54 protein-coding genes and 1 pseudogene are annotated in these 55,199 nt (G+C 61.0%); 37 read left to right on the top strand and 18 right to left on the bottom strand.

What is annotated here, in order from left to right; translation table 11 throughout:
- Positions 1–9: 9 nt before the first annotated feature.
- From AAGW23_RS15490 to AAGW23_RS15470, 5 genes and pseudogenes are all read left to right on the top strand, one after another.
- On the top strand, positions 10–1,392 hold the full coding sequence (locus AAGW23_RS15490) for an MATE family efflux transporter (RefSeq protein WP_342407263.1): 1,383 nt from the start codon (positions 10–12) through the stop codon (positions 1,390–1,392).
- 18 nt (positions 1,393–1,410) lie between these two features.
- Positions 1,411–1,869 carry a DUF2214 family protein gene (locus AAGW23_RS15485; RefSeq protein ID WP_342407262.1) on the top strand — a complete coding sequence of 153 codons (459 nt, stop codon included), beginning with the start codon at positions 1,411–1,413 and terminating at the stop codon, positions 1,867–1,869.
- Between the two features lie 168 nt (positions 1,870–2,037).
- Positions 2,038–3,144: a catalase family protein gene (locus AAGW23_RS15480; protein WP_342407261.1), complete on the top strand. Its 1,107-nt coding sequence runs from the start codon at positions 2,038–2,040 to the stop codon at positions 3,142–3,144.
- A 229-nt stretch (positions 3,145–3,373) separates the two neighbouring features.
- Positions 3,374–4,201 carry an NYN domain-containing protein gene (locus tag AAGW23_RS15475; protein ID WP_342407260.1) on the top strand — a complete coding sequence of 276 codons (828 nt, stop codon included), beginning with the start codon at positions 3,374–3,376 and terminating at the stop codon, positions 4,199–4,201.
- 103 nt (positions 4,202–4,304) lie between these two features.
- Positions 4,305–4,673 (top strand): annotated as a pseudogene (locus AAGW23_RS15470) (hypothetical protein); the annotation flags it as partial.
- 264 nt (positions 4,674–4,937) lie between these two features.
- On the opposite strand, the gene AAGW23_RS15465 reads toward AAGW23_RS15470, so the two are convergent.
- From AAGW23_RS15465 to AAGW23_RS15440, 6 genes are read right to left on the bottom strand one after another with little or no spacing between them, the layout of a single operon-like run.
- Entirely contained in the window at positions 4,938–5,864 is a 927-nt protein-coding gene (locus tag AAGW23_RS15465; protein WP_342407259.1) for an ABC transporter permease, read from the bottom strand.
- On the bottom strand, positions 5,864–7,000 hold the full coding sequence (locus AAGW23_RS15460) for an ABC transporter permease (protein ID WP_342407258.1): 1,137 nt from the start codon (positions 6,998–7,000) through the stop codon (positions 5,864–5,866). Before AAGW23_RS15460 ends, AAGW23_RS15465 begins: the two co-directional genes overlap by 1 nt.
- Complete coding sequence (locus tag AAGW23_RS15455) at positions 6,997–8,586, bottom strand: ABC transporter ATP-binding protein (protein WP_342407257.1); 1,590 nt, start codon at positions 8,584–8,586, stop codon at positions 6,997–6,999. Before AAGW23_RS15455 ends, AAGW23_RS15460 begins: the two co-directional genes overlap by 4 nt.
- A complete protein-coding gene (locus AAGW23_RS15450; RefSeq protein WP_342407256.1) occupies positions 8,583–9,686 on the bottom strand; it encodes a BMP family ABC transporter substrate-binding protein in 1,104 nt (367 codons plus the stop codon). Before AAGW23_RS15450 ends, AAGW23_RS15455 begins: the two co-directional genes overlap by 4 nt.
- Before the next feature lie 26 nt (positions 9,687–9,712).
- Positions 9,713–10,099, bottom strand: coding sequence for a VOC family protein (locus tag AAGW23_RS15445; protein WP_342407255.1), 387 nt, complete (start codon positions 10,097–10,099; stop codon positions 9,713–9,715).
- Positions 10,096–11,106 carry an isopenicillin N synthase family dioxygenase gene (locus AAGW23_RS15440; protein WP_342407254.1) on the bottom strand — a complete coding sequence of 337 codons (1,011 nt, stop codon included), beginning with the start codon at positions 11,104–11,106 and terminating at the stop codon, positions 10,096–10,098. The genes AAGW23_RS15445 and AAGW23_RS15440 overlap by 4 nt, the downstream gene beginning before the upstream one ends.
- A 368-nt stretch (positions 11,107–11,474) precedes the next feature.
- Here AAGW23_RS15440 and AAGW23_RS15435 point away from each other — a divergent pair, with 368 nt between their 5' ends.
- Positions 11,475–13,616 (top strand): TonB-dependent siderophore receptor, encoded by a 2,142-nt coding sequence (locus tag AAGW23_RS15435; RefSeq protein ID WP_342407253.1) that lies wholly within the window; start codon positions 11,475–11,477, stop codon positions 13,614–13,616.
- 163 nt (positions 13,617–13,779) lie between these two features.
- Here AAGW23_RS15435 and AAGW23_RS15430 read toward each other — a convergent pair whose 3' ends face one another.
- Positions 13,780–14,745: an integron integrase gene (locus tag AAGW23_RS15430; RefSeq protein WP_342407252.1), complete on the bottom strand. Its 966-nt coding sequence runs from the start codon at positions 14,743–14,745 to the stop codon at positions 13,780–13,782.
- A gap of 144 nt (positions 14,746–14,889) precedes the next feature.
- Here AAGW23_RS15430 and AAGW23_RS15425 point away from each other — a divergent pair, with 144 nt between their 5' ends.
- The 5 genes from AAGW23_RS15425 to AAGW23_RS15405 all read left to right on the top strand — a co-directional run bounded on the left by AAGW23_RS15425 (position 14,890) and on the right by AAGW23_RS15405 (position 19,318).
- The gene (locus tag AAGW23_RS15425) at positions 14,890–15,282 is read left to right on the top strand and encodes a DUF2750 domain-containing protein (RefSeq protein WP_342407251.1); all 393 of its coding nucleotides are present in this window, start codon (positions 14,890–14,892) and stop codon (positions 15,280–15,282) included.
- A gap of 1,107 nt (positions 15,283–16,389) precedes the next feature.
- Positions 16,390–16,731: a hypothetical protein gene (locus tag AAGW23_RS15420; protein ID WP_342407250.1), complete on the top strand. Its 342-nt coding sequence runs from the start codon at positions 16,390–16,392 to the stop codon at positions 16,729–16,731.
- Positions 16,732–16,846: 115 nt separating this feature from the next.
- Complete coding sequence (locus AAGW23_RS15415) at positions 16,847–17,296, top strand: hypothetical protein (RefSeq protein ID WP_342407249.1); 450 nt, start codon at positions 16,847–16,849, stop codon at positions 17,294–17,296.
- Positions 17,297–17,810: 514 nt separating this feature from the next.
- Positions 17,811–18,287, top strand: coding sequence for an AraC family transcriptional regulator (locus AAGW23_RS15410; RefSeq protein ID WP_342407248.1), 477 nt, complete (start codon positions 17,811–17,813; stop codon positions 18,285–18,287).
- Positions 18,288–18,937: 650 nt separating this feature from the next.
- A complete protein-coding gene (locus tag AAGW23_RS15405) occupies positions 18,938–19,318 on the top strand; it encodes a hypothetical protein (RefSeq protein WP_342407247.1) in 381 nt (126 codons plus the stop codon).
- 179 nt (positions 19,319–19,497) lie between these two features.
- Here AAGW23_RS15405 and AAGW23_RS15400 read toward each other — a convergent pair whose 3' ends face one another.
- Positions 19,498–20,187 carry a NirD/YgiW/YdeI family stress tolerance protein gene (locus tag AAGW23_RS15400; RefSeq protein ID WP_342407246.1) on the bottom strand — a complete coding sequence of 230 codons (690 nt, stop codon included), beginning with the start codon at positions 20,185–20,187 and terminating at the stop codon, positions 19,498–19,500.
- A 384-nt stretch (positions 20,188–20,571) separates the two neighbouring features.
- Here AAGW23_RS15400 and AAGW23_RS15395 point away from each other — a divergent pair, with 384 nt between their 5' ends.
- The 3 genes from AAGW23_RS15395 to AAGW23_RS15385 all read left to right on the top strand — a co-directional run bounded on the left by AAGW23_RS15395 (position 20,572) and on the right by AAGW23_RS15385 (position 23,540).
- Positions 20,572–21,021 carry a DUF2231 domain-containing protein gene (locus AAGW23_RS15395; RefSeq protein WP_425540834.1) on the top strand — a complete coding sequence of 150 codons (450 nt, stop codon included), beginning with the start codon at positions 20,572–20,574 and terminating at the stop codon, positions 21,019–21,021.
- Positions 21,018–22,310 (top strand): sorbosone dehydrogenase family protein, encoded by a 1,293-nt coding sequence (locus AAGW23_RS15390; protein ID WP_342407245.1) that lies wholly within the window; start codon positions 21,018–21,020, stop codon positions 22,308–22,310. Before AAGW23_RS15395 ends, AAGW23_RS15390 begins: the two co-directional genes overlap by 4 nt.
- A gap of 105 nt (positions 22,311–22,415) precedes the next feature.
- A complete protein-coding gene (locus AAGW23_RS15385) occupies positions 22,416–23,540 on the top strand; it encodes a PQQ-dependent sugar dehydrogenase (RefSeq protein ID WP_342407244.1) in 1,125 nt (374 codons plus the stop codon).
- Between the two features lie 89 nt (positions 23,541–23,629).
- On the opposite strand, the gene AAGW23_RS15380 is transcribed toward AAGW23_RS15385, so the two are convergent.
- Complete coding sequence (locus AAGW23_RS15380; protein ID WP_342407243.1) at positions 23,630–24,655, bottom strand: CNNM domain-containing protein; 1,026 nt, start codon at positions 24,653–24,655, stop codon at positions 23,630–23,632.
- Positions 24,656–24,956: 301 nt separating this feature from the next.
- Here AAGW23_RS15380 and AAGW23_RS15375 point away from each other — a divergent pair, with 301 nt between their 5' ends.
- Positions 24,957–25,415, top strand: a complete 459-nt coding sequence (locus tag AAGW23_RS15375; RefSeq protein WP_342407376.1) for a hypothetical protein — start codon at positions 24,957–24,959, stop codon at positions 25,413–25,415.
- A 37-nt stretch (positions 25,416–25,452) separates the two neighbouring features.
- Here the strand turns inward: AAGW23_RS15375 and AAGW23_RS15370 are convergent, their stop codons facing one another.
- Positions 25,453–25,911: a carboxymuconolactone decarboxylase family protein gene (locus AAGW23_RS15370; protein WP_342407242.1), complete on the bottom strand. Its 459-nt coding sequence runs from the start codon at positions 25,909–25,911 to the stop codon at positions 25,453–25,455.
- 93 nt (positions 25,912–26,004) lie between these two features.
- Here AAGW23_RS15370 and AAGW23_RS15365 point away from each other — a divergent pair, with 93 nt between their 5' ends.
- From AAGW23_RS15365 to AAGW23_RS15355, 3 genes are all read left to right on the top strand, one after another.
- Positions 26,005–26,805, top strand: coding sequence for a helix-turn-helix transcriptional regulator (locus AAGW23_RS15365; RefSeq protein WP_342407241.1), 801 nt, complete (start codon positions 26,005–26,007; stop codon positions 26,803–26,805).
- A gap of 177 nt (positions 26,806–26,982) precedes the next feature.
- The gene (locus AAGW23_RS15360) at positions 26,983–27,972 is read left to right on the top strand and encodes a GlxA family transcriptional regulator (protein WP_342407240.1); all 990 of its coding nucleotides are present in this window, start codon (positions 26,983–26,985) and stop codon (positions 27,970–27,972) included.
- Between the two features lie 92 nt (positions 27,973–28,064).
- Complete coding sequence (locus AAGW23_RS15355) at positions 28,065–29,258, top strand: MFS transporter (RefSeq protein WP_342407239.1); 1,194 nt, start codon at positions 28,065–28,067, stop codon at positions 29,256–29,258.
- 23 nt (positions 29,259–29,281) lie between these two features.
- Here AAGW23_RS15355 and AAGW23_RS15350 read toward each other — a convergent pair whose 3' ends face one another.
- From AAGW23_RS15350 to rutR, 3 genes are all read right to left on the bottom strand, one after another.
- Positions 29,282–29,740 carry a GIY-YIG nuclease family protein gene (locus AAGW23_RS15350; protein WP_342407238.1) on the bottom strand — a complete coding sequence of 153 codons (459 nt, stop codon included), beginning with the start codon at positions 29,738–29,740 and terminating at the stop codon, positions 29,282–29,284.
- 78 nt (positions 29,741–29,818) lie between these two features.
- On the bottom strand, positions 29,819–30,190 hold the full coding sequence (locus AAGW23_RS15345; protein WP_342407237.1) for a VOC family protein: 372 nt from the start codon (positions 30,188–30,190) through the stop codon (positions 29,819–29,821).
- Between the two features lie 118 nt (positions 30,191–30,308).
- Entirely contained in the window at positions 30,309–31,019 is a 711-nt protein-coding gene (gene rutR / locus AAGW23_RS15340; protein ID WP_425540833.1) for an HTH-type transcriptional regulator RutR, read from the bottom strand.
- A gap of 293 nt (positions 31,020–31,312) precedes the next feature.
- On the opposite strand from rutR, the gene rutA reads away from it, so the two are divergent.
- From rutA to AAGW23_RS15295, 9 genes are all read left to right on the top strand, one after another.
- Positions 31,313–32,401, top strand: a complete 1,089-nt coding sequence (gene rutA / locus AAGW23_RS15335; RefSeq protein ID WP_342407236.1) for a pyrimidine utilization protein A — start codon at positions 31,313–31,315, stop codon at positions 32,399–32,401.
- Complete coding sequence (gene rutB / locus AAGW23_RS15330) at positions 32,401–33,147, top strand: pyrimidine utilization protein B (RefSeq protein ID WP_342407235.1); 747 nt, start codon at positions 32,401–32,403, stop codon at positions 33,145–33,147. Before rutA ends, rutB begins: the two co-directional genes overlap by 1 nt.
- A gap of 62 nt (positions 33,148–33,209) precedes the next feature.
- The gene (gene rutC, locus AAGW23_RS15325; protein ID WP_342407234.1) at positions 33,210–33,596 is read left to right on the top strand and encodes a pyrimidine utilization protein C; all 387 of its coding nucleotides are present in this window, start codon (positions 33,210–33,212) and stop codon (positions 33,594–33,596) included.
- Between the two features lie 186 nt (positions 33,597–33,782).
- Positions 33,783–34,580 (top strand): pyrimidine utilization protein D, encoded by a 798-nt coding sequence (rutD, locus tag AAGW23_RS15320; RefSeq protein ID WP_342407233.1) that lies wholly within the window; start codon positions 33,783–33,785, stop codon positions 34,578–34,580.
- Positions 34,581–34,590: 10 nt separating this feature from the next.
- Positions 34,591–35,181: a malonic semialdehyde reductase gene (locus tag AAGW23_RS15315; protein ID WP_342407232.1), complete on the top strand. Its 591-nt coding sequence runs from the start codon at positions 34,591–34,593 to the stop codon at positions 35,179–35,181.
- Between the two features lie 12 nt (positions 35,182–35,193).
- A complete protein-coding gene (gene rutF, locus AAGW23_RS15310; RefSeq protein ID WP_148925168.1) occupies positions 35,194–35,721 on the top strand; it encodes an NADH-dependent FMN reductase RutF in 528 nt (175 codons plus the stop codon).
- A gap of 144 nt (positions 35,722–35,865) precedes the next feature.
- Positions 35,866–36,270 carry an RNA polymerase-binding protein DksA gene (gene dksA / locus AAGW23_RS15305; protein WP_342407231.1) on the top strand — a complete coding sequence of 135 codons (405 nt, stop codon included), beginning with the start codon at positions 35,866–35,868 and terminating at the stop codon, positions 36,268–36,270.
- A 9-nt stretch (positions 36,271–36,279) separates the two neighbouring features.
- Positions 36,280–37,482 carry a zinc metallochaperone GTPase ZigA gene (zigA, locus tag AAGW23_RS15300; protein ID WP_342407230.1) on the top strand — a complete coding sequence of 401 codons (1,203 nt, stop codon included), beginning with the start codon at positions 36,280–36,282 and terminating at the stop codon, positions 37,480–37,482.
- Complete coding sequence (locus tag AAGW23_RS15295) at positions 37,482–38,117, top strand: DUF1826 domain-containing protein (RefSeq protein ID WP_342407229.1); 636 nt, start codon at positions 37,482–37,484, stop codon at positions 38,115–38,117. The genes zigA and AAGW23_RS15295 overlap by 1 nt, the downstream gene beginning before the upstream one ends.
- 52 nt (positions 38,118–38,169) lie before the next feature.
- Here the strand turns inward: AAGW23_RS15295 and AAGW23_RS15290 are convergent, their stop codons facing one another.
- The gene (locus AAGW23_RS15290) at positions 38,170–38,499 is read right to left on the bottom strand and encodes a four-helix bundle copper-binding protein (protein WP_319300089.1); all 330 of its coding nucleotides are present in this window, start codon (positions 38,497–38,499) and stop codon (positions 38,170–38,172) included.
- Between the two features lie 194 nt (positions 38,500–38,693).
- Here AAGW23_RS15290 and AAGW23_RS15285 point away from each other — a divergent pair, with 194 nt between their 5' ends.
- From AAGW23_RS15285 to AAGW23_RS15275, 3 genes are all read left to right on the top strand, one after another.
- Complete coding sequence (locus AAGW23_RS15285) at positions 38,694–39,284, top strand: YigZ family protein (protein ID WP_342407228.1); 591 nt, start codon at positions 38,694–38,696, stop codon at positions 39,282–39,284.
- 151 nt (positions 39,285–39,435) lie between these two features.
- Positions 39,436–39,717: a hypothetical protein gene (locus AAGW23_RS15280; RefSeq protein ID WP_319300084.1), complete on the top strand. Its 282-nt coding sequence runs from the start codon at positions 39,436–39,438 to the stop codon at positions 39,715–39,717.
- 531 nt (positions 39,718–40,248) lie between these two features.
- Positions 40,249–41,199 carry an adenosine deaminase gene (locus AAGW23_RS15275; protein ID WP_342407227.1) on the top strand — a complete coding sequence of 317 codons (951 nt, stop codon included), beginning with the start codon at positions 40,249–40,251 and terminating at the stop codon, positions 41,197–41,199.
- 28 nt (positions 41,200–41,227) lie between these two features.
- Here the strand turns inward: AAGW23_RS15275 and AAGW23_RS15270 are convergent, their stop codons facing one another.
- Positions 41,228–42,145 carry a LysR family transcriptional regulator gene (locus AAGW23_RS15270; protein ID WP_342407226.1) on the bottom strand — a complete coding sequence of 306 codons (918 nt, stop codon included), beginning with the start codon at positions 42,143–42,145 and terminating at the stop codon, positions 41,228–41,230.
- A gap of 107 nt (positions 42,146–42,252) precedes the next feature.
- Here AAGW23_RS15270 and AAGW23_RS15265 point away from each other — a divergent pair, with 107 nt between their 5' ends.
- Complete coding sequence (locus AAGW23_RS15265; protein ID WP_342407225.1) at positions 42,253–43,266, top strand: zinc-binding alcohol dehydrogenase family protein; 1,014 nt, start codon at positions 42,253–42,255, stop codon at positions 43,264–43,266.
- 13 nt (positions 43,267–43,279) lie between these two features.
- Here the strand turns inward: AAGW23_RS15265 and AAGW23_RS15260 are convergent, their stop codons facing one another.
- Positions 43,280–44,473: a Bcr/CflA family multidrug efflux MFS transporter gene (locus AAGW23_RS15260; RefSeq protein ID WP_319300079.1), complete on the bottom strand. Its 1,194-nt coding sequence runs from the start codon at positions 44,471–44,473 to the stop codon at positions 43,280–43,282.
- A gap of 203 nt (positions 44,474–44,676) precedes the next feature.
- On the opposite strand from AAGW23_RS15260, the gene AAGW23_RS15255 reads away from it, so the two are divergent.
- Positions 44,677–45,306: a TetR family transcriptional regulator gene (locus tag AAGW23_RS15255; RefSeq protein ID WP_319300077.1), complete on the top strand. Its 630-nt coding sequence runs from the start codon at positions 44,677–44,679 to the stop codon at positions 45,304–45,306.
- Between the two features lie 44 nt (positions 45,307–45,350).
- Here AAGW23_RS15255 and AAGW23_RS15250 read toward each other — a convergent pair whose 3' ends face one another.
- Positions 45,351–45,542, bottom strand: a complete 192-nt coding sequence (locus AAGW23_RS15250) for a heavy-metal-associated domain-containing protein (RefSeq protein ID WP_319300075.1) — start codon at positions 45,540–45,542, stop codon at positions 45,351–45,353.
- 156 nt (positions 45,543–45,698) lie between these two features.
- Between AAGW23_RS15250 and AAGW23_RS15245 the strand changes: the two genes are divergently transcribed.
- Both AAGW23_RS15245 and cueR read left to right on the top strand, forming a co-directional pair.
- Positions 45,699–48,080 carry a heavy metal translocating P-type ATPase gene (locus AAGW23_RS15245; protein WP_342407224.1) on the top strand — a complete coding sequence of 794 codons (2,382 nt, stop codon included), beginning with the start codon at positions 45,699–45,701 and terminating at the stop codon, positions 48,078–48,080.
- A gap of 95 nt (positions 48,081–48,175) precedes the next feature.
- Positions 48,176–48,601 (top strand): Cu(I)-responsive transcriptional regulator, encoded by a 426-nt coding sequence (gene cueR / locus AAGW23_RS15240; protein WP_319300071.1) that lies wholly within the window; start codon positions 48,176–48,178, stop codon positions 48,599–48,601.
- 68 nt (positions 48,602–48,669) lie between these two features.
- On the opposite strand, the gene bfr is transcribed toward cueR, so the two are convergent.
- A complete protein-coding gene (gene bfr, locus AAGW23_RS15235) occupies positions 48,670–49,137 on the bottom strand; it encodes a bacterioferritin (protein WP_319300069.1) in 468 nt (155 codons plus the stop codon).
- Positions 49,138–49,361: 224 nt separating this feature from the next.
- Between bfr and AAGW23_RS15230 the strand changes: the two genes are divergently transcribed.
- From AAGW23_RS15230 to AAGW23_RS15220, 3 genes are read left to right on the top strand one after another with little or no spacing between them, the layout of a single operon-like run.
- A complete protein-coding gene (locus AAGW23_RS15230; RefSeq protein WP_319300067.1) occupies positions 49,362–50,447 on the top strand; it encodes an efflux RND transporter periplasmic adaptor subunit in 1,086 nt (361 codons plus the stop codon).
- A gap of 4 nt (positions 50,448–50,451) precedes the next feature.
- Complete coding sequence (locus tag AAGW23_RS15225; RefSeq protein ID WP_342407223.1) at positions 50,452–53,505, top strand: efflux RND transporter permease subunit; 3,054 nt, start codon at positions 50,452–50,454, stop codon at positions 53,503–53,505.
- Entirely contained in the window at positions 53,505–55,043 is a 1,539-nt protein-coding gene (locus AAGW23_RS15220) for an efflux transporter outer membrane subunit (RefSeq protein WP_342407222.1), read from the top strand. Before AAGW23_RS15225 ends, AAGW23_RS15220 begins: the two co-directional genes overlap by 1 nt.
- Positions 55,044–55,199 lie beyond the last annotated feature (156 nt).

Below are 55,199 nucleotides of genomic sequence, written 5' to 3'. Positions count from 1 at the left end.
GAGCTCTTCATGTCACGGTTATTGACCGCCTGGCAGCACGCCCCCACCCATAAGCGGGTCTGGGCGCTGGCTGCGCCAATGATTCTGTCCAACCTCTCGGTGCCGCTGGTGGCGCTGGTAGACAGTGCCGTCATCGGCCACCTGCCGCATGCTCACCAACTGGCTTCGGTCGCCGTCGGCGGCAGCCTGTATACGCTGCTGGTATGGGTCATGGGCTTTCTGCGCATGGGTACGACCGGCTTCGCCGCCCAGGCCGCCGGCCGCGAGGATGGCGGCGCGCTGCGCCAGGTGTTGCTGCAGGGGTTATTGCTGGCGCTGGGCTTCGCCCTGCTGTTGAGCCTGGTCGCCCTGCCACTCAAAGGCTACGCACTGCAGCTCATGCAGCCCTCGGCCGAGCTGGACAGCCTGGCACAAGCCTATTTTCACACCCGCCTGTTCGGTCTGCCCGCAGCCCTGGCGAGCCTGGCGCTGATCGGCTGGTTTCTCGGCACCCAGAATGCCCGCGCGCCACTGGCCATCCTGCTGACGACGAACCTGATCAACGTCGCGCTGGATCTGTGGTTCGTCATCGGGCTGGAGTGGGGCGTGGCCGGCGCGGCACGCGCCTCGGTCATTGCCGAATGGAGTGGCGTGCTGGTCGGCCTCGTACTGACCCGCGGTGCGCTGTTGCGTTACCCCGGACGTCTGGACCGCCGCGCGCTGCGCCTGTGGGCCAGTTGGCGACCGCTGATGTCCGTCAATCGAGACATCTTTCTTCGCTCACTGGCGCTGCAGCTGGTGTTTTTTCTGGTAACCGTTCAGGGGACGCGACTCGGGGATGCCACGGTAGCGGCCAACGCCTTGCTGTTGAACGGTTTGATGCTCACGGCGCACGCGCTCGACGGTCTGGCGCACGCCGTCGAGGCGCTCAGTGGGCATGCCATCGGCGCGCAGAATCGCACTGAGCTGCGCCGCATTCTGACCGTTGCAGGTGGCTGGTCGCTGCTGGCAAGCCTGGCCTTCGGGCTGTTTTTTCTGTTCGGCGGTGAGTTGTTCATAAACCTGCAGACCGACATCCCTTCGGTGCGCGACACCGCCACGACTTACCTCCCCTATCTCGCCGCGCTGCCCCTGGTTGCGGTCTGGAGTTACCTGCTGGACGGCTTGTTCATCGGCGCCACCCGCGCGCGGGAAATGCGAAACGCCATGCTGCTTGCCGTTCTGATTTCGCTACCATTGGGCTGGCTGCTGCGTGGTATGGGCAATCACGGATTGTGGATGGCCTTCCTCGCCTTCATGCTCCTGCGGGGCCTGTGTCTGGGAAGCATCGCCAGACGCCTGCAACGCCAAGGGCAGTGGTTCGCTTCGATCCATGCGACGCCAGCTGTCACCGCCACAGCGCAACAACCCTAACCAAAGGACCTTCAGAAAATGGCCTATGCCGTCGCCGCCTACCTGCACTTCGTGGCGATCTTCCTGCTGTTCTCTTTGCTGGTGCTCGAGCACCAGCTGTTCCGCCTGCCGCTGAACTTCAAGCGCGCGCGCAGCCTGTTTCGCGTGGATCTGGCCTTCGGTATCGCGGCCGGTCTGGTATTGCTGACCGGCGCTGCGCGGGCGATGCGCTACGGCAAAGGGCTGGACTACTACCTCAACAACAGCTTCTTTCACGCCAAGGTCGGCTTGTTCGTCGCCGTCGCGCTGCTGTCGATCTACCCCACCGTGACCTTCCTCAAATGGCGCCCGGCACTGAAGGCCGGGCAAGTCCCGTCCATCAGCCCCTCAACGGCACGCTGGGTGAAGACGGTGATACGCATCGAGCTGTTGGCCCTGTTGCTGATTCCTCTGCTGGCGACCTTTATGGCGCGCGGGCTGGGCGTGATCCCTCAGTAGGTGTGAACCGCTTGGCCGCCTGGCCAATTCCAGCGCGTGGAGAGTGACTGCAAGGCCCACCGGGGAACATCGGCGAAACGCTTCGAAAACGATTCCGGACAGCGACTGTCGACTCAAGACTGCGGCGCGGCAGTTCATACGCCCGCACTACCCGACGGAGCCGAGCCGATGACCGAACGCCTGACCCTAAAGCCCCTACCTTTCAATCCCGACTTCGAGCAGGTGCCGGATGACGAGTCCGAAACCATTTCCGGCCTGATTCAGGCGATGCGCGACATCGCCGAGACGACCTTTGCTGACGGCGGCCATGCCATTCGTAGCGTGCATGCCAAGAGCCACGGCTTGTTGCAGGGCGAACTCGAGGTTCTGCCTGATCTGCCTGCGGAACTGGCCCAGGGTGCGTTCGCCAAACCAGGCAAAATGCCGGTGGTGATGCGCTACTCGACCAATCCGGGCGACATTCTTGATGACAAGGTTTCGACTCCGCGCGGGCTGGCGATCAAGCTCATCGGCGTCGAGGGCGAACGCCTGCCCAACAGCGACGGCGCGGTCACCCAGGACTTCGTCATGGTCAACGCGCCGGCATTTATGGTGCCGACACCCAAGGACTTCCTCAAGTCGGTGAAGCTAATCGCCAAGACCACCGACCGTGCGCCCCGTGCCAAGCAGGCGCTGTCTGCCGCCCTGCGCGGCGCCGAGAGCCTGGTGGAAAAAGTCGGAGGGGAAAGCGCAACGCTCAAGGGCTTGGGCGGTCACCCCACCACAAACCTGCTTGGGGAAACCTACTACAGCGTGGTCCCAATCCTTTACGGTCGCTATTTCGCCAAGCTTTCGCTGGTCCCGGTATCCCAAGGGCTGAAGGCCTTGACCGACCAACAGGTCGACCTGAAGGACAAGCCGAACGGCCTGCGCGAAGCGATCAGCGATCACTTCGCGCAGCAGGGTGGCACCTGGGAGCTGCGCGTTCAGCTGGCCACCGACATCGAGCAGATGCCCATCGAGGATGCCAGCGTGGTCTGGCCGGAAGAACTCAGTCCGTATGTCACCGTCGCACGGCTCGAGGTGCAGCCGCAGTCCGCCTGGAGCGATGCCCGCGCGGCCGTGGTGGATGACCAGATGTCCTTCAGCCCTTGGCACGGTCTCGCGGCCCATCGCCCACTCGGCGGCATCATGCGCTCGCGCAAGCCGGCCTACGAAATGTCTTCGGAGTTTCGCGCACGCCACAACGGCTGCCCGATGCATGAGCCAACATCACTGGATCAGCTGCCGAGCTGATTTTACCCAGCGCTGATGACCACGCCCCGCCTGGGTTGCCGGGGCGTGGTCACATCAGGCCCACAGTGTCTGACCCTTGCCTTCACTGCTGAATGTTCACTGCCCTGACTCAAGACCGCTCGACTGCGGGATACACCGGCCAGCTGTCACAGACTCGATGGCTAAACCAGCCCTGGCCCCCGGCTGCCTCTGGCGCTATGGTCGGCACATCGACATCCAGGGACGAACCATGGCCGCCAAATCCAGCAACACCCGTCAGCAGATTCATCTTGCCGTGCTCATCGACGCCGACAATGCCCCCGCCGCCATCGTCGAAGGGTTGTTCGAGGAAATTGCGAAGTATGGCGTCGCCAGCGTCAAGCGCATCTACGGCGACTGGACCAAGCCGAACCTGGGGAGCTGGAAAAAAGTCCTGCTCGACTATTCGATCCAGCCCATTCAGCAATTCGCCTACACCTCAGGCAAGAACGCCACTGACAGCTCACTGATCATCGACGCGATGGACCTGCTGTACACACGACGCTTCGACGGATTCTGCCTGGTGTCCAGCGACAGCGATTTCACTCGGCTGGCCGCCCGCCTGCGCGAGGAAGGCCTGACCGTGTATGGCTTTGGGGAACAGAAGACGCCTTCGCCTTTCGTGTCCGCCTGCGACAAGTTCATCTACACCGAAATCCTCCGCGCCGACGCGCCCAAGTCCTCGCAGGAGCCGCCGGGCAACGGCGACAAGCCCCCTGCTCCGATGTCCACGGACAAGAACGACGACGCCAAGAGCAGCGACAAGAGCAGCCAGGTCAAAGCGCAGAAGGCGCCGGTGGAGTTCATCGCCAAAGTGCTGAGCGACATTGCCGATGATGAAGATGACTGGGTGCAGCTCGGCGAACTAGGCTCCAACATCAGCAAGCTCCGTCCCGCCTTCGACCCGCGCCTGTATGGCTTCAAGAAACTGAGCGACCTGATCAAATCCCATCCAAAGCGTTTCGAACTGGAGGCGCGAGGCACTACCTCCACCGGCGGCAAGGCGCTGTATGCCCGGAATCTCAAGTCGCAAAAATAGCCGCGACTGAACGAGACCAACTTGTGCAACCAAATCGGCGTGCAGCACCGAACCCTCACCCATCGGACCCTTCTAAGCAGACATCGACTTCCCGGAGGTTTCCATGACCAAGGCACTGCTCACTACCCTAGGTTTAGCCCTTTGCGCTCCCGTTGCGTTTGCCCAGACACCCAAGCCCGAGGTGATCACTCACCTCAACGGCCTGGATATCGAGATCAGCGCCATGGGCGTGCCGACCTCCACCACCGAGGCGGGCGGTGAGCTGGTGGGGATTCGGGCGGTTAAAGTCATGAACAACACCGGTGATACCGTAACCTGCGAATTTCACGTATCGGACGACGCCAGGGCGGACACCTCCGCCCCACCCGTTTTCACCGTGAGCCCTAACACCCAGCGCGTTGAACGGGTGCCGGGCGAATACTCCCCCGACCAACCGTTTGCCGAGCTGACCTGCCGCAACGCCTCGCGAAGCATCGGAACACCAACAGCCGTACCCTCCAGCGAGCCTGACGCCGAGCCCACGAACGTCCCACAACCGCGTACCGACTCCTCGACGATGAGCGGCACCGAAACGCCAGCCGACCCAACGCGGTCTCGCGAAGGCGCGAGCCGCGATCGTTGATCCGAACCTCTCAAAGGATGCGCCTGCCAACGTTGGGCGCATCGACTGTCAGGCACTGCCGTTAGGTTGCCGCTCGAGATTTCCAGCGGCTGGCGATCAGGAGCTTCGGCGCCCCTAACGGCGCTCTTCGCGGATAAAGGGGATACCCAGCGCGCCCGGCTGATTGCCGCTGATGTTCTTGCCGCTTGCCACCCAGATCATCACCGCCAGGGTTACGGCATAAGGCGTCATCAGCACGAAGTACTGCGGCAGGCGTACCCCTGCGGCCGCGAGCTGCGGGATCAGCGCCTCGATGCAACCGAACAGCAGCGCACCGGCCAACGCCTTCCACGGTGACCAGCGCGCGAAGATCACCAGCGCCACGGCGATCCAGCCGCGCCCACCGGTCATGTCGGCGATCCACAGCTTGGTACTGAGCACCGAGATATAGCCGCCGGCCAGGCCAATCAGCGCGGAGCCGGCGAGAATCGCCGCCAGCCGATAGCCCATCACTGAAATACCCGCCGCATCAGCCGCCTGCGGGTTCTCTCCGACCGCACGCATCCGCAGGCCGGTAGTGCTGCGCGTCAGAAACGCGACCACCGCGAGCACGATCAGGGGCGTCATGAACACCAGCGGGTTCTGCACGAAGACCTTGCCCAGCAGTGGCAACTCCGACAGCGGCCACAGCTCGATCGCGCCCAGCCCCTTCACCGGCTTGTTGGTCCAGTCCAGCAGCGTGCCGAGCAGCCCGGTGAGCCCCTGACAGAAGAACACCAGCGCCAGCCCGGCGATCACCTGGTTGATCCGCAGCACCAGCACCATCAATGCGAGCAGCAGCGACACCACCGAGGCTGCAACCATGGCCAGCAAAAGGGAGATACCCGGCGTGCCGTAAGCGAGCTGCGCGCCGATGCCCGCCAGCGCGCCGACCAGCATCAGCCCTTCGGCGCCGAGCGCCAGCACCCCAGCGCGCTCGGTGAGAATCAGCCCCAGCGCCGCGAGGGCGAAGGGTACGGCGAAGTCCGGCGTATTGCCGAGCCAGTTGGCGATCATGTCCATCAGCTTTCGCCTCCCTGAACGCGGCGGATACGGTGGCGGATAAAGAAATCCGACGAGGCGACGCAGATCACCAGGATCGCCTGGATCAGCTGCACCATGGAAAAGGGGATCTGATAGAACACCTGCAAACTGCGCCCGGCGACGAACAGCATCGCCATCAGCAATGCCACCACCAGCGCGGCCACGGGATTGTTGCGCGCGAGAAAGGCGATGAGGATGCCGGAGAAGCCGTAGCCCTGGTAGAACGACTGCGTCAGCCGCCCTTCCTGCCCCGCGGTAACGAGAAACCCGGCAATCCCGGCCATGGCGCCGGAAATCAGCACCGTGCCGATGATCATCTTCTGCACCGGCACCCCGACGGCCCCCGCCACTCGGGGATTGGCGTCGACGAAGCGCAGGTACAAACCGGCGCGGGAAATGCCGAGAAACCACAGCGCCAGCAGCGCGACGATCACCGCCAGCGGCACCGCCGCGCTGAAGCCCTCGAACAGTTCGGGCAAGCGCTCGAACGACTGGAACTGCGGCGAATAGGGGAACGAGCTCTTCGGGTCTTTCCAGCTACCGTAGAGCAGGTGCAGCAGGAAGTTGATCGCCAGGTAGTTGAGCATCAGCGTCGAAATGATCTCGTTGACCTTCAGCCGCAGCTTGAGCAGCACCGGCGCCAGCGCCCAGAGCAGGCCACAGAAAATGGCCGCGGCCAGCATCAGCGGCAGGCGCAGCGCGGGAGGGCCGACCTCGAACAGCGAGATCGCCGTGGCACCGATGGCGCCCCAGATCATCTGGCCTTCGAGACCGAGGTTCCAGAATTTGGCGCGAAACGCCATGCACCCGGCCAGGCCGACGAGGATCATCGGCGAGGCCTGAAACAGCACGGCCTTCAGGCTCTGCGCATCGAACACCGTGAGGATGACGAATTCGTTGAGCAGTTCGCCGGCCGGCACCCCGGCGGCGACCAGAATCGCGGCGGAAATGCCCAAGCCGAGCAATAGCGCGAGACCGATGATCAGCGCCTGCCAATGCCAGGCCAACTGCTGACGAATCTCCAAGGTGTAACGACGGGACAGCAACGGCTGTTTCGACTGCTTCGCCACTGACGCAGCCTGGTCCAGCATCACGGGGCGTACCTGCTCATTCATGACCGAACCCCTTCTGCCTGACCCGCTGGATCACTGAGCTTTGGGTGGCCCGCCTCTCCATGACTGACCATTGCCCTGCCGATGGCCTGGCGATCCGCCGGTCGGTCGAACTCGGCGACGATGCGTCCTGCGTTCATCACACCGATGCGGTCAGCCAGCGCCAGCACTTCATCGAGGTCTTCACTGATGACCAACACGGCCGCACCGGCATCGCGGGCCGCCCGCAGGCGCGCATGCACCGCGGCAGTGGCACGTACGTCGAGGCCACGGCTGGGGCTGTGCACCAGCACCAGTTGCGGCTCGCGGGAAAATTCACGGGCAATCACCAACTTCTGCGCGTTGCCCCCGGATAGCAGCGCAGCCTTCTGTTTCAGCGAGCGCACGCCTTGCACGTCGAACCCGGCCACCGCCTCGGCGGCCTCGGCCTCCAGGCGCTTGCGCCGCAGATTGAAGAAAGAACCGTAACGCCCGCTGTGCACCTGCCCGACGCCGAAGTTCTCGGCCACCGACAGCTCGCCGGCCAGGGCCGTGCCGTAGCGGTCAGCCGGGATCGCAGCAATGCGCAGCTGGCGCCGTTGTTCGGGGCTGGCCTGACGCAAGTCACCGAAGCCCGTCAGTTCCAGCGAGCCCTGAAAGGGCTCGGGCAAGCCCATCAGCACATTGGCCAACTCGCTCTGGCCGTTGCCGCCGACACCGGCGATACCGTAGATCTCGCCGGCACGCAGGTTCAGCGTCACGCCATTGAGCGCGCCGCGCCCGCCTAAGCCAGTCGATCTGAGGTCACGCACCTGCAGCCGCACCTCACCCGGTGTCGCCGGCTGGTATTCGCTGGCCGGTGCGGATTCACCCACGGTCAGGCGCACCAGTTCCGGCACCGAGACCGTCTGCGGGTCGAGGGTTTGGATCGTCCGTCCGCCGCGCATCACGGTGACGCGGTCGGCGAAGCGCTTTACATCGCTCATTTTGTGCGTGACCAGAATCACCGCCGCACCCTGGCGAGCAAAGGCGCGCACCGTTTCCAGCAAGCGCTCGGCTTCCTGATCGGTAAGCACCGCCGTCGGCTCGTCGAGGATCAATATCCGTGCACCCGCCAGCAGCACCTTGAGAATTTCCACCCGCTGTTGCTCGGCCACGGAAAGTGACTCGGTGAGCTGGCGCGGGTCGATGGCAAAGCCAAGCTCAGCCGCCTTGTCGCTGATCTTCTGCTCCAACGTCGCCAGGCGTTGGCGATGGCTGCCCGAAAAAGCGTGGTTGCCCGGCCCCTCGGGCAGTGCCAGCTGAATGTTCTCGGCCACGGTAAAGGGCTTCACCAGCTTGAAATGCTGATGAACCATGCCGATGTGGTAGCGACTGGCATCCCGCGGGCCGCTGAGCCGCACCGCGTTGTCATTGATCAACAGCGATCCGCTTTCCGGTGCGTACAAGCCAGCGGCGATGTTCATCAGCGAGGATTTGCCCGCGCCGTTCTCGCCGAGCAGCGCGTGCACTTCGCCCCACTTGGCGGTGAAATCCGCCTGGGACAGGGCCATGAAGCCGTCGAACGACTTGCTGACCCCGGCCAGCTGGATCGCGTTGAGGTTGCTCATTGCTGAGTGATCACTCCCTTGACGAACCAGTCCATCTGCCACAACGCGGGATCGGCCATCACTTCACCGGCGGCAATGCGCTCGGTACCGTCGCGGTCGACCATCGGGCCGGCGTAGATTTTTTTCTCACCTTTGAGCAACTCCTCACGCGCAGCCATGATCTTGGCCTTGTCCGCGTCGGACACCGCCGGGCCGCAGCAGGCCGCATCGGTGCCGCCTTCGGCCATCGACAGCAGCGCGCCGTTTTCCGGTGGCGTCCAGTTGCCGGCGCTGATCTTCTTCAGCTCGGGCGCAAGGAATTTGTCCCAGACCCAGACCGATGAGCAGACGGTGGCGTCCGGGGCGAACTCGCGCATATCGCGGTGGTGGCCGGTGCCGTGCACGCCACGCTCCTGCGCGACGATCTGCGGCGTCGGGCTGTCGACGTGCTGGCCGAGCACGTCAGCACCAGCGTCGATCAGCGCCATGGCGGCGGCGCGCTCCTTGACCGGGTCGTTCCAGGCCCCGGTGTAGACCACGGTGACCGTGGCGTCCGGGTTGATCTGCTGCGCGCCGAGGGCAAAGGCATTGACCGTCCAATTCACCTGACCGAAGGGGTTGGCCGCGACAAAGCCGAGCTTGCCGGTCTTCGACGCCGCGCCCGCTGCCATGCCGCACAGGTACTGGCTTTCGTAGGTGCGTCCGTAGAAGGATTCGAGGTTGCCGCTGTTGGTGGTGCCCGAGCCGTTGAGGAAGGCGACATCCGGATACTTGTCGGCCAGCTCCTTGAAGGTATCCGAATAGCCGAAAGCGGTGCCGATGATGACGTTGGCGCCGCGCTGGATCAGCCGGTCCACCGCCGGGCGGATAGAGGAGGCATTCTCCGGCACGCTTTCGACGTATTGGATCTTGGTATCCAGCTCGGTTTCGAGCTTCTGCCGTGCCTCGTCGAAGGCCTGGGTCCAGCCGCCGTCATTGCGCGGGCTGATGTAGAGCATGGCGATCTTCGCCGGCTTATCGAGGGTCAGCCCCTCATTTTCCTGCGCCGAGGCGACGCCAACAGTCGTCGCCAGGCCGAGAGCCACCGCCGCACACAAGGTCCGTTTCATCTGTTTGAGCATTTTTAGTTTTCCTGAGGGTTGGCACGTCAAAGCATGTGGTTGATGCGAAACACGTTGTCTTCCGGGTCAAGCAGCACCGCCTGATACCAGTGGTAATAGGTCTCGTAGGGCGCCTTGATCAGCGTCGCGCCCATGGCGACGGCGATGGGTACGAGACGCTCGACCTCCTCTTTCGAATCGACGTCGATGTTCAACAGAAACTTGCAGCCGCGGGTGTCGGCGAATTCGTCCAGGTGCAGCAACTCGTACGCCTCAGGCGCATTGAAGCCGATGCAGCTCTTGCCGGTATCCAGCCCGCGAAAGATCGGCGAGGCGATCTCGGGAATGTTCCGGAAGCCGAACAGCTCGCGGTAGAAACCACTCAGCGCCTCGATGTCGCGGGCAAAGACGTTGACGTAAGACAGCGTGCTCATGCGACCTCCAGGCCTTTGCCGAAGGTGGTCTGCTTAACGAACTTGGAGAGCAGGTTGTCGCCGGAGGTGACCGGCGCGTGCCGCGGCGGATTGTCTGCACTGCAGCAGCCTGGCAGGCACTCGATCAGAGCGTCGTAGTTGGGCTGATGGAAGAACACCAGCGACTGGCGCCCGTTGTCGACGGGGCTGTCGGCCGGCGGGTTGACCACCCGGTGCAATGTGGAAATCCACTGATCGTTGGTCCACTGCATCATCAGGTCGCCGATGTTCACGGCGAAGCCGCCTTCGACATACGGTACGTCCACCCAGTCGCCCTCTCGGTTGCGTGCTTGCAGACCGCCGAGGGCGTTGTCCGGCTTGACGATGGTCAGGCTGCCGTAATCGGTATGAGCACCGGCACGCAGCTGACCCGGCTCGACCTCGCCTTTGAGGTCCGGGTAGCTGAGGCTGCGGAACATGCTGATGTGCTTGTCGATCTTGTCATCGAAGTAGCTTTCCGGCAGTTCCAGCGCCAGCGCGAAGATGCGCATCAGCGACTGCGCCAGCTCGCTCATGGCACCAAAGTATTCGCGATAGGCCTGCTCGAACCCTTCGATACCGCTGGGCCAGACATTCGGCGCGAAATGCGGCCCGGCCGCGACGCAGCGGTAGTAGTCCTCAGCGGGCACATCGCTCGGCCCGATGGAGAAGGACTCCTTTAAATCGCCTGGCGCCGCATCTTCGAGCGAATAGGACAGGCTCTCCTCCGCCACCGCGCTGTAGCCGCGCACCATGTCGGGGCTGGGACGGTCGACCTTGCGCTTTTCCGGCAACGGCAAGGCGAAGAACTGCCGCGTCAGCCGCGACACGCGATCGATCAATTCCGTTGGAATCCGGTGGTTGGTGATGACCAGAAAGCCAATGTCACGACAGGCTTGGTCGACGGCCTTGGCTACCTGAGCTTTGCCCTCCGGAGTACCGGAGAAGTACGGCGCCAGGTCGATGATGGGAACGTATTGCAGAGTCATGAATGACGCACTCCTCTGTCGCAAGGCTGAACCTGAGCGCGTCGCCAATGGCGCAGGCGCTTCTCTGTATGTGCGATGCGCCGCCCATTGCACATGGGCGACTGTCGAGGAGAGAGCAGAAAGCGTGCCACCGGATCGATTCGCTTATGGATCAGTGGGTTAGCGTTATGGCGAAGAAAAAACGGATCAAATGGTCCGGTTCGGAGCACTTGGTTTGTGCGCAAAGCACGAAAAGCGGGCGTGAGTCAGCCAGGGGTCGAACAGCAAACCACATTGCGCTATCGATCGAGGGGCCCACTTATTGATAATAATTATCAACATCTATAGCATCTGCACCCCTGCTCGAAGCCTCCAAAGGAAATGCCTCAATGCGTCGACTTCTCGTGCCTGTGCTGTCGCTACAGGCGCTCGCCGCCACCGCTTACGCTGCCGAACAACCGGAATCAAACAACGAGCCCATCGCGCTTGAGCAGATGGAAGTCACCGCCACTGGGGCCGAGCGCGGTGATGGTCCGGTAGACGGCTACCGAGCAACCCGCACGGTCAGCGCGACGCGCACCGACACGCCGATTCATGAAATCCCGCAGTCGATCAGCGTCGTCCCAGGGCAGGTGATAGAAGACATCGGCGCCACCCGTCTTGAGGACGCCCTCGACTATGCCGGTGGTGTCGAGCGTGGCAATAACTTCGGCGGCCAGGGCCTGACCGAATTTCTGGTTCGGGGCTTCAGCTCCCAGGAGTTCTACCGCAATGGTTTCGCCATCAACCGCGGCTACCCCAACATGCCGGAGGCCGCGACCCTGGAGCGCATCGAAGTGCTGCGCGGCCCGGCCTCCATGCTGTATGGCCGCGGTGACCCAGGCGGCACTTTCAACATCGTCAGCAAGCAACCACAGGCTGAACAGCGGACCGTAGTGGGCACTCAGTTCAACACCGAAGGGCTGCGTCGCGGCACGCTGGACACCACCGGCGCCCTGGACGAGCAGGCCGAATTCACCTATCGCCTGAACCTGGTGGCCGAAGGCGCCGACAGCTTCCGCGACCATGTGGAAAGCGAGCGCTACAACGTCGCGCCCGTGCTGCGCTGGGACCTCAGCGAGGCTACAGCGATCATTCTGGAGGGTGACTACCTGCACAACCGTCACCCACTCGACCGCGGCGTCACGCGGTACGCCGACCAGCAAGGCCAGCTGCCTCGTGATCGCTTTCTCGGTGAGGAAAGCGCCGGCAAGTTCACCAACGAAAACGCCATGACCCAGCTGCGCATCGAGCACCTGTTGAATGATCAGTGGACGCTGCGCGGCGGCGTGCAATACCTCGACGGCAGCCTGGATGGCGGCGCGGTCGAGAACAACGGGCTGGCCGCTGACGGCCGCACTGTGGGACGTAATTACAGCGAACGCTGGCTGGAATGGAACGACTTCGCCGTCCAGGCCAATGCCGAAGGCCGCTTCAGCGCGCTGGGCGTCATGCATACGCTGCTGACCGGCGTCGAGTACGACGACTTCAATTACAACTCACGAATTGATCGTTCCGCTGCCGGCAACGGCGCCTTCCCACTCGACATCTACCAACCGGTCTATGGCCAGCCGCTGCCAGCCATCACCCGCACCACCACCTTCGATGACGAAGACCTGAAATCCTATGCTTTTTATATGCAGGATCAGGTCGAGCTGACCGAGCGCTTCACCCTGCAGCTGGGTGCGCGTCTGGAGCGCTTCGAGCAGAACTACCTCAACAAGCTTTCGCCCGCCGGCAGCTGGGAGCAGGCGCATAACGCCGTCTCGCCGCGCATTGGCGCCATCTACGACCTGACCGAGGCCTTGGCCGTCTACGCCAACGCCTCCCGCTCGTTCAAGCCCAACCGTGGCGCCGACCGCAGCAGCCAGGCATTTGACCCAGAAGAAGGCATCGCCTACGAAACCGGCATCAAGTACGAGTTGCCGGAACACAACCTGAGCGTGACGGCCGCACTGTTCCACATCACCAAGGAAAACGTGCTGACGGCTGATCCGGCAAACGTCGGCTCGCAGTCCTTCCAAGTGGCCGCAGGCGAGGTCCGCAGCCGCGGTTTCGATCTCAGCATTGCGGGCAACGTCACCCCTCAATGGCGCGTGATTGGTGGCTATGCCTACGTTGACGCTGAAGTCACCGAGAGCAACAGCGCCGCCATGCCAGTGGGCAGCCGTCTGGCCAACGTGCCGGAGCACAGCTTCAACCTGCTCGACACCTACGAATTCGACAACGGTGCACTGGACGGGCTGGGCCTGGGAGTCGGCGTCAAATACGTCAGTTCACGTAAAGGCAGCACCTCGAACACCGCTTTCGACATGGGCGCCTACACCGTGGTTGATCTGCTGGCCTACTACCCGCTCACCGACCGCATTCGCCTCAATCTCAACCTCGACAACGTCTTCGACGAGAAATACGACGAACGCGCCTGGGGCAACATCTGGGCCTATCCAGGTGCTCCCCGCACCCTGCAGGCCGGTATCTCCATCGAGTTGTAACCACCCGCCGTCTCTCGGAAAGCGGACTGCCGCTTTCCGAGACGACACAACGCCTGCCTTCACATGACGCTCAGCACGCACCACATAGCGTGAGATAGCGCTCGATCCGACATGCAGGCGTCATGGTGCCAGTGCCAAAAACCCCAGCCCGCGTTCAACTCGGCTATATACGATCAAGCGGGCTCAGTACGGCGAGGCCACCTCGATTTAGCACGTGTGTATAGATCATGGTTGTCTTGACGTCAGCGTGCCCGAGCAGCTCCTGCACCGTACGAATGTCCTGCCCGCTTTCCAACAGATGCGTCGCGAAGCTGTGACGCAGCGTATGCGGCGTTGCCAACTTGGCAATCCCCGATGCCGTTACCGCGCGCTTGAAGGCGCGCTGCACGCGCTTTTCATCCAGATGATGGCGGCGTACGGCCCCGCTGCGCGGGTCCACTGACAGTCCCGCCGCAGGGAATACATACTGCCAACCCCACTCCCAAGGGGCCTTGGGGTACTTTCGTGATAATGCGTCCGGGAGATAGACATCGCCCCCGCCCTCGGCCAATGCCTGTTGGTGCATCACCCGCACCCTCGCCAGGTGATGCCTGAGGGGCTCAATCACGCTTACAGGCAACACCGTCACACGATCCTTCTGCCCCTTACCGTCGCGAATAATGAGTTCGTTACGCGCAAAGTCCACGTCCTTCACCCGCAGCCGCAACGCCTCCATCAAGCGAAGCCCGGCGCCGTATAAGAGTCGAGCGACAAGGCCGACCTCCCCCTCAAGCAGGCTGAGGATCCGCTGCACTTCTTGAATAGACAGCACGACCGGCAGGCGCGCGGGTTTCTTGGCGCGCACTACCTCGCCAAGCCAGGGTAAATCCTGTTTGAGCACCTGCTTATAAAGAAACAGCAGCGCAGCAAGCGCTTGATTCTGCGTAGAAGCAGAAACGTCGCGGCGAACCGCAAGGTCAGAAAGAAAAACTTCCACTTCCGCAGCACCCATCTCAAGCGGGTGCTTATAGTTATGAAACCGTACGTAGCGCTTGATCCACTCGCAATAGACACGTTCAGTTCTTATCGAGTAGTGTTTCAGCCTGATCTGGTCGCGAACCTGATCGAGCAATCGCGGCTTTCCGTCCATGGGGTATAACTCCCTTATACCGTCATCATCCCTTTGGAAGGCCCAGCCTAGACAAGGAGCGCAACTATGGCAAGGAACGTTATCCACCAGTCCCGTCGGGCGTCTTATACACCACTTGGTGTCTAATTATAGTTAGCCGCCCTTATGACTTACAGAGTTACTCAAAAGGAAATTGAGCAGGTCTCAGCACTTGATGGCCCGGCTCGGTATGCACATTTCATAAAGCGAGTTACAGACTGGGAGCAGGTGTGGGGGCTTCATACTACAGGCGGGTGGGCCTCAGCTGGCAGCGAAGGAGTAGAAGCCTTTCCGCTGTGGCCGCATCCAGAATATGCCAAGCTCCAAGCACAAGGTCAGTGGCAAAATTATGTGCCGGAGCCTATTGAGCTAGAAGCCTTCTTAGGTGAGTGGTTGCCGGACATGCAAGATGAACTCGTTCAGCTCGCAGTCTTTCCAGTCGGAAACTTCCAGGCAGTCATAGTCCCCGCCAGCCAATTGCTTCAAGACATAAAAGCAGAACTACAAAATTATGAGTAACGGCTAACAATGCGCTCAACTATCGCTCACTTCGTTCGCTGGACGTCCAAAAGCTGCGCTTTTGGCCGCCCGTTAGCTTAATCGTTAGGCACCAAGAACGGACTCAGCATTTCAATATGAATATTGCGCAACTACACCATATCCTGCACCCAAAGCTCGGGCCTTACTCCGGTAACGGTTTGTCATATCAACACCCGCTAAGCACAGACATGTACATAACCATAAACAAGCAGACCGAAAAAAATTGGATTGTTTTACTTTTTGAGCGAGGTCAGAAAATCTCAGAAAACCGCTTCAAGTCCGAGACACTTGCATGTGACGACGTATTAAAAATCGTGCGTCAGAGTTAAGTTTTTTGCCAAGGGTTATTAGAGCGTAAAGCTAAAGGCGTAATCTTTGAGTGGAAACCACAGGGCAATTATTGAGCCTAACAACTGGTTCAAATCGTTCGCTTCGCTCACTGGGACGGGCTAAAGCCCGCCCCTTAACCAAACGTTAAGCTGCGCTATGATTCAGTGCCATTGGAGGGCCGAAAATTGCCATTAATTACATTTCTACTAGGTTCAATTCTTTTTCTGCCCAACTATGCAATCGCTCTTGAAGAACGACTACAAACTGAAAAACAATTCAAACCGTTTCAAGTATTTACAAACACTAGAAGATCAAGCAAATCCAGCAAGTTTCTTTCTATAGCCGGGTTAGTGCTGTGCTCTATTGGCACAGCACTTCATGTAATAACAAACAATACAACTGCAGTCTCACACGATGACAAAACAAAAATTGTAATCGCATTCATTCTAATATTTAGCGCCTTAACTCATGGTCATCTTAGAGAAAAAGCCTGCCGCAACACTGAACAAGAGCCCAACACTACACTCGTTTCAATTTCATCCAAATCAGCTTGGTGCTATAGCTTACTCAGCGCAGCCAGAGAAATCGGCTTCATATTTTTATTTCTACACATAGTGATCCTTGCAAAAAATACAATTCATTAACCGTGCTCGAATTCAACCACTGCCTAACAACTGGTTCAAATCGTTCGCTTCGCTCACTGGGACAGGCTAAAACCCGCCCCTTAACCAAACGTTAGATTGCAGGAGTCTCCTGATGCCTTGGTTCGAGCTCGGAATACGAACTACTGCAGCACTTGCTGGAATAACGGCAGCATTGGTCCTCTACACACATACTCTGCTGCTGTTAGGCAGCCGCCTCAATGGGGCAAAGAAAATAACAGCAAGCGTAGCCGCGTATCTTCTCCTTGCAGGTGCCATCGGAGCAGGTCTTTTATACATTCTCGACTCCTCGCCCGATGGCTTGACCCTTAAAAGCTGGTCGTACTTGGCCACAGTCATGGCAGCATGGGTGCTTGTCGTTACACCAGGCATTCTGTATCTGCGCAATTACATGGCAAGACTGCAATCTATGGGCTACTTTCTGGCAAGGTGGTAAGCGAACATGCTATCTAACAAGTCGCTCAACACCGTTCGCTTCTCTCACCGGACTCGCAAAAGCTCTGCTTTTGCTCGCCTGTTAGCTTAATCGTTAGCTGTAAATGGAGGTTCGAATGCTAGAATCATTTGCATCTTATTTATCAACAGACTCGGGGAAAGTAGTTATTCCTGCATTAATTGGCGCCATCACTGCCATTGTAATTACGGTGCTTAAAGACTTTATACTTTATGAGCTCAGAGAATCTAAGAAGGAAAAGAAAGCTTTAATTGATAAAAAGCTTTCAGCACTATATGGCCCCATGTATACGGTAATAGTGTCAGCCAATCAAACATTACCAACATTTTTTATCGATAAATCTAATTACAAAAACTTTGTTGCCCACCAACATTTACTTAGTTCTGAACTACAGAGCATGATTGACGAATGCTTATCATTAGGTGATGGAACTTTTGAAAACCCCACAGCTAAAATTAATGATCTTCCTAAGGTCCTAGAAATAAGTGGAAAATTCAAGGTTCAGTTAAAAAAAGAAATGGATAGTATGCGTAAAAATTACAGCTAACAAATTACTCAAAAGGACGCAAAATTCTTGGCTTGCGCTCCTTCGTCGCTAATTTTAGCCAAGCATTTATGCGCCTATTAGTAAGGCGTTAGAAGTTATCGTTCGATGCCGTGCGAGAATTGCGTCGATCTTTGTGTTCGCTACTGAATTCGGCAGCCGAGCGATTTTCTTAAATTAATAAAAATCGCCAAGCAAAACGTGGATGACGGCACAACAGTCGAACTGCCAGACCTCGAATCAATAAATCAAAATTCATTTGCAGCTGTAGCATCGAACGAATCATGGGGCGACATTGTTGAATATAACTTTTGTTGTTCAAATTGCGGTGAGCGCTTTTCCCTCCACGCCGAGACATATCACGGTAGCGGCGGTTATTGGGAGCCACAAATAAGTCATCCGTGCGCGCAGAACCTTTAATTACTGGTTCAAACCGCTCGCTTCGCTCACTCGGGACCCGCTAAAGCCCGCCCCTTAACCAAACGTTAGCCGTCTTTCGATAATTAATGGAGTTATCATGGAATTTAAGAATACAGATGTCGGTAGCATTTTACGTATTAGACGTAATTTAACCATTCCAGAAGTAGGTCCACAGAGTGCCGAATGCTGTGGAAGAATTTACGAGAAAGCAGAAGAAATAGGAGCGTGTGTTGTTGGTCCTTGGCACTTTATTTCGCACGGGCTCCCAAAAGATATTGAAACTATTTTTACAGTGGATTTTTGCCTTCCTGTTTCAGAAATCAAACAAGTACCAAGTGGTGATGACATAGTATTAGACACAGTCACTGAGTTTTACTGCGCAAGTCGTACTTACGAAGGTAGTTTGCATCAATTATTCGAGATGGGTTATCAACCACTTTTAGAAGAAATTAACGCCGTAAACTTGGAATGTTCCGGGGAAAGCCGAGAGGTTTACCATACATGGGACGGGCCAGATTCAGAAAATAATGTCGTGGAAATCCAGTTTGGCCTAGCTCCAAGTCCAAAAAGCTAACAAAATGTTTAAGACGGATTTACAACGCTTGGCATTTTCAGTTTGATTCAGCTTTAGTGTGTACGTCACAATCGGTTATGTTGGGTGGTCGCGTTGTTCGCCACTTAACGCGGCGTTAGGCGTTCTTTCTTTTTAAGGCTGGTACATACATGGAAGTTCGCATTGCCGCCGCGTGTTTGTTTTTCAATACGCATCCGCTGCGGCTGCTTGAAGCCCGTCGTCAGTGCGTGCCTTGGCTCCAGGTCCGGGGACGAGAGGCATGCAGCCGTGTGAATCAGTCGGTACGCACTGGCTTGGAGATCGTAAGCAGTTCGGCCACTATGCGGCATCGCACTGCGGCGGGAACGTCACTCCACAGCCTAACAAGCGGTTCAAGCTGGCCTCTAACCATTCGTTATGACTTTTCATGCTGACACCAGCGGTACACGCTTTACTTGAGGCTGTTCCAGCTCTGAAACCGCTGCCTATTCGCCGGAGCATTATCAGTATTTTCGCCTTCCTCAGGCGGATTGACACATTTACCGAGCTAGCAAATAAACAGTGGTATACATAGACTAATCTCACCAGAGCTAACCACGGAGATTTTGACGTTTCTTAAACTTATCCGCAGCTCATATTCCCCACTGGTCGCCTTTGGTCGAGGCTATAACATGACGTTCAATGATGAGGAAAAGGCGTCACTGGAATTATTTAAACATTACAGTGGTATACGCTTTCTGTTGTTGCCCTTGTTTTTTACCACCATGGGCTCAACGGCTATAGCGTACTGGACGGTGATCTCGGGCCCTGTGCAAGTACTTGAATTGACGCTATCAATTTCGCTCGCAGGTATGTTGTTGTCGCTCTTCTTCTGCGTTTACGAGATACGTTTGAGTCTAGCGCTGCTCAAGATGTCCAACTTGCTGCCAACCGCGTTGGCGCCGCTACGGCACGGACGAGTTTGGGGGTGGGTGACCACTGTCACGCTTCTGTTGTATGGCGCGCCCTTTGTCTTCTGGTCCTGGCGGGCGTGGGCTGACTTCTGGACTTGACCGAGCGCTGACTCCACTGGCCACAAGGATTGGCCGGTTGACCGCTGGCGGAGTGCGCAGCCCAGAAATTCAAGCCTGCTCGTCCTGGGATATACATTGGGTTCTGGCCGCGATGATTGTGCGACTGGCCCAGTGCCAGCCTGGGAGCTCCTGCTCTCAGGCTGGCCGAGGCGCCATGGTTAGTTGCTGCTCTGGGTTTTCTGGCTGCCCTGCTTCTGTTGACCTTGCTGACTTTGGTCTTGAAGCACGACGATTGATTCGGCGTTTAGCTTGCGATCACCGATCGCGCCGCTGCCCAGGTTGCCGGCAACGGATACGGTGTCACCCGTTTCAACCTTCTGACGCCCCTCACTGTCGAGCGGATTGTTCTTCATGCCGCTGGTATCTACGGTGAACTCAAGATCCCCCGTATTGATGGTGAACTGGCGATCTTTCACGCTTTTCACGGTCCCGGTAAGCACCAGGTCACCCACCACGACGGGAGTTACCGGCGTTACGTCCATTACCGTAAATGTGGTCATATCGGTGCTCGGCGAAGAGTAGTAATAGGTTGCCGGGTCGTTAATGAAGACGCTGTCTGCCTCGATTGAGGCATCGACGAAGAAGTGTTGTTCGACGCGCCCGTAAACCGTCACCTCATCACCGGTAATCAGATCGGGTTGATTGCCTTGCCAGCCCATATCGTCCATCTCGACGCTGATTTGCCCGTTACCGTAATTGAGCGTGAACTCGTCATCCTCGGCGGCTAAAACCGTACCGCTGATGGATACGTATGTATCGTCTGGCTGAAGCTTCGGCATTTGCGCCATTGCTGGGGCAGCGATGAGCGCCGAGGCCAGTAGGCTGAGAGCGAATGCAGATGTTTTCACAATGCTTCCTCCAAGTTGAGTGGGATAGAAGGCGCCATTGATGGCCCCTTACCAATCACGACAAATGCAACTTTTTAAAAGTTCAGCGGCCTCGTTTGAACCGGCCCAGTACGCGCAGTCTTAAATGACGCACTCACTGATTCACCTAGTTATCCGACATTTCTCATACATCGGCGTTTGAGCGCGAGCATTCTGGCTTATGAGGGCTGAATGCTCGCGCAGGAAGGGCTTCGTTTTGTTCGCATGAACAAGCGCCTCGTCGAAGCAAGTGAACTTCCACCCCCACGGCGCGATCCCCATTTATGCACAGTCAGAGCGTTTCAGGCAGCAGGCGCATCCGCGCGATGCATCAGGCTTGGATCGCCCAGCGATGAGGATGCCTCCGTGACCGTTATCACCCACAGCACGCACCACACGACGCACAGTATTTCCCATCATGTACCGAACCCGATTCACGCGACGTTGCTTGCAGGGACCGTTCCTCTGTTTCTTGGCGGCCTGCTAACTGATATCGCCTACTTCCAGACCTATGAGATTCAGTGGACAAACTTCGCCTCATGGCTGATCGCCGGAGGCCTGGTTTTCTGTGGGTTGGCGATCCTGTTCGCGCTGGTCAACCTGGTCAAAGCGACCCACAAGCAAGGTAGGCCTTTGATCTACTTTTTGTTATTGGTCGCCACCTGGGTGCTGGGCTTTTTCAACGCCCTCGTCCACGCCAAGGATGCCTGGGCGAGCATGCCATCCGGCCTGGTTCTATCGGTGATCGTCACCGTTCTGGCCTGCGCGGCGACCTGGATCGGCTTTACCAATCTACGTTCGGGAGGTGAAGCATGAAGTATGCAGGCCCAATGAGCGCCCTGACCGTGGCGCTGCTTTTGAGCGCCTGTGGCGGCGCGGATCAGGACATCGCGCTCGTGAAAGGCGAGAACCCGAAGCTCGACGAGCCACAACGCGGGCTGCTGCCCAGCATGACGATTGCGGACCCGGTCGGCTGGGGCGATAAAAAGCCTACGGTCCCCGAGGGCTTCACGGTCAGTGCGATCGCAACCGATCTGCAGATCCCTCGTCAGACGCTGGTCTTGCCGAACGGGGACATCATCGTGGCCGAAGGCCGCGGAGGCAATGCGTCCAAGCTCAGGCCAAAAGATGTGATCGCCGGCTATATCAAGGCAAAGGGGACCACTTCAGTCAAAAGTGGCAACCGCCTGACCTTACTACGTGATGCTGACGGCGACGGCGTGTATGAATTGCAGAAGGTGTTTGCGGACGGCCTCAATGCGCCCTATGGCTTGGCCCTGGCCAACGGCAACCTGTACGTTGCCAATCAGGATGCGCTGGTGCGCTTCACCTATGAGGATGGACAGACCGAAGCCAGCGGCGAGCCGGTGAAGGTCACCGACTTGCCCTATCGGATCAATCACCACTGGACCAAAGCCCTGACGGCGAGCCCGGACGGACGCTTTCTGTATGTCGGCATCGGCTCGAACAGCAACATCACCGAACGTGGCATGGAGGCTGAGGTTGACCGCGCGATGATCTGGCAGATCGATGCGGAAACTGGCGCCCACAAGCCCTACGCCACAGGGCTGCGCAACCCGACGGCATTGACTATACGGCCCGGCACAGACCAGCTGTGGGCAGTGGTCAACGAGCGGGACGAGCTCGGACCTAACCTGGTTCCCGACTACCTCACCTCGGTACAAGAAGGCGGCTTCTACGGCTGGCCCTACAGCTACTGGGGCCAGCATGTGGACGAGCGCGTCCGCCCCCAGAACCCAGATCTGGTCGCCGCCGCGATCAAGCCGGACTATGCGCTGGGCCCGCACGTGGCGGCACTGGGTGTGGACTTCTCCTCGCCGGTCATGGGTGAGAAGTTTGCCGAGGGCGCATTCGTTGGCGAGCACGGCAGCTGGAACCGCGAAGATCCCTCTGGTTATCAGGTGGTGTTCGTGCCGTTCCGCAATGGCCGACCCACGGGCGAGCCGGTTGATTTCGTGACGGGCTTTCGGACGGCCGAAGGCACGCATGGTCGGCCGGTGGGCGTAACGGTCGATCCGAAAGGTGCACTCATCGTCGCGGACGACCTGGCCAACATCGTGTGGCGGGTAAGCCGAACGCAGTAAGGTCAACGAACGGCCGCGCTGAGCGATAGGCCCGGCGCAGGCCCAGCACTGCTCAATGGCCCCAGTGCGGTTTCGCTGGGGCCTGATTGTAGGAGTCAGAAGGCGATGAAACAGCTTTCTTTGAAGATTGTTAGCGCCATGGCTGCAGGTGCGGCTTCGTTCGCTATCGCCGCCCCCGCGGCGGTTGAAAAGAGCCAATGGCCGTTCAGCGTGACGCCTCGAGCAAACTTTGCCGAACCCTGGGCGATGACCTTCCTGCCGGACGGTACGGCGCTGGTCACGGAGAAACGGGGCGCGCTCAAGCACATCGACGTTGAAACCGGGGCGGTTCACGAAATCAACGGCGTGCCAGAGGTGGCCTACGGCGGTCAGGGCGGGCTCGGTGACGTCATCCTCCATCCGGATTTCGCACAAAACAACGTCATCTACCTCAGTTACGCCGAGCATGGCGAGGACGGCAACCGGGGCGCAGCCGTTGCCCGCGCAACCCTGAAACGCGGCGCCGACGGCGGCGAGCTGCTAGACACGCAAGTGATCTGGCGGCAGTCGCCCAAGGTATCCGGCAAAGGCCATTATGGACATCGCCTGGCGTTCGGCCCGGAGGGCAAGTTGTGGATCACCTCCGGCGAGCGACAGAAATTCACGCCCGCACAGGACATGAACGCCAATCTCGGCAAAGTGATTCGCCTGAACGACGACGGCAGCGTGCCTGCCGACAATCCATTCGCTGATCAAGGTGGGGTGACGGCCCAGATCTGGTCACTCGGGCATCGCAATCCGCTGGGGATCGCCTTCGACGCACAAGGGCGGCTGTGGGAACACGAGATGGGCCCGGAAGGCGGCGACGAATTCAACCTGATCCAAAAAGGCGGCAACTACGGCTATCCGGAAGTTTCCAACGGCAACCACTATGGCGGGCGCCCGATTCCAGATCACGACACGCGTCCTGAATTCATCGCACCCAAGGTTTCCTGGACACCCGTAATCTCCCCTGCCGGTTTGGTGATCTACAGCGGTGAGCGGTTCGCTGACTGGCAAGGCGACGCCCTACTGGGCGGGCTGTCCTCGGAAGGGTTGGTGCGGGTTACCTTGAACGGTGATGAGGCCAGCGAGGCGGCGCGGTACAACATGAAAGCCCGCATCCGCGAAGTCGAGCAAGGCCCGGCCGGCAGCGTCTGGTTGCTGGAGGATGGCGACAGGGGGCGGTTGCTGGAGCTGCAGCCTAAGTAGTCCGGATGACAGCGCCGCCGTGGGTGGCGGCGCGGCTGTCGCATGGCTTCAGCGCAGCGCTTGGTGGCCTCCAGATTTCGTTTGCAGCATCAGCTCTGACGAGCCCTCTTGATCCGGTGATCCCAGCGACGCTTGGCGAAGCGCCGCATGTTAGGAATGTCATCGGTTTCATCCATGATCGGCTTGCCGATGATGGTTTCCATGATGTCTTCCAGCGTGACCAGCCCGCGCCAGCTACCAAATTCGTCGTATACCAGGCACATGTGCTGGCGCTCGTGGAGCAACTGGGTCATGAGGTTTTCGACGCTTGTCATTTCAGGCGCCACCCGCAGCGGCTTCATGATCGTCGAAACCGGGGCCTGGTCGTCCGGCGCGGCCAAGGCGTCATAACGGAACACCAAACCCAACGGGCCTTCGTCATCGCCAATGACCGGGTAGCGCGAAAACTGGCTGTCAGCGACCTTTTCCTTGAACGCTTCGATGGTGGTATCCGGCGAGGTGTAATCGCAGACCGTGCGCGGCGTCATCACATCGCGAACCTTGATTTCGTGCAGGTCGAGGATATTTCGGATGACGCGCTCCTCGTCCTCATCAAGGCTCTTGTTCTCGCGGCCAAGCACGGTCAGGGCTTTGATTTCCTGACGGATATCGTGCTCAGGCTCCTTGCCGCCAACGAGCCGCATGATCATGTCCGACATGAAGATGAAGGGTTTGAGGACCCAGATCATGCCATTGAGAATCGGTGGCAGGAACGGCGCCAGGGTGCGCCAGTAGCGGGCGCCAATGGTCTTGGGGAGTATCTCGGACAGCACCAGGATCAGCACCGTCATCAATGCCGACGCGATACCCACATAGCCGTTGCCGAACACCACGGTGACCTGCGCACCGACACCCGTCGCGCCGACGGTGTGGGCCACGGTGTTGAGCGTCAGGATGGCAGCCAGCGGTTGATCGACCTTGTCTTTCAGTTCTTTCAGACGTTCATAAAGCTTCGGACGAGACGCCTTCTGATGGGCGATGAAGCTGGGCGTTAGTGACAGCAGCGCAGCCTCGAGTATCGAGCAGATGAATGAAACGAGGATGGATAAGACAGCGAACGCTATCAGGAGGGTCATGTAAGAGAGGTTTCGTTGCTAATGGCAGACCAATTTACAGCAAAGCAGGCAATCGTTAGCCGCAACCGGCGAGCGGCTTGCAACATTTGATTTCCCCCCAACCGTTTTAACGCTCACGTCAGGACGCCGAATTCGAGGCCACGCCACCCTCCGGGAGTTCATTGCCGGTCGTTGAGGGCGGCGAGCAATGCGAACCTATCGGTTTGTGGCCCCCCAACTTGTTCGCGAACAGCGTCCTCGGCTAGGGTGCGCCCTTCGAAAAGACCGCCATTGAGGAGCATACGAATTGATCAGAACAGGGATGTTGGCGTTGGGTCTGCTAGGGGCACTCACGGCGCAAGCGGCCGAACAACGGGTCTATCTTGTGGCTACGATGCAACTGGATGGCTCGAGCCTGGCGCAGAGCATTTTTTTGCACGAACCCGTCATCACCGACCTGGACGGCTGCATCGCAGCGGTGCGCGAGGGCCAGCGCGCCCGCGACTGGCAGAAATACCACCATGTGTTCCGGAGCGACCGTCTCAAGGGATTTTCCGGCCATATGCAATACCGCTGCGCCTTGAGCGATCTCCGGTTCAACATCTGGCGAGACGGGCCCCGCTACAACCGGCCGTACCTGATCAGCGTTGACGAACATGCCATGCTCAGCGCAGCGCGAACGTCGAGTCAGGCCCAATGCATGACTCAACTGCGGGCACTTGCGCCTTCCAAACAAGCGCAGAGCTTTTGCGCCATGAGCAACCAGGACCTCATGCCCTGAGCCGCCAGGCTTTACGGCCGGGCGGTGGGTCAGTGTCCTATTCCGGCTGGTAGCTGCCCGGCACCGGCGCGAAGGACACACCAAAGCGGTTCCAGGCGTTGATCGTCGCGATCACTAGCGTGAGGTTGACCAGTTGCGCCTCGGAAAACTGCTGGCGCAGCTCGTCGTACAGGGCTTGCTCGATACCGTTTGGCAAAAGCGTATTGGCCTCGGCCCAGGCCAACGCCGCGCGCTCTCGCTCAGTGAAAAACGGCGTTTCGCGCCAGGCATTCAAGGCATAGATGCGCTGCTCGGTCTCGCCGATGGCGCGGGCGTCTTTGGTGTGCATGTCGATGCAGAACGCGCAGCGATTGATCTGTGAGACGCGAATCTTCACCAGCTCCATCAACGGTTTGTCGATCCCGTCTTCGCGGCGGCTTTGCCGTGCCAGATAGGTTTCCAGCCCCATCATGGCGGTCATTACGTCGGGGGCGGCGGTCTGGTAGTTCATGCGCATTGGAGTCACTCCTCGGTTTGAATGTGCAACCAAAGCTACGCAGCTGCCATGCTGCGCTATTGTAGATTTTCGACATCTTCCAACGGGCCCCTCATGTCCGATTCCGTCCACGGCCGCCTGCCCTCCCTTCAGGGTTTCATCACACGCCCGCCAAGCCCGACGTTGGCTGCGTACGTGCAACGTTTCTGGTGGGTGGAAGGCGACGGCTCGCAGACCTTCGACGAGCAGATGCTGCACCCGGACGGCGGCAGTGGCGTCATCTTCAACTTCGCCGACCCGTTGAATTTTGATGGCACGCCACGCAGGCCACGGACTTTGATCGCCGGCCCTCAGCTGGCCAGCAGCCGCCTGCAGTTGGTCGGTCAGGTGAGGATGATGGGCGTGCGCTTCAGTCCCGGCATGGGCGCCGCGATGTTCGGTATCGGCCTTGACGAACTGGCCGGATTCCACGACGCCGACTGGCCCAGCCTTGGACTCGCGCGCCTGGTCGATCAGCTAGCCGAACTGGAACGGGGCGCGCAGCAGGCGGTGGTCGAGCGCGAATTGCTCAGGCGCCTCCCTGCAAGCCAGACGCATCGCACCCCAGTGCAACAGCTGCTGACGCAGATCGCCGCCGAGGGCGGCCGTGCGCGTCTGGCCGATCTGTTCCAGAGCGTACCGCTCGGCCAGCGGCAGCTTGAGCGTCTGTTCCGTCATCAGGTGGGAATGACGCCCAAGCAGTTCAGCCGCATCCAACGCGTGGCGCTGGTGCGTAATCAGCTACGCACCGACCAGCCGCTGCTCGATACCGCCTTGGCCTGCGGCTACAGCGACCAGGCGCATTTCATCCATGACTTCAAAAGCGTGGTCGGTATGACGCCGGGGCAGTATCGCTTGCGCACCAAGAACAGCTGAGTCCAAGGCGCAATCTAGGCAGCGCCGTGCATGCGCCACATTCCCCGCCCCCAGATGCAGACCCCTTAGCCAACCGGGCCGAGCCGCGGGCCATCTGGCAAGATCCGTGGGAACCCTGTCATTGCGACGGCGGCGCGTCCGCCGCAGACTGCAGGCATCTACCCTGAGTATCGCGCCATGAACGCCACCCGCACCGTCGCCTGTCTGATTTACCCGGATGTGATGAGCCTGGATGTCACCGGACCGATGCAGGTATTTGCCTCGGCCAACGTCGAGCAGCAGCGACAAGGTCTGCCGCAGCATTACAAGCTCCTCTTGCTGGGCGCCAGCGTCGGCCCGGTCGCGACCTCTGCAGGTCTGCAGTTCGTGGCGGACGCTAGCTGGGTCGGGTGCGACCCAGCCGCGCTGGATACCCTGCTGATCCCCGGCGGTTTTGGCGTGGATACGCAGAAACGAGACCAGGCGCTGCTCGACTGGCTGCGGTTCGCCGAACCCCAAGTACGACGCCTGGGCTCAGTCTGTTCCGGCGCGCTGATCCTGGCCGAGGCGGGGCTGTTCGACGGGCGCAAGGCGACCACGCACTGGGCAGACCTCGCGGCGTTGGGCGAGTACCCGGCCATTGAGGTGCAGGGTGATCGCTTGCACACCTACGATCCGGCCGATCCGCAGGGGGCGCATCTGTTCAGCTCGGCGGGCGTCACCGCTGGCATCGACCTGGCGCTGGCTCTGGTCGAGGCCGATCTCGGTCGTGCGCGGGCTTTGGCCGTTGCCCAACGCCTGGTGATGTTTTTGCGTCGGCCCGGCGGTCAGACTCAGTTCAGCACCTTGCTGACCGCACCGAACGGCAGCGTGGCGCGTCTTGCCGCGCTGCTGGAATGGATTCCCGGGCACCTGGGCGACGACCTGTCCATCGAGGCGCTGGCCACCCAGGCGCATATGACCCCGCGCACCCTGTGTCGCCTGTTCAGCCAGGAAACCGGCATGGGCCCTGGTCAGTACATCGAACGGGTGCGTCTGGAGGCGGCGCGCAACCTGCTGCTCGATGCCCAGGCCTCGATCGCGACGGTGGCGCGGCTGACCGGGTTCGGCCACCCGGAAAACCTAAGGCGCAGTTTCCAGAAACACCTGTCGGTCAGCCCGAGAGAGTTTTACCAACGCTTCGGCTGACCCTCGCCCGAACTTCACTCACTTTTCCCTGCTCGCTCGGCCTCTGGCCAGGCAGCGCTGTGCCCGCTCGTCACCCTCAAGGAACCACGCTCATGCACCTACTGCTCAATCATCCGCAGGTCCTGCGCCTGTTCATCGCCCAGGCGTTGTTCTGGTCCTGCTCGATGACCGGGATCATCTTCACTTCCATCGTCGGGCTGCGGCTGGCACCGGTGGCGGGCCTCGCCACCCTGCCGCTCGCCCTGCTGATGCTTGGTGGCTTGCTGGCCCTACAACCACTGGCCGGACTGATGCAGCGACGCGGCCGCCGGGCCGGCTTTCTGATCGGTGCCGCGGCTGGCGTGCTGGGCGGGTTGATCAGCGCGCTGTCGCTCTGGCTCGACAGCTTCACCCTGCTCTGTCTCGGCGCGCTGCCCATCGGCGCCTACCAGGCCTCGGCGATGTATTACCGCTTCGCCGCGCTGGAAGCGGTGAGCGATGCCTTCAAGGGGCGCGCCACGGCCTGCGTGATCGGTGGAGGAGTGCTGGCCGCGCTGATTGCGCCCACGCTTGGCCACATGGCGCGTGACCTGATTGCCGTGCCCTTCGCAGGCACTTATCTGCTGATCGCGAGCCTTGCGGCGCTGGGCCTGGTGGTACTGGCTGGCCTCCCGGCGCGCAGCGGCACAGCAGTCGCTCAGAGCGCCCTGCCAACGGTCAGCTGGCAGGCATTGCTGGCGCGCCCGACCATTCGCGCTGCGGTGCTGACCACCGCTGCCGGACACGGTCTGATGATCCTGGTGATGAACGCCACGCCCCTGGCGATGCATGGCGAAGGTTTGAATCTGCAGGCCAGCGGGCAGGTCATCCAGTGGCACATGCTCGGCATGTTCCTCCCGGCGTTCGTCGCCGGGCCGCTGGTGGACCGCTTTGGCAGCCGGCTGGTCGCCTGCGTGGGTGGCGGATTGCTGGTCGCCAGTGCGCTGGTCGCGCTGCTCGGCGTCAGTCATTGGCACTTCCTGCTCAGCAGTTGCCTGCTCGGTATTGGCTGGAACCTGATGCTGGTCGCCGGTACCACCCAGCTGGGCCAAGGCCACGCACCCGATGAACGCGCGCAAGCACAGGGCCTGATGGAATTGAGCAACGGCAGCGTCGCCGCGGTCATGTCCTTCGCCTCCGGCGCGTTGATCGCCCAAGCCGGCTGGGCTGCGGTGAACATCGGGCTGCTGCCGATCGTGACGCTGGTGATACTGGTGCAGATCGCCCAGTGGGATCGGCGGAGGCAGCCAACCGAGAAGAGCCTGTAGCTGCTGACGCCTCCCCGCAGAGGTCAGCTTCGCTGCAAGGGACGACTCACCCGCCCTTGAAAAGGGAAGGCTCCGCTGGCCTCCAGCGCAAGTTCCAGCGAACGGGCCTCCTTGCGGCTCGAAGTAACCCGAAAGCGGATGAAGCAGCGCTCCTCGAGAAACGCCTGTCGCCCCGCCTCCGTGCGGAGATCATACCCATCGGCACAACCAGCGAAGTACAGGTGCTTCGCCAATATCGACTGTGTGCTTCTGACATCGGCGGGGTTTCCCCAACTGCCACCGGGCTTGAGTACCAACCGACTCTGTCGCGACCTGCGATGCTGAATCAGCCGCTTGCGTAGGTTGACGCCGATCCCGACTTTTACAGCTTCGCCATCGTTCTTGTAGATCTCGTAGATCCCTGGCAAGGCAGGGACGTTTTGTTCAATCTCCGAGAATCGGATATCCATCATTGGGAATGAAGCGCTGTCTGCGTGGGTCATTGGGCCGTAGATATCCGGGTGAGATACAAAAAACAGGAATGACGTTGGTCGAATTGGAAACCCCTTGAGCCCAACCAATCAGGCATCGCCAATGTCTTCGCCGAACATCATCCGATGCCCTTCGGGCGTCGCAACGCCGAACTCGCGTATGCCCCATGGCTTGTTGGATATCGGCTGGAAAATAACGGCGCCTCGCTGCTGGTATCTGGCGTAAAGCTCGTCAATGCCGTCGCAGTTAACGTATGCGAAATAGGCGTGCTCATGGGTATCACAGGCCGGCACTTCGTCCGGGCAGTGCCCGAGCATCACGTGAAAATCCCCGAGGCTGATGAATGACCAGCCCTCGACGCTGAATCGCACAGAGAAACCAAGCACGTCGAGAAGGTAGCGCTCGGTTTTCTCCAGATCATTTACGGCGAGCACGTGCTGGGTGGCTTTAACGGTGAACACTGAAAAAGCTCCTTGAAGGATGGATACGGGAGCATAGCGGTACGGCTACGCTGAAGCGGCCAGTTGATGGAGGGGTTTGCTCATGTTCGGGCTCCTCCGGCTGGAGCCCGATGCGCTGTCAGCGCGGTCTGACGCCGTTCAATATCAGTGACTGCAAGCTTTGCAGCGTATCTTCGAAGAATGCCGGGTCATCCAGCGTCTTGCCGGCGACGGCTTCGATCTGCACGCGGAAGTCGGCATAGTGCTGGGTGGTTGCCCAGAGCGAGAAGATCAGATGATGAGGGCTTACGGCTGCCAGCTTGCCCGCATCAATCCAGGTCTGAATCACCGCGACCTTGTTCTCGACAAGTTCACGTAAGGGCTGCTCCAACTCGCCCAGCAGCAACGGCGCGCCTTGCATGATTTCCATGCAGAACAGCCGTGATTCTTCGGGGTGGTCGCGAGAAAGTTCGAGTTTGACGCGCAGGTATTCGCTGATCGCTTCGATCGGGTCCTGCTCCGCTGAAAACGCCTGCAGCGGCCGCAGCCAGACCTCGAGCAGTTGCCGCAGCACGTTTATATAGAGGTCTTCCTTGCTGCCGAAGTAGTACAGCAGATTGGTCTTTGAGACGTCGGCCTGGCTCGCGACCTGATCCAGGCTGGTGCCGTGCAGGCCGAAACGCGAAAAAAGCCCAAGGGCCGCGCTCAGTATGGCGGCGCGCTTGCTCTCGATCATGCGGGCGCGGCGATCCACTGCGCTGGCACTGGGAACACGTGCCGCGCCCTTGTTCTCGGTGGTCTTGCCAGCGGTCAGGCGGCGGCGTGGAGCGGTTGGGGTCTGGTCTGTCACTGCATTACCGGTCGGGCGCAAACGGGCCGTTACTGTAGCGCGCCGGAGGCCCGTGCGGCACAAGCAGTCGCTCGGCAACCTGATTGCGCGCTTTTTGCGCAATCTTGGAGTTGCCCGCACAAACCAGGTGCTCTGTTTCAGACCAAATGGTCCACATAGCGAGCCAATACCAGCCCATATCATTGATTTATAAACATAATCTACTTCTGGCCTGCTTTCTGCTAAAGCCTCTGTGACCCTGCCCGCCACGTTCGGGCAGCGCTTTCTAGCCATTGCGAACAGAGGTGCTCCCTATGGATGTTGGTGTTTTCATTCCGATCGGCAACAACGGCTGGCTTATCTCCGAAAACGCGCCGCAATACATGCCGACCTTCGAACTCAACAAGGCCATCGTGCAGAAGGCCGAGGGCTACGGTTTCGATTTCGCGCTGTCGATGATCAAGCTGCGCGGCTTTGGCGGTAAGACCGAATTCTGGGAGCACAACCTGGAGTCCTTCACGCTGATGGCCGGCCTCGCCGCGGTAACCAGCAAGATTCAGCTGTTCGCGACCGCTGCCACCCTGACCCTGCCGCCTGCCATCGTGGCGCGCATGACCTCGACCATCGATTCGATCTCCGGTGGCCGCTTCGGCGTGAATCTGGTGACTGGCTGGCAGAAGCCCGAGTACAGCCAGATGGGCATGTGGCCGGGTGACGAATTCTTCGGCAACCGTTACCAGTACCTCGGCGAGTACGCTCAGGTGTTGCGCGATCTGTGGGCTACCGGTCATAGCGACTTCAAGGGCGAGCACTTCCAGATGGAAGATTGCCGCGTCAGCCCGGTACCGCAGGCGGACATGAAGATCATCTGCGCGGGTTCCAGCGACGCTGGCATGGCCTTCTCGGCACAGTATGCCGACTACAACTTCTGCTTCGGCAAAGGCGTGAACACGCCGACAGCCTTTGCGCCAGCCACTGAACGGCTGCTCAAGGCCACCGAGAAAACCGGTCGTACGGTCACCTCCTGTGTGCTGTTCATGGTCATTGCCGACGAAACCGACGAGGCCGCCCGCGCCAAGTGGGAGCACTACAAGGCCGGCGTCGATCAGGAAGCCATCGCCTGGCTGGGCGAACAGGGCGCGGCAGACAAAACCTCCGGCAGCGACACCAACATCCGGCAGATGGCCGACCCCACCTCAGCGGTGAACATCAACATGGGCACCCTCGTTGGCTCTTATGGCAACGTCGCGCGCATGCTCGATGAGATCGCCACTGTGCCCGGCATGCAGGGCGTGATGTTGACCTTCGATGACTTCCTTGAGGGTGTCGAAGCCTTCGGTCAGAAGATCCAACCGTTGATGCAGAGCCGTCGCCATATCGAGCCGCTGAAGGAGTCCGCCTGATGAGCGCCGCGGAGCACCTTTCAGGCTACGGACTGAAGCCCGCCGGCGACATCATGAAAATGCCGGCACGTCCGGAACCACTGGCAATGAGCGCCAGCGAGACGGCACTGATTGTCGTGGACATGCAGAACGCCTACTCCGCCAAAGGCGGGTATCTGGATCTGGCCGGCTTCGATGTGTCGAGCACCGGGCCGGTGATCGAGAAGATCCTGCAGGCGTTGGCTGCCGCACGTGCAGCAGGTATTCAGGTGGTCTTCCTGCAGAACGGCTGGGACGCTCAGTACGTTGAGGCAGGCGGTCCGGGTTCGCCCAACTGGCACAAGTCCAATGCCCTGAAAACCATGCGCAAGCGGCCGGAGCTGGCCGGCACTCTGCTGGCAAAAGGCGGCTGGGATTATCAGTTGGTTGACGAACTGAAGCCTCAGCCCGGCGACATCGTGGTGCCCAAGCCGCGCTACAGCGGATTCTTCAACTCGCATCTGGACAGCACCCTGCGCGCCCGTGGCATCCGCAATCTGGTGTTCACCGGCATTGCCACCAATGTCTGTGTGGAATCGACCCTGCGTGATGGCTTCCACCTCGAATATTTCGGCGTGGTGCTGGCCGATGCAACCCATCAGGCCGGGCCGGAGTTCGCCCAGCAGGCAGCGCTGTACAACATCGAGACGTTCTTTGGCTGGGTCTCCAGCGTGGACGATTTCTGCAGCACCTTCGCCCAGGCCGAAGCCACCGCCACTGTTTCCTGATTCATAACGACAGTGCCGCCTCGCAGCGGCCCCATACATCGCCTTGCAAGAGATCACCCGACATGCCCAAGCAATCCATCATTCCCGCCGGCACCGGCAAACCCATTGCGCCCTTCGTACCCGGTTCCATGGCCGATGGCGTGGTCTACGTCTCCGGCACCCTGCCCTTCGACAAGGACAACAACGTGGTCCACGTCGGCGACGCCGCCGCCCAGACACGCCACGTCCTGGAAACCATCAAGGGCGTCGTCGAGGCCGCCGGCGGCAGCATGGACGACGTCACCTTCAACATGATCATGCTTACCGACTGGGCCAATTACGCGAAGGTCAACGAGGTGTATGCCGAGTACTTCCCCGGCGAGAAACCCGCGCGCTATTGCATCCAGTGCGGGCTGGTGAAACCCGATGCGCTGATTGAGATCGCCAGCATCGCGCACGTCGGCCAATAGCAACGCCGCGAAGTGCCACGCTGAGGTGTAAGGGCGGCGGGGGGCGGCCAACGGCTAGATCGGCTCGATCAACAGATTCGTGCTTTCTCCGCCCGACATTTACAGATGCTGTTGCGAGCAACCGGCCTGGCCTCTCGCAGCCGATGCGCCAACTCATGCGTGAATCGATCTGTAAGGAGGTTCGTTATGCATTATGAGATCCACGGCCGCCAGGAGGCGGACGCTCCGACGGTGGTCTGCAGTTCAGGCCTTGGCGGCGCGGGCGCGTTCTGGACGCCGCAATTGCCGGTGCTGACCCAAGACTACCGCGTGGTCGTCTACGATCAGCTCGGCACTAACAAGAGCCAGGCCTCGTTACCCGAGAGCTACTCGATCAACACCATGGCGCTCGAACTGCTGGACCTGCTCGACAGCCTGAATATTCACCAGTGTCATTTCATCGGTCACGCGCTGGGCGGGCTTGTTGGTCTGCAAATGGCCCTGCTGAGCCCGCAACGGCTACAGAGCCAGGTGCTGGTCAATGCCTGGAGCAGCCCCAACCCTCACAGCGCGCGGTGCTTTGCCGTACGCCAGAACCTTTTGCGCGACAGCGGTCCGGCCGCGTACGTGCAGGCGCAATCGCTGTTTCTCTACCCGGCGGACTGGATCGTCGCCAACAGCGAGAAACTGGCGAGGGACGACGAACACGCATTGGCAAACTTCCCGACCACCGCCAGTCTGCTGCGGCGAATCGGCGCGTTGCTGAGCTTCGATATCGAGGCCGAGCTGCCAACGATTCAGACACCCACGCTGCTGATCGCCAACCGCGACGACATGTTGGTGCCCTGGAATCGCTCGCAGCATATGGCAGAAGTCCTGCCCAACGCCCGACTGGCATTGCTGGAATATGGCGGACATGCCTCCAGCGTCAGCGACAGCGAACCCTTCAACCGAGTCCTGCTGGACTTCCTGGCCGAGCAATGCGGCCAGGCCGCGGCAGCCTGAGGACACTGAAATGCACACCCCATTCGATCCACAAGCCCTTGCGACCCTGTTCAGCGAAGGCCGCAGCCACAGCGCCTGGCTGGACAAACCGGTGCCGGACGCGCTGCTCGAACAGCTCTATGACCAGGTTCGCCTGGGCCCGACCGCCGTCAACAGCTGCCCCGGGCGCTTCGTTTTCGTGCGCACCCCCGAGGGCAAGGAAAAGCTCGCGCCGTGCCTGTCCAAGGGCAATCTGGACAAAACCATGAGCGCCCCGGTGACGGTTATCGTCGCCTATGACGAGGATTTTCCCGAGACGCTGCCCGAGTTGTTCCCCTTCGCCGACGCCCGTAGCTGGTATGCCGGCCAGCCGGCACTGATCGCAGAAAATGCCCTGCGCAACAGCTCCATGCAGGCTGGCTACCTGATCCTCGCCGCGCGGGCTCTGGGCCTCGATTGCGGCCCGATGTCCGGCTTTGACGCCAAGGCTCTGGACGAAACCTTCTTCCACGACACGACCTGGAAATCCAACCTGCTGATCAACCTCGGCTATGGCGATACCAGCAAGCTGCGCGACCGACTACCGCGCCTGCCTTTCGACCGCGCCTGCGCGTTCGCCTGATGGAGACCCGATATGAACCTGGCTGAACTCGACCCCACCAACGTCACCACCCCGCCTGTGATCAAGCAGGACTACCGCGACGCCATGGCGCGCCTCGCCGCCGCGGTCAACGTGATCACTACCGATGGCCCCGCTGGGCGCGCCGGTTTTACCGCGACAGCTGTGTGTAGCGTGACGGATGACCCGCCGACTTTGCTGGTCTGCCTGAACCGAGCGGCATCAGCGCACGCGGCTGTCACCGCAAACGCGCAGCTCTGCGTCAACACCCTGGCCAGCGGTCAGCGCGACCTGTCCAACCTGTTTGGCGGCAAAACGCCGATGGCCGAACGTTTCGCCGCCGCAAGCTGGACCACCTGGCTGACCGGCTCGCCCGTACTGGAAGGTGCCGCTGTCTCCTTCGATTGCCGCGTCAGCCACAGCACCACTGTCGGTACCCACGACATCCTTTTTTGCGAAGTACTGGCACTCAAGCATCAGGACGACGCGGACGGCCTGGTGTATTTCGACCGCGCCTACCACGGCCTGCAAGGCAGTCACTGACCCGCAAAACTGACCTGCGCCTGACCAAGCGCAGGTTGTCTTTCCGATACCCGCCACGGCTGGCCGTCCGGCAACGTTCCCGTTTGCGCAGCTTGCTTTATGTTATGTTATAACTATTGCATTCAACTGGCTGTGCATACCTCCATGACCGAAACCGAACTCCTCGCGCTACCCGCCGACGCCTATATGAATGAAACCCAACAAGGGTTCTTCCGAGACTTGCTATTGCACCAGCGCGCCGACTTGCAGGCTCGCATTGATGACGAGTTTCAGCAGTTGCGCGAACAAGAGCCCAACAGCGATCCATCCGATGTCGGCACAGCTGAAGAGCAACGTCAGTGGCAGCTCCGGCTGCTGGAGCGGGAAAAGAAGCTGCTCGACAAGATTGACGACTCGCTGGACGCCCTCGCCCGCGGCGAATACGGCTGGTGCGCCGAAACCGGCGAGCCCATCGGGCTGAAGCGCCTGTTGCTGCGGCCCACTACGACGCTCTGCATTGAAGCCAAAGAGCGCCAGGAACTGCGCGAAAAACACCAACGAACCGCCTGAGAGACCGCCATGAATCGCCTCCCTGTCACCGTGCTGTCCGGCTTTCTGGGCGCCGGCAAAAGCACGCTGCTGAACCACATCCTGAAGAATCGCGAGGGTCGCCGCGTCGCGGTGATCGTCAACGACATGAGCGAAATCAACATCGACGGTGGCGAGGTCCAGCGCGACGTCAGTCTCAATCGTGCCGAAGAGAAACTGGTCGAGATGAGCAATGGCTGCATCTGCTGCACGCTGCGCGAGGACCTGCTCGATGAAGTGGCCAAGCTGGCGCGTGAAGGCCGCTTCGATTACCTGCTGATCGAGTCAACCGGCATTTCCGAGCCCTTGCCGGTGGCCGAGACCTTCACCTTTCGCGACGAACAAGGCCAGAGTCTCGCCGACCTGGCACGGCTGGACACCATGGTCACAGTGGTCGACGGGGTCAACTTCCTGCGCGACTTTCACGAGGCCGAGCCTCTGGCCAGTCGTGGCGAAACCCTGGGCGAAGAGGATGAGCGCTCGATCACCGACCTGCTGATCGAGCAAGTGGAATTCGCTGACGTGATCCTCATCAGCAAGATCGATCTCATCTCCAGTGCCGAACTTGAAGAGCTGGGGGCCATCCTGGCCCGTTTGAACACCTACGCCGAAATCCTGCCGATCAGCATGGGCAACGTAGCGCTGTCGAAAATACTCGACACCGGACGCTTCGATTTCGAGCGCGCAGCGCAGGCGCCGGGCTGGCTCAAGGAACTGCGCGGCGAGCACATTCCTGAGAGCGAAGCCTACGGTATCGCGTCAACCGCTTACCTGGCACGTCGCCCATTCCATCCAGAACGCTTCCATGCCTTCCTCAACCGGGAGTGGTGCAACGGCCGGCTGCTTCGCTCGAAGGGCTATTTCTGGCTGGCCAGCCGCCCGCAGGAAGCCGGTAGCTGGTCCCAAGCCGGCGGGCTGATGCGCTACGAATATGCCGGCCGCTGGTGGCGTTTCACGCCGGCCGCCCAGTGGCCCGTAGACGAGGAATCGCGTGCGGCAATCCGCTCGAAATGGCGCGATGACAGCGGGGATTGCCGTCAGGAACTGGTCTTTATCGGCCAGCACATCGACTTCCATCGCTTGCGCGCCGAACTCGACGCCTGCCTGCTCAGCGACTACGAGTGGAACCTAGGTCCTGAGCAATGGCTGCGCCTACCCGACCCGTTCGTGCCCTGGCATCAGGAGGTTGCGTGATGCTGGCGCGGCAGCCGGTCAGCGCAACCCCTCAGCAAGTATTCGGACATGCCCCGGCAGTCCTGGGCGATGCGCTGCTTGAGAACGTCAACCTCTCTGTGTGGCAGCGCCAACTGCCGCCTCATATCACCGGCTTCGCACAGAGTTTGATGGCACTGGGCGAGCCCCTGGCCGAATCGTTGACCATCGAGCCTGATGCAAACGGCGACGTCGAGACGTTTGCTCTGGCGACGGCCTACCGCGACATTGCCGGGCACGCTGGTTTCGTGGCTGACGTCGCCTGGTTGGTCCGCGCGTTCAGCTCTCTTGTCGAAGCACGCCGCGTCGGGCTGCGACTGAGGATTCTGGACAAGGCGATGTGCCCACGCTTCCACGTCGACCATGTGCCCTTGCGCCTGATTACCACCTATGCCGGCGCGGGCAGCGAGTGGCTCCCGGAACACGCCATACCGCGCCATCGCCTCGGCGATCCCACGGTCGCACCGCAGGGCATCGAGCGACTGCTGACGGGTGAAGTCGCGCTGTTCAAGGGAGCGAGATGGGAGGGAAACGAAGGCGCTGGCATCATCCACCGCTCACCGCAGGTGGCGCCCGGCGAGCGCAGGCTGATCCTGACCCTGGACTGGCTGGCCTGAAAAAGGGCCGGCAGCTTTGGCTGCTCGACCCTCGGGACCAACGGCATATCGATTACGCCGCCATCTTTTCGCACTCTTCAGCGCATTGGCGACAGGCTTCGGCGCAGGCCTGGCAGTGGTCCATCTGGTGCTTGCCACATTCTTCAGCACAGTCGCGGCAGGCTTGCGCACAGATGCGGCAAATCTCTTGGGCGAGCTTGCTGTCACGGGCCATCAGCGTGGCGGCAAGTGCACACAGGTCGGCGCAGTCTCGGTCAAGCTCGATGCAGCGGGCCATCATTTTCACGTCGTCTTCGCGCAGACAGGATGCAGCGCAGGTTTCACAAGCGATGGCGCAGTTGGAACAAGCCTGGATGCATGCGTCGAATTTGGCATTGAGCATTGGATACCTCCATGGTCGATGTTGAGGGCGGCGATGGTTCGCCCTTTCAGATATTTCGTGCCGATCGCGCCGTTCTAAGTTCAGTCTGATCGACCCAGTGGTCCTTCCATCCCCCTGCGGCCGGAGCATCGGGTCCCCGCTCGGCTACGGTCGCCGCTACAATCCTCGATCCCTTTTCACAGCCCGCGATGCACATGACCTCCACCCTTGCCTCGCCTTGCGAATATCAGGAAACCATCCGCAAGAGCCGCTTCCTCGCCAAGGCTGCGCCGGTGTCCAGCCCCGAAGACGCCCACGCGTTCATCCAGGCGGTCAGCGATGCCAGCGCCACGCATAACTGTTGGGCGTGGAAGGTCGGCAATCAGTACCGATTCAGTGATGACGGCGAGCCCGGCGGAACGGCTGGTCGACCCATGCTCACCGCCATCGAGGGGCAGGACTGCGACCAGGTGGTCGTGGTGGTGATTCGCTGGTTCGGCGGCATCCAGTTGGGGACTGGCGGCCTGGCCCGCGCCTATGGCGGCGCTGCGGCGAAATGTCTGCAGGCTGGCGAGCGCGTCGAGCTGGTTGCCAGAGTTCGCTGCAGCTGTCACTGCCGCTTCGCCGAGCTGGCGCTGCTCAAGTCGCGCCTGAGTGACTATGACGCACTGATTGACAGCGAAATCTTTGACGCAGAAGGCGCCGAACTGCAACTGGCCTTCCCAGCGGCGCTGCAGCCGCAGGTGCAGAAACTACTGTCCGACATCAGCCGTGGCCGCTCCGAACTGCACCTTCTGGAGCCTTGAGCATCGCGTCTCGTTGAACTGCTCGATATCAGAGAAGTCCCTATAACAGCGGCACTTGCCGTTGGGTCGGCGCAGTCATGCGCATGTCCCCCAACATAAACGAGTGGAAGTGCCGAGACACGCATTCCGCTGCGAAACAGGAGTCTGACGAATGAAAAGCAAATATAAGTGGCTGATCCCCGGCGCCGTGCTGCTGACAACCTTGGGCATGGCCGGTTGCGATGTCGAGAAAACCGAAGAAGGCTCGCTCCCAGACGTAGAAGTCGAAGGCGGCAACATGCCTGAGTACGACGTCGATGCGCCAGAAGTAGATGTTGGCACCAAGGAAAAGGTCATCACTGTTCCTGATGTCGATGTCACCATGCCTGACGATGATGAGCCGGACGTAGGTGAACCAGTGGAGCCACGCGTTCCTGCCCCCACTCAGAACTAACAGATTGTAGAGGCGTGCGCCTTACCAGCGCGTCTGCACTCCAAAGCCACGCTGCCTAGGCAAGCGTGGCTTTTTTTCGTCAGCAGGTTTTCCACTGATCGTGTGCATCACATTGTGGATAACAATGGGACCAATGTGGCAAGCCCAACGGCGGCGCGGCCTCGCCACCTTCGTTCATTTTTAACCGAAACGCTCTAGTAGCCCTTCGGGATGCGCAAAACCATTGTTCCTCAAGTATTTTTGGCGTTTCAAACCAGTTTGAATGGATGATTTCACCTCGCCATCCGATGCGCCCCTTTGTTATCCGCAGAACCCGTGGACAAGATTGTGGATAACCGTTGGGCTGAGCGCGCTTAACCGCGGCCGCTCTCGCTTCGACCATCTTGCTCGTTTTTTGCACTGCCTGTACGGCGCTTGACCGAAATGAACGAGCGACGCGGCGGTGTGATCAATCCATAAGCGGCCAATCTGACCCTGGGGTCAAACCAGCCCGCGTGATTAAATGCGCCTTTTCCAGATGGGGAATCTCTCATGTACGACTGGCTCAACGCCCTACCGAAAGCCGAGCTTCATCTGCACCTCGAAGGCTCGCTCGAACCCGAGCTGCTGTTTCGCCTGGCCGAACGCAACAAGATCGCCCTCCCCTGGGATAACGTCGATGCGCTGCGCAGCGCCTACAACTTCGGCAACCTGCAGGAGTTTCTTGATCTCTACTACGCCGGCGCCGATGTACTGCGAACCGAGCAGGACTTCTATGACCTGACCTGGGCCTACCTGCAAAAGTGCGAAGAGCAGAACGTCGTGCACACTGAGCCTTTCTACGATCCGCAGACCCACACGGACCGCGGCATCCCGTTCGAAGTCGCGATGCGCGGCATCAGCGGCGCCCTGGCTGACGGCCGCGAGCTGCTCGGCATCAGCAGCGGCCTGATCCTGAGCTTTCTGCGTCACCTGCCCGAAGAGGCCGCGTTCAAGACGCTGGAACAGGCGATGCCGTTCCGCGACGCTTTCTTCGCGGTCGGTCTGGACAGTTCAGAAATGGGTCATCCGCCGAGCAAGTTCGAGCGCGTCTTTGCCAAGGCCCGTGCCGAAGGCTTCCTCGCCGTGGCTCATGCCGGCGAAGAAGGCCCACCCGAATACATCTGGGAAGCGCTGGACCTGCTCAAGGTCAGCCGCATCGACCACGGCGTGCGCGCCTCCGAAGATCCGAAGTTGATCCAGCGGCTGATCGACGAGCAGATTCCGCTCACGGTCTGCCCCTTGTCCAACACCAAACTCTGCGTGTTCGACGACATGAGTCAGCACAACATCCTGCAGATGCTGGAACAAGGCGTGAAGGTGACGGTGAACTCCGACGACCCGGCTTACTTCGGCGGTTACGTCACCGAGAATTACATGGCGCTGCATGAAAGCTTGGGGATGACCGAAGATCAGGCGCGCCGCCTGGCTCAGAACAGCCTCGACGCCCGCTTGGCCAAGTGATTGGCAAGGGCCGCCGCAGCGCGGCCCGTCAGCTCGAGAACGGAGCCAGCTGCATCAGCAGCTGACATCGCTCGATTAGATGTTCGCGCAACAGCCGCACCCGTTCGCCCAAATGCGCACGGTGGGCGCAGATCAGATTCAGCGGCGTCGGCTCGCCCAGCAGCTCCGGCATTAGCACGACCAGTCGCCCCGCCTGCACATCCTGAGCGATGTCGAGCCAGGATTTATACACAACGCCCCGCCCGGCCAGCGCCCAGCGCCGCACCACATCGGCGTCATCGCTGATGCGATCCCCGCTGACTGCCTGTTCCAGCTGACGGTGACCCTCGCTGAAGCACCAGCGTTCGTGCACCCGTCCCGCCAGCATGAAGCGCAGGCAGTTATGGTCGACGAGATCGGCCAGCGTGCGCGGCGATCCATGTGCCGCCAGGTAGTCCGGCGAAGCGCAGAGCACACGCCGATTGGCCGCCGCCACCGGTAGCGCCACCAGGCTGGAATCTTCCGGCTGGCCATAGCGCAGCGCCACATCGACCGACTGCCGAAACAGATCGGCATTGCGGTCAGCCAATAACAGTCGAAGGCTCAAGAGCGGATGCTGCAGCTGGAATTCGTCCAGCCAGGGGAGAAGCACATTGCGGCCGAAGTCCGACGGCGCCGACAGCTGCAGCGTGCCACTGATGGTCGCTTTACCGCCCGCAAGCAGTTGTTGACCCTCGACCAGGCTCTGCAAGGCCGAACGCGCATGGGGCAGATAGAGTTCGCCTTCGCAGGTCAGCCGCAAGCTCCGGGTCGAACGCACCAGCAAGCGGCAACCCAATTGCACCTCCAATCGCTTGAGCGCCGCGCTGGCAACGGCTGGCGACAATTCCAGCTGCCGCGCAGCGGCCGACAGGCTCCCCAGTTCAGCGGTCAACACGAATACCTGAAGGTCATCGCTACGCAGCATTTTCAATATTCCGCTGAAAGAGTCTCTGCGAAATATGCGGTTTTTCATCGCAGCGCGAAAGCCGAACATGGTGCTAGTCAATGTTCAGCTCTAGAAGGAGGCCCACGATGAAAGCCATCGGCTACCAACAATCCCTGCCAGTCGACGACGCGAATTCACTGATCGACATCGAACTGCCTGATCCCACGCCCGGCCCGCGCGACCTGCTGGTCGAGGTCCGCGCCATTTCGGTGAACCCGGTGGATACCAAGATCCGCATGCGCGTGCAGCCGGAAGCCGGCCAGCATCAGGTGCTTGGCTGGGACGTGGCCGGCGTGGTGCGAGCGGTGGGCAGCGAAGTCACCCTCTTCCAACCCGGCGATGAAGTGTTCTACGCCGGCGCGATGAATCGGCCGGGCGCCAACAGCGAACTGCACCTGGTCGATGAGCGCATCGTGGGACGCAAGCCCGCCACACTTGGCTTTGCCGACGCTGCGGCCTTGCCGTTGACCTCGATCACCGCCTGGGAGCTGCTGTTCGAGCGCTTGCAGATCAGCGAAGGCAAGGAAGATCGCGATCAGCGTTTGCTTATCGTCGGTGCAGCGGGGGGGGTGGGCTCAATCCTCACACAGCTGGCGCGCCAGTTGACCGGGCTGAAAGTGATCGGCACCGCCTCGCGCAGTGATACCCAAACCTGGGTGCGCGAACTGGGTGCTCATGAGGTGATCGATCACAGCCAGCCGTTGGCCGCCGAGCTGCAACGTCTGGGCATCAATGACGTAACCCACGTCGCAAGCCTGACCCACACCGACACGCATCTGCCGCAGATTGTCGAAGCGCTGCAGCCACAGGGTCGCCTGGCGCTGATCGACGACCCGGCGAGCCTCGACATCAGCCTGCTCAAGCGCAAGAGCCTGTCGTTGCACTGGGAGTTCATGTACACCCGTTCGCTGTTCCAGACGCCAGACATGATTGCGCAGCACCAACTGCTTAACCGGGTCGCCGATGCGATCGACAGCGGTGTGCTCAAAACCACCTTGGGAGAGCATTACGGCACCATCAACGCCGAAAACCTGCGCCGCGCCCATGGCTTTATCGAAAGCGGCAAAGCCAAGGGAAAGGTCGTCCTAGAAGGGTTCTGATGGATGGGGCCGCTCAGGACGAGACGGTCTCGCTGCGCGATAGGCTGCTCTGGCCGGTATACCAGGCCAGGCACGCCGCCAGACCCGCGCACACAGTGATGGCCAACGCCATCGGCACGGCTGTGCCGTTGTGCATCCAACCCACGGATGCCGATGCCAAAGCGGCGACACAGAACTGCATGCTGCCCATCAAGGCCGACGCCAACCCGGCCTGCTTGCCCTGCTTCGCCATGGCACAAGCAGTTGCATTGGGCAGGATGCTGCCAAGGCTCGCCAACCCAGCGAACAGCGGAATCAGCAATGGCCAGAGTACATCCGGCTTGCTCAGCGCAATCACCAACAACGCCGCGCCGCAGGCGAAGTAGAGCCAGACCAGGCGTCGCAGCCAGAACCCCGGGCCGCGCAAGCGCAGCAGCCGCGCGTTGATCTGCGAAACGAGGATGAACCCCGCCGCATTGCTGCCGAACAGCCAGCCGTAGTGCTCGGCTGGAACGCCATACAGCTCGATGAATACGAAGGGCGAGCCGGCGATATAGGCGAACATGCCCGCCATGGCTACACCACCCGAAAGCGCGAAGGCGATGAATTCGCGGTCACGAAACAACGCGACATAGCGCCCGAAGGTTCCGCTCAAGGCATGTTTGGGCGCATCGGCCGGCAGGGTCTCCGGCAGCCGTAGCGCGACCGCAACACCACACAGCGCGCTGAAGATCGTCAGCGAGACGAAGATCGCCTGCCAGCCAAAGGCGTTCATCAGCAGCCCACCCGCCAGCGGCGCGAGAATTGGCGCCAGCCCCATCACCAGCATCAACTGGGAAAAGACTTTGGCGCCCTGCACCGGATCGCACCAGTCGCGTACCACCGCGCGAGTCACCACGATGCCAGCGCAGCCACCCAACGCCTGGACGAAGCGCGCAGCGATCAGCCAGTCCAGCGACGGCGCAAAGGCACACGCCAGCGATGCCAGGGTAAACAGCGTCACGCCCACCAGCAGCGGCCAGCGGCGTCCATACCGATCCGCCAGCGGCCCATAGATCAGCTGCCCAAGGGCCAGGCCGATGAAGTAAGCCGCCAGCGACAGCTGCACGTGTTCAACATCCGTGGCAAAAGCGCGCGCCATCGAGGGAAACGCCGGCAGGTAGAAATCGATGGCCAACGGACCAAAGGCGCTGAGCGCGCCCAGAATGAGCAGAATCGGAAGGGGCATGGATAAACTCGCGGAGCGGAAAGCCGAAGCATCGACACGCAGCGAAGCCGCGACCGAGATCGAACGTTTACAGAGAAGCTGGGATGCTGTTACATACACAGACGATTGTAAACATCCAAAGTTGCAGAGGTTAAGGGACGAACTCCGCATTACCCGCCGCGAAGGCTTTATTCAATGCAGTTTCAGACTGCCGTAGCTCACCCATGCGAAGAACCAAAGAAGACGCCGAAAAGACCCGTGTTGCCCTGCTCGCCTCTGCCGAGCGGCTGTTTCTCGACAAGGGTGTGGCGCACACCAGTCTCGACCAGATTGCCCGCGACGCCGGCGTGACCCGCGGCGCCGTGTACTGGCATTTCCAGAACAAGGCGCATCTGTTTCACGAAATGCTCAACCAGGTTCGCCTGCCCCCGGAACAGATGGCCGAGCGGCTTTGCAGCTGCACCCAGCAGCAGCCGCTGAGGGCGCTGTATGAACTCTGTATCGAAGGCATCAGTGCCTTGGGTCGGGATGAGCAGAAGCGCCGGGTCATGACCATCCTCCTGCACCGTTGCGAATTCACCGATGAATTACGCGAAGCGGAAGAGCGGCACCAGGCGTTCATCAACCAATTCATTGAGCTTTGCGAAAAGCTGCTGGAGAGCGCCGTTGATAGCCTGTATCCAGGCATTACTCCGCGGTTGGCCGCGTGCACTTTGCACGCGCTGATCGTCGGCGTGTTCAGCGACTGGACCCGCGACCCGACCCTGTTCGATCCGGAAAAGGATTGCGCCGCACTGATCGACCCGGTGTTCCGTGGCTTGGTCAAGGACTGGGACAGTTCCGCCGTACGCTGACGTGTCCCTAGCAAACGCGGCAGCACCAGCTGCCGCGTGTTGCATCACTGGACCTGATAGCCCTCTTCTTCAATCGCCTCGCGGATGGCCGCCTCGTCCAGCCCGCCTTCCACTTGCACCACGCCCGCCTCAAGGTCGACATCGACCCTGGCATCGCTATCACGGGACTGGATCGCCTGAATGACGGCGCGCCGGCAATGCTCGCAGGTCATGCCTTTCACGTTGAACGTCTGCATCGGTTGCTCCTTTCGCTCGTTGGACACACCAGCATGCTCAACCTTGCCACACTGACAGGGTCAATAGGCTTGGCTGCGACATCCTGTAACTGGACTTGACCTTCCCACAAGGTGAAGGTTGATCCTCAGTGGCAACTGGCCTATTCGGAGCAAAACATGACGAGCGCAACCTACACGCTGCCTATCTCCGGCATGACCTGCGCGAGCTGCGCCGGGCGGGTCGAGCGCGCCCTGCTGAAGGTGCCCGGCGTCGACAGCGCGGCGGTGAACCTTGCTGCCGAGCAAGTCCGCGTGCAGACCCATGAAGGCGAGCTCGCCGAACTGGTACAGGCCGTGGAAAAAGCCGGCTACGGCGTGCCGGTACAAACCCTTGAACTGGCCATCAAAGGCATGACCTGCGCCAGCTGTGCCGGTCGCATCGAGCGTGCCCTGCTCAAGGTGGCCGGCGTGCGCAGCGCCTCGGTGAACCTGGCCAACGAACGTGCTCGTATCGAAGTGCTCGGCGCGGTCGACCCGTCAATACTGATCGCCGCGGTCGAGGCCGCTGGCTACAAGGCTCAAGCCAGCAGCGATAGCGAGCCGGCCACTGACCAGAGCGAGAGCCGCCTGCGCCGTGAACGCTGGGCCGTTATTGCCGCGTTGCTGCTCGCCGCCCCGCTGGTCATTCCAATGTTTGGCGACCTGCTGGGCCTGCATTGGATGTTGCCGCCCTGGATGCAGTTCGTGCTCGCCACGCCGGTGCAATTCATTCTTGGTGCGCGTTTCTACGTGGCGGGTTGGAAGGCCGTGCGGGCCGGGGCCGGCAACATGGACCTGCTGGTCGCGATCGGCACCAGCGCCGGCTATGGCCTGAGCCTCTACCAGTGGTGGGTCGCAGAGGCCGGGCAGATGCCGCATCTGTATTTCGAAGCGTCCGCCGTGGTGATCGCCCTCGTCCTGTTGGGCAAGTACCTGGAAAGCCGTGCCAAACGCCAGACCAGCGCAGCCATTCGTGCGCTGGAGGCGCTCAGGCCGGATCGCGCCTTACGGGTGGTCGACGGCCGTGAAGAGGATGTTGCCATCGCCGCCCTTCGCCTGGACGACCTGGTGTTGGTCAAGCCTGGCGAGCGCTTCCCGGTGGACGGCGAAGTGGTCGAAGGCGAAAGCCAGGCCGACGAGGCCCTGATCAGCGGTGAAAGCCTGCCGGTGGCGAAGGCGCCGGGTGACAGCATCACCGGCGGCGCGATCAACGGCGAAGGCCGCTTGCTGGTGCGCACCACGGCCCTCGGCGGCGAAACGGTGCTGGCACGCATCATCCGCCTGGTCGAAGACGCCCAGGCCGCCAAGGCCCCCATCCAGAAACTGGTGGACAAGGTTAGTCAGGTGTTCGTCCCGGCGGTGCTGGTCATTGCCCTGTTGACCCTGGCGGGCTGGCTGTTCGTTGGCGCGCCCGCCGAAGTGGCGTTGATCAATGCGGTTGCCGTGCTGGTCATCGCCTGTCCCTGTGCGCTTGGCCTTGCGACACCCGCTGCGATCATGGCCGGCACCGGTGTCGCCGCGCGCCACGGCATTCTGATCAAGGACGCTGAAGCGCTGGAGGTCGCCCATGCGGTGACGGCGGTCGCCTTCGACAAGACCGGAACGCTTACGTCCGGCAAGCCGCGCATCGTTCACCTGCACGCCGTTGATGGCGACGAGCCCGCGCTGTTGCAACAGGCCGGTGCGCTGCAACGCGGCAGCGAACATCCGCTGGCGCAGGCGGTGCTGGACCGCTGTGCCGAGCAAGGACTGACAGTGGCTGACGTGGATCGCAGCCAGTCGCTCACCGGACGCGGCATCGCCGGCGATCTCGATGGCCGCTCGCTGGCGCTGGGCAACCGCCGGCTGCTGGACGACAGCGGCCTGCAGCCGGGCGAGCTGGCGGGCAAAGCCGAGGCCTGGGAAAGCGAAGGCCGCACCCTCTCCTGGCTGATCGAAACGGCACCGCAGCAGCGCGTGCTCGGCCTGTTCGCCTTTGGCGACAGCCTTAAGGATGGCGCTGCGCAAGCCATCGCTGCCCTCAATGCGCGGCATATTCGCAGCCACCTGATCACCGGCGATAACCGTGGCAGCGCTCGCGTGGTGGCCGAGGCGCTGCAGATCGACAGCGTGCACGCCGAGGTGCTGCCGGCCGACAAGGCCGCCACGGTCGCCGAACTGAAAAAAGGCGGTGCAGTGGTGGCGATGGTGGGCGACGGCATCAACGATGCCCCGGCCTTGGCCGCCGCCGATGTCGGCATCGCCATGGGCGGCGGCACGGACGTTGCCATGCATGCGGCGGGGATCACCCTGATGCGCGGCGATCCCAGGCTGGTGCCGGCTGCGCTGGAGATCAGCCGCCGCACCTATCGCAAGATCCAGCAGAACCTCTTCTGGGCGTTCATCTACAACCTGGTGGGGATTCCCCTGGCAGCCTTCGGTTTTTTGAGTCCGGTAGTCGCAGGCGCGGCGATGGCGTTGTCGAGCGTCAGCGTGGTCAGCAACGCGCTGCTGCTCAAGCGTTGGGAGCCGAAGGAATAACGTACAGCCGCGCGCGGGCTGTGGTCGGCGGCACGCATGGACACTGCGCCGACGCAGCACACAACAGCCTCACACCGATTCGTCTGGATGCCCACATGAATATTGGCCAAGCAGCAAAGAAAAGCGGGTTGTCAGCCAAGATGATTCGCTACTACGAGTCCATCGACCTGATCTCGCCTGCCGGACGCAGCGCCAACGGCTACCGCCACTACGGCGAGGAAGACCTGCATCGCCTCGCGTTCATCAAGCGCTCGCGGGATATGGGCTTCTCGTTGGAAGAAGTGAGCAAGTTGCTCAGGCTCTGGCAGGACCGTCAGCGCGCCAGCGCCGATGTGAAAGCCGTTGCTGGCGCACATATCGAGGCGCTCAATCAGAAGATTGCTGAACTGGTGGGGTTACGTGACACCCTGCAGGACCTGGTCGACACCTGCCAGGGTGATGACCGGCCGGATTGCCCCATCCTCAAGGACCTGGAATCGGGCGGGTGCTGCTCGTCTAGCGCACCCCGTGGGCGCAGCTGAACGGGGCGCCACCGCTTGTTCACCAAGGAAACAACAAGGCCAGGCATTGCGCCTGGCCTTGTGATAGATCAGCTAGCCTGCGATTGCAGGTAGTTCTGCAGCCCAATGCGGTCAATCATGCCGAGCTGCTGCTCCAGCCAGTAGGCGTGGTCTTCTTCGGTGTCCATCAGCTGCAGCTCGAGAATTTCGCGCGTCTGGTAATCCCCGTGCTGCTCGGCCAGGGTGATGCCCTTGGCCAGGGCTTCGCGCACCTTGTACTCAAGCGCCAGATCGGCTCGCAGCATCTCGGGCACGGTTTGGCCTGGATGCATCGCTTCCGGCGTCATGTCCGGGGTGCCTTCGAGAAACAGGATACGTTTGAGCAGCGCGTCGGCGTGCTGGGTTTCTTCTTCCATCTCATGGTTGATCCGCTCGTAGAGCTTGGTGAAGCCCCAGTCGGCGTACATGCGCGAGTGCAGGAAATACTGATCGCGCGCCGCCAGCTCCCCGCGCAGCAGTTCTTTCAGATATTCGATGACCTGTGGCTGACCTTGCATTGCAACTCTCTCCTGCACTGACTTTTGAACGCCGGGCAATGATACGCCCAATTGGCAGCCGTTAGACCGCCGCCTCTTGCCGCAGCAACAACGACTGACCAATGGGTCACATCAGCATAGGCTGAACTCCCGAGCCAGAGCGGGGTTCTACTGAACCTGTCGCAGCGTTTCGCACCGTCGCTGCGACGCTTCTGCTCGCCCTACCCAATCGCCCAGGAGTACGGATGCCGTCACAGCGAACGCCTCGAGGCCACTCACAGTATTTCTGCATCACCGCAACGCTCTGTACCCTGCTGGCCCTGTCCGGCTGTTCCGAAGACAAGGAACCTGCGCAAGTCCCGCCACGCGTCGCCTTCGTCGAGCCGCTGCAGCGCATTGATAACGGCCCCGAAGCGCTGCGCTTTCCCGGCGTGGTCGAAAGCATAACCAGCACGCAGCTGGCGTTCCAGGTACCGGGCCGTGTCGAGCGCATCCTCGTCGACGAGGGTGAACACGTTGAAAAAGGTCAGCCGGTGGCCAAGCTCGATGACACCGACTACGAGCTGCAACTGCGCGAATCCGAGGCACGGCTGCGCCAGCTGGAGGCAGATCTGGCGCGCAAGCGTGCCCTATTGGCCGAGGGAATTCTCGCCCCTGCCGCGGTCGAGCCGCTGCAGGCCAATGTGGTGGCGGCACGGGTCGCCCGTGACAGCGCCATACGCGATGTCAATCACAGCACTCTGGAGGCACCGTTCGATGGTGTGGTCGCGCGCCGGCTGGTCGAACCGGACATGGTGGTCGCCACGGGTACACCGGTGCTCGTGTTGCAGAACAACCAGCACATTGAAGTCACCGTAGACCTGCCCGAAACAGCAGCGCTGAGCATCCCCCTGAACCAAACGCTGCAGGCTGTCGGCGAGTTGGTGATCGCCGACCTGACGCTGGCGCTTGAGTACAAGGAACACAGCACCCAGCCGCGCGAAGGCTCACGCACCTACAGGCTGACGCTACAGGGCCAACCGCCGGAGGACTACAACCTGCTGCCGGGAATGGCCATGCGAGTTCGTCTGCAGCGCCCGCCTGCTCCGCAAGACCATGCGCAGCCACGCTTCCGCCTGCCAATTAACGCCGTGCAGACAGCGCCGAACGGCAGCCATTACCTCTGGCTGGCGGTGGACGGCCATGCCCAGCGCCATGACCTGCAGCTCGAACGGATCGAAGACGACCATGCGGTGGTCAGCGGTGATCTGAACAACGACATGCTGGTGGTCGTAGCGGGTGGCAGCAAGCTCTCGGAAGATCAACCGATCAAAGCCGAACGGCGGAAGTAAGCGAATGGATTTAGCCCGTTACGCCATCTGCAAGCCGGTCAATATCTGGGTCCTGGTGCTGATCTGCCTGATCGGCGGCGTCGTCGCGTTCTTCGAGATGGGCCGCCTGGAAGACCCCGAATTCACCATCAAGGAAGCCATCGTCACGGTGCAGTATCCCGGCGCGACCGCACTCGAAGTCGAGCAGGAAGTGACCGAACCCTTGGAAAGCGCTATCCAGGAGCTTTCCGAGGTCAAGGAAATCCGCTCCCGCTCGATGATCGGAGCCGCGGAAATCCGTATCGAAATTCAGGACCGTTATTCCGGTGAGCAGCTCGACCAGATCTGGGACCAGCTGCGCAGCAAGGTCGAGGATGCTCGGCAACAGCTGCCTCCCGGCCTGGACCCACCGCTGGTCAACGACGACTTTGGCGATGTCTACGGCATCTTCTTTGCCCTGGCCGGTGAAGGCCTGACGCTGGAAGAGCTGCATGAAGTCGCCAAGGACCTTCGCCGCGGGTTGATCACCGCAGATGGCGTTGGCCAGGTTGAACTGGCCGGTGTGCGTGAAGAGCGAATTCTCGTGGAAGTCGACCAGGCACGCCTGGCCGCACTGAAGCTGTCTCCACAAGAGCTGGTTGCGGCACTGACCGATGCCGACGCGGCGGTCGAAGCCGGCGGCGTGCGCGCAGGCGAATTCTTCGTCCACATCCGCCCGACCGGCGCGTTCGACTCTCTGGATGCGCTGCGTGCATTGCCAGTGGGTCAAGGCCAGCAAAGCGTTGACCTGGGCTCCATCGCCACCTTGAAACGCGAGTACGCCGAACGGCCGCGCCAGATCATCCGCCATAACGGTGAGCCGGCTTTGACCCTTGGCATCAGCGGTGTGTCGGGCAGCAACATCGTCGAAGTCGGTCGCAGTGTCGAGGCGAAGCTGGAATCCATGCAGCACCTGATGCCGCTGGGCGCCGAACTGCATCCGCTGTATCAACAGCACAGCATCGTCAACGAGTCGGTCAACAGCTTCGCACTCAACGTCTTCCTGTCGGTGGCCATCGTCGTCGGCGTGCTGTGCCTGGCCATGGGGGTTCGCGCCGGCGCGATCATCGGCGCCGTGCTGTTTCTCACCGTGCTCGGCACGCTGCTGCTCATGTGGATCGGTGGGATCGAGCTGGAACGCATCTCCCTCGGCGCGCTGATCATCGCCATGGGCATGCTGGTGGACAATGCCGTAGTGGTCTGCGACGGCATGCTGATCGAGAAACAGCGCGGCAAAAGTATTCTCGAAGCCTCGCGCAAGACGCTGCAGCAGACGCAGTGGTCGCTGCTCGGCGCAACCATCGTCGGCATCCTGGCCTTTGCCGGGATCGGCCTGTCCCAGGACACCACCGGCGAATTCCTCTTCTCGCTGTTCTTCGTCATAGCCGCGTCGATGCTGCTCAGCTGGTTGCTGGCGCTGCTGGTGGTGCCGCTGTTCGGGCACTACTTGCTCGAGCACAAGGGCGACAAACAGGACCAAGACGCTAACCCGGACGATGCCTACAGCGGGCCGGTCTACAACCGGTACCGGCGTATCGCCGGCGGAGTGCTGGGTCGGCCCTGGCTGACGCTGGGCATATTAATCGTACTCACGGTCCTTAGCGTGCTGGGCTTCAGCCGCGTGCCACAGAGCTTCTTTCCGCCCTCGAGCACACCGATCTTCTACCTGAACCTGTTCCTGCCGCAGGGCACGCACATTCGCGAAACCAGCCGCACCGCTGAAGATGTCGAGGGCTATCTGAAGCAGCTGGACGGCGTCACCGATGTGTCGACCTTCGTTGGCGCAGGCGCGTCGCGCTTCATGCTCACCTATGCCCCGGAGCAGCCCAACCCGGCGCTGATGCACTTTCTGGTGCGCACCGAAAATGCCGAGGTGATTGCCGATCTGGTTCGCGAGGTGAATCAGACACTACCGGGCCGCTACCCGTCTGCCAATGTCGCCGCCGCGCAATTCATGTTCGGCCCCAACGCCGAAGCCAAGCTCGAAGCGCGGATCAGCGGCCCCGACATTGAGGAGCTGCGCCGGCTGTCGGCCGAAGGTCAGCGCATCCTTCAGGAGCAGGGTCAGGTCTACAACATCCGCGACGACTGGCGCTCGCCTGTGCCGGTGCTGCGTCCGCGGCTGGCCCTGGACCGCCTGGCCGATGCAGGGCTGACCCGCCAACACGTGGCGCAGGCGCTGTCGGTGGCCAGCGAGGGCCAGCAGGTCAGTGTGTTCCGCGATCAGGACGAGCTGATCCCGATCCTCCTGCGCGCCACGCCAGAGGATCGCGTCGAACCGGGCGATTTCATGCAACGGCTGATCTGGAGCCCGGCCACCCGCAGCTATGTGCCCCTGGCCCAGGTCGCCGACGGCGTCGAGGCTACGACCGAGGAGTCGATGATTCGCCGTTACGGCCGCGAAAGAACCATCGCCGTGCGCGCCGAACCGAGGGACGGCGAAAACACCAATGTCGCCTTCGAACGGATTCGCCCGCTGATCGAGGGCATTGAATTGCCCGTCGGCTACTCATTGGAATGGGGCGGGGATCATGAACAATCATCTGACGCTCAGCAGGCCCTGGCCAGCACCCTGGCGGTGCCTTACCTGGCGATGGTGCTGGTGACGGTGCTGCTGTTCGCCAAAGTTCGCCAGCCGCTGATGATCTGGGCGGTGGTGCCAATGGCGCTGTGCGGGGTCACGGTGGGCCTGTTGGTGACCGGGCAGCCATTCGGCTTCATGGCGCTGCTTGGCCTGCTCAGTCTCACCGGCATGCTCATCAAGAACGCCGTTGTGCTGGTGGACGAGATCGACCGGCAGATCGCCGATGAGGTGCCGCGCCTGACCGCTATCGTCGAGGCATCGGCTTCGCGTCTGCGGCCGGTGATGATGGCCGCCGGCACCACGGTGCTCGGCATGGTGCCACTGCTGTTCGATCCCTTCTTCGCCAACATGGCCGTCACCATCATGGGCGGGCTGGGCTTCGCCACCCTCCTCACCCTGCTGGCGGTGCCCTGCCTGTACCTGCTGTTCATGCGCGTCAAACCGGAGGAAACCTGATGCCGAGCCGATTGCCCCGCACGCCCCTGGTCTGGGCACTGGCGTTGGCCCTCGGCGCCTGCTCCAGCGTACCGGAGCGTCCGGCGCCCGACGTGCCGGAGAGCTGGTTCCATGCGGTGCGCCAACAGCCAGCCGATGCCGAGGCGCTTGCCGACTGGTGGCAGCGATTCGACGATCCAGTGCTGACAAGGCTCGTGCGCCAGGCGCTGGAGAACAACCGCGACATCCGCCTGGCCATGCTGCGCGTCGACACCGCGCGAGCGCAATTGCGGCAGGCGCGGGCGGGCCTGTTTCCCACCTTCGATCTGCCCGGCTCGGCCAGCCGGCAGTGGATCGAGAACAATAACGCGCAGGATGCCAACAGCCCCATTGGCCAATTTATTCCAGATGAAGACGTGATCACCTTCGATAACTGGGAATTGGCGCTACAGGCCAGTTGGGAGCTGGACATCTTCGGTGCCACCCGCGCGCGCACCGACAGTGCACGGCAGCAGATCCGATTCGCCCAGGCCCAGGCCATTGCGGCACGGCTGGCGGTCGCCTCGAATACGGCGCAGGGCTACATGCAGCTGCGCGCCCTTGAGGGGCAACGCGCGCTATTGGTCGAGGGGATCGAGCTGGCAAGAGGGCTCGAACATATTTCCAGCCGACTGTTCGAGGCGGGCGAGGTCACACGGCTGGATGTCGAGGCCAGCACCGCTGAACGCGCCTCGCTGCAGGCGGATCTGGATGAGCTGGAAATCAACCTGGCCGAAGCCAGACTGGCGCTCGATACGCTGCTCGCCGAACCGCCGGGAATGGTGGCCCGAGAGCTCGAAGCGTCAGCCAAGGTGCCCCTGGCCGACAAACCCATTCCACCCGGACAACCGCTGGATCTCTTGCGCCGACGTCCAGATCTGATTGCCGAAGCGGCGCAATTGCAAGCGGCCCAATTGCAATCGCTGGCCGCCCGCCGCGACCTGTTCCCGACGCTTGCCTTGCAGGCAGCAGTCGGCCGCTCCGGGCTCGCGTTGGGCGATGCCTTTTCCACCGCGTCGAATTTCGCCCGCCTCGGTGCGACGTTCGGCCTGCCCTTTCTCGACTACCGCCGACGGGGCGCGGCGATCGACCTGGCCGATGTGGAAGGCGAAAGCGCCTACCTCGGCTTCCAGCAGGCGCTGGCCGAAGCCCTGGAAGAAGTCGAACGATCACTGGTACGCATCGACGGACAGAAACGCCGCCTGGACTCGCTGCGGGCCACCCTTCGTCATCGTGAATATGCTTATGACCTGGCACAGACCAGCTATCGGCTGGGTGAGGCGAATCTCAACGAAGTATTGGACGCTCAACGCGGTTCGCTGCGGGCTCGCCAGCAAGCGCTGCAAGGCCGCACGGCGTTGGCGACGGCGCAGGTGGCGCTGTTCGTGGCGTTGGGTGGCGGTTGGGAAATGGATCCGAGTGCGGTGTCGGATAGGGATGCTGACGGGGACGGGGACAGGAATAATGCGCCGACGTCGCCTCCAGTTAACGCACCAAAGCAGGGGCGAACAGCTGATTAATGTCTTGGGAGCCTGCTCACCGCGCTTCGTAGGAGCCAGCTTGCTGACGAAGCTTCTGATCAGACCTTGCGGTGTATTCGCGAGCAAGCTCGCTCCTTGTATCTCGACTGCTGCCTCATTGTGGGCAATAGTCCCCGACTGATCATCGGGGGAAGG

Source organism: Stutzerimonas chloritidismutans, assembly GCF_038562055.1.
In the GTDB taxonomy this organism is placed as follows: domain Bacteria; phylum Pseudomonadota; class Gammaproteobacteria; order Pseudomonadales; family Pseudomonadaceae; genus Stutzerimonas; species Stutzerimonas chloritidismutans_A.
This window is presented reverse-complemented; position numbering and strand designations above follow the sequence as displayed.

Bases quoted from the DNA above. Each gene is read 5' to 3' on its own strand.
- AAGW23_RS15365 (WP_342407241.1), top strand. From the start codon at position 26,005: ATGTCCGATTCCGTCCACGGCCGCCTGCCCTCCCTTCAGGGTTTCATC.
- AAGW23_RS15260 (WP_319300079.1), bottom strand. From the start codon at position 44,473: ATGCCCCTTCCGATTCTGCTCATTCTGGGCGCGCTCAGCGCCTTTGGT.
- AAGW23_RS15430 (WP_342407252.1), bottom strand. From the start codon at position 14,745: ATGGACGGAAAGCCGCGATTGCTCGATCAGGTTCGCGACCAGATCAGG.
- AAGW23_RS15265 (WP_342407225.1), top strand. From the start codon at position 42,253: ATGAAAGCCATCGGCTACCAACAATCCCTGCCAGTCGACGACGCGAAT.
- AAGW23_RS15245 (WP_342407224.1), top strand. From the start codon at position 45,699: ATGACGAGCGCAACCTACACGCTGCCTATCTCCGGCATGACCTGCGCG.
- rutA (WP_342407236.1), top strand. From the start codon at position 31,313: ATGGATGTTGGTGTTTTCATTCCGATCGGCAACAACGGCTGGCTTATC.
- rutF (WP_148925168.1), top strand. From the start codon at position 35,194: ATGAACCTGGCTGAACTCGACCCCACCAACGTCACCACCCCGCCTGTG.
- AAGW23_RS15380 (WP_342407243.1), bottom strand. From the start codon at position 24,655: ATGACCCTCCTGATAGCGTTCGCTGTCTTATCCATCCTCGTTTCATTC.
- AAGW23_RS15275 (WP_342407227.1), top strand. From the start codon at position 40,249: ATGTACGACTGGCTCAACGCCCTACCGAAAGCCGAGCTTCATCTGCAC.
- rutC (WP_342407234.1), top strand. From the start codon at position 33,210: ATGCCCAAGCAATCCATCATTCCCGCCGGCACCGGCAAACCCATTGCG.
- bfr (WP_319300069.1), bottom strand. From the start codon at position 49,137: ATGCAAGGTCAGCCACAGGTCATCGAATATCTGAAAGAACTGCTGCGC.
- AAGW23_RS15415 (WP_342407249.1), top strand. From the start codon at position 16,847: ATGCTAGAATCATTTGCATCTTATTTATCAACAGACTCGGGGAAAGTA.
- zigA (WP_342407230.1), top strand. From the start codon at position 36,280: ATGAATCGCCTCCCTGTCACCGTGCTGTCCGGCTTTCTGGGCGCCGGC.
- AAGW23_RS15465 (WP_342407259.1), bottom strand. From the start codon at position 5,864: ATGGACATGATCGCCAACTGGCTCGGCAATACGCCGGACTTCGCCGTA.
- AAGW23_RS15315 (WP_342407232.1), top strand. From the start codon at position 34,591: ATGCACACCCCATTCGATCCACAAGCCCTTGCGACCCTGTTCAGCGAA.
- dksA (WP_342407231.1), top strand. From the start codon at position 35,866: ATGACCGAAACCGAACTCCTCGCGCTACCCGCCGACGCCTATATGAAT.
- AAGW23_RS15460 (WP_342407258.1), bottom strand. From the start codon at position 7,000: ATGAATGAGCAGGTACGCCCCGTGATGCTGGACCAGGCTGCGTCAGTG.
- AAGW23_RS15445 (WP_342407255.1), bottom strand. From the start codon at position 10,099: ATGAGCACGCTGTCTTACGTCAACGTCTTTGCCCGCGACATCGAGGCG.
- AAGW23_RS15370 (WP_342407242.1), bottom strand. From the start codon at position 25,911: ATGCGCATGAACTACCAGACCGCCGCCCCCGACGTAATGACCGCCATG.
- rutD (WP_342407233.1), top strand. From the start codon at position 33,783: ATGCATTATGAGATCCACGGCCGCCAGGAGGCGGACGCTCCGACGGTG.
- AAGW23_RS15455 (WP_342407257.1), bottom strand. From the start codon at position 8,586: ATGAGCAACCTCAACGCGATCCAGCTGGCCGGGGTCAGCAAGTCGTTC.
- AAGW23_RS15375 (WP_342407376.1), top strand. From the start codon at position 24,957: ATGTTGGCGTTGGGTCTGCTAGGGGCACTCACGGCGCAAGCGGCCGAA.
- AAGW23_RS15270 (WP_342407226.1), bottom strand. From the start codon at position 42,145: ATGCTGCGTAGCGATGACCTTCAGGTATTCGTGTTGACCGCTGAACTG.
- AAGW23_RS15225 (WP_342407223.1), top strand. From the start codon at position 50,452: ATGGATTTAGCCCGTTACGCCATCTGCAAGCCGGTCAATATCTGGGTC.
- AAGW23_RS15405 (WP_342407247.1), top strand. From the start codon at position 18,938: ATGACGTTCAATGATGAGGAAAAGGCGTCACTGGAATTATTTAAACAT.
- AAGW23_RS15490 (WP_342407263.1), top strand. From the start codon at position 10: ATGTCACGGTTATTGACCGCCTGGCAGCACGCCCCCACCCATAAGCGG.
- AAGW23_RS15360 (WP_342407240.1), top strand. From the start codon at position 26,983: ATGAACGCCACCCGCACCGTCGCCTGTCTGATTTACCCGGATGTGATG.
- AAGW23_RS15475 (WP_342407260.1), top strand. From the start codon at position 3,374: ATGGCCGCCAAATCCAGCAACACCCGTCAGCAGATTCATCTTGCCGTG.
- AAGW23_RS15295 (WP_342407229.1), top strand. From the start codon at position 37,482: ATGCTGGCGCGGCAGCCGGTCAGCGCAACCCCTCAGCAAGTATTCGGA.
- AAGW23_RS15450 (WP_342407256.1), bottom strand. From the start codon at position 9,686: ATGCTCAAACAGATGAAACGGACCTTGTGTGCGGCGGTGGCTCTCGGC.
- AAGW23_RS15230 (WP_319300067.1), top strand. From the start codon at position 49,362: ATGCCGTCACAGCGAACGCCTCGAGGCCACTCACAGTATTTCTGCATC.
- AAGW23_RS15290 (WP_319300089.1), bottom strand. From the start codon at position 38,499: ATGCTCAATGCCAAATTCGACGCATGCATCCAGGCTTGTTCCAACTGC.
- AAGW23_RS15355 (WP_342407239.1), top strand. From the start codon at position 28,065: ATGCACCTACTGCTCAATCATCCGCAGGTCCTGCGCCTGTTCATCGCC.
- AAGW23_RS15420 (WP_342407250.1), top strand. From the start codon at position 16,390: ATGCCTTGGTTCGAGCTCGGAATACGAACTACTGCAGCACTTGCTGGA.
- AAGW23_RS15485 (WP_342407262.1), top strand. From the start codon at position 1,411: ATGGCCTATGCCGTCGCCGCCTACCTGCACTTCGTGGCGATCTTCCTG.
- AAGW23_RS15390 (WP_342407245.1), top strand. From the start codon at position 21,018: ATGAAGTATGCAGGCCCAATGAGCGCCCTGACCGTGGCGCTGCTTTTG.
- AAGW23_RS15285 (WP_342407228.1), top strand. From the start codon at position 38,694: ATGACCTCCACCCTTGCCTCGCCTTGCGAATATCAGGAAACCATCCGC.
- cueR (WP_319300071.1), top strand. From the start codon at position 48,176: ATGAATATTGGCCAAGCAGCAAAGAAAAGCGGGTTGTCAGCCAAGATG.
- AAGW23_RS15385 (WP_342407244.1), top strand. From the start codon at position 22,416: ATGAAACAGCTTTCTTTGAAGATTGTTAGCGCCATGGCTGCAGGTGCG.
- AAGW23_RS15435 (WP_342407253.1), top strand. From the start codon at position 11,475: ATGCGTCGACTTCTCGTGCCTGTGCTGTCGCTACAGGCGCTCGCCGCC.
- rutB (WP_342407235.1), top strand. From the start codon at position 32,401: ATGAGCGCCGCGGAGCACCTTTCAGGCTACGGACTGAAGCCCGCCGGC.
- AAGW23_RS15425 (WP_342407251.1), top strand. From the start codon at position 14,890: ATGACTTACAGAGTTACTCAAAAGGAAATTGAGCAGGTCTCAGCACTT.
- AAGW23_RS15350 (WP_342407238.1), bottom strand. From the start codon at position 29,740: ATGACCCACGCAGACAGCGCTTCATTCCCAATGATGGATATCCGATTC.
- AAGW23_RS15480 (WP_342407261.1), top strand. From the start codon at position 2,038: ATGACCGAACGCCTGACCCTAAAGCCCCTACCTTTCAATCCCGACTTC.
- AAGW23_RS15280 (WP_319300084.1), top strand. From the start codon at position 39,436: ATGAAAAGCAAATATAAGTGGCTGATCCCCGGCGCCGTGCTGCTGACA.
- AAGW23_RS15250 (WP_319300075.1), bottom strand. From the start codon at position 45,542: ATGCAGACGTTCAACGTGAAAGGCATGACCTGCGAGCATTGCCGGCGC.
- AAGW23_RS15410 (WP_342407248.1), top strand. From the start codon at position 17,811: ATGGAATTTAAGAATACAGATGTCGGTAGCATTTTACGTATTAGACGT.
- AAGW23_RS15440 (WP_342407254.1), bottom strand. From the start codon at position 11,106: ATGACTCTGCAATACGTTCCCATCATCGACCTGGCGCCGTACTTCTCC.
- AAGW23_RS15255 (WP_319300077.1), top strand. From the start codon at position 44,677: ATGCGAAGAACCAAAGAAGACGCCGAAAAGACCCGTGTTGCCCTGCTC.
- AAGW23_RS15220 (WP_342407222.1), top strand. From the start codon at position 53,505: ATGCCGAGCCGATTGCCCCGCACGCCCCTGGTCTGGGCACTGGCGTTG.